The following is a 52,198-nucleotide window of genomic DNA, read 5'->3' on the forward strand; positions in this document are numbered from 1 at the left end:
ACTATATAACCACCAACAAACCAAAAGGGAGAGATTGAAAATGACAGCAGTTTTAAAAATTAATAAAGAATTGAATGGAATCGAATTATACTTTGATAGTGAGCCAGGAAATGACACATTGACACATTTAAAATCTAACGGTTTTCGATACTCTGGCTTTAAAAAATGTTGGTGGAGTAAACGTACTAATGAATCTTTAAGTGTCGCTAACGATATCACTAAAAATAAAATTACATATATTGAAACGAAGAATCATACCGAAAAAGAGAAAAAGAATGACTTTAACCTCTGGAATGCTATACAGTGGGAACCATTTGAAGTTAATAAAGAACAAGATGTGAAATTGATTTCTAAAGAAATTAAAAAACACCTTACAAAACGTTTCCCAGGCTTCAAGTTCTCTGTGAGAACAGGCGGAAATCATATGTACAACAGTATTAATATAGAAATCAAGAAAACACCATATGAGAAAAAGAGCGTTTATCTTTCTGCGATTCGTGATTACTGTGAAACTGTGTTAAATCATTACCGTAATTGCTATAGTGCTGCGGATCCTTATACTGATTATGCTGGAAGTTATAATTTTTACGGTAATGTGTCAATTGATTGGGAGTACAAACAAACTGAGCTTACCGAAGACATAAAAACTGATTGTGAAATGTATGACCTAAAATCTGAAGAAAAAGCAAATGAGGAAAAAATAAAGAAAGATGCTGAATTTAAACAATACCTCGAAGAAGAAGAAAGAAGAAAAAAAGAATACCAAAGAATGCAGCTTGATGAGTCTGAAAAGGCAGAAGAAATAAATTCATCTGTTGAAATTAAAGAGCTTAGTGAAGAAAATCAATATTACGTGATGAATTCAAAATTTGCGAAATTAAACAAGAATAATTCAATAACAGAATATAAAACTGAAGTTGAAAAAGGCGATTATTCTAAAGAAGATGTAAAAATCACTAAAGAAATTCACTTTAATAAAGCTAATGTTTATGAAAATTTCGAAAATATGTTAATGACTAACTTTGAATTCTTAAACGAAACGGGCGGCAGTTTCACCGAAGATAAAAGGATCAATTCTTATTTAGATTATGACATGATGGACGAATTTGAGAAAAGAACAGTTGAGTGGTTTAGAAAAGGCGTAGCGGTTTATTTTGATGGTGAATTGAAGTTTATTGTGGATGCTCAAGGTCATTCTTATGCGAGATATGTGGGATTAGTTGAGGGCTGTGAAATCAAAAAGACTGTTGAGCAACAACAAACTTTGAAAGAAGACGATTTAAAGGAACTTATCACTCAAGCTAATACAATAGAAGATATTTCAACATCTATCATTGAAGAGTTAGACTTGAATAAAACATGGAAAAATGAAGGATGGAAAGCTTACAAAAATGCGTTGAAAAAAGAAATGTTGTTGGCCAATATTGATCTTTCAAAGAACATTATTCAACAAATTGACATACCAGAACTTAAGCAAAATCTTTATAAGTTGTTGATGGAAGTAGAAGGAATCCAAGAACAATTTGAACAAGCCCTTTTGAAAAAAGGTGAAAAATACACACTTTGTTATATATCTGATTTAGGGTTGTTTATTACACAACAAATCACATTCGATTCTTTTGAGTCAACTAAATATGCTCAGTATGAAAATGCTGTGAAACTTGTCTTTAAGCCTCAGAACAAAAGAAAATTGTACTACACCCATTTTTATTCCGATCTATTAATTTTTAAAGGGTGGCGTGAACTTCCTGAAAATGTTTTGAATAATGTTAAAGAATCTAAAGGCTTCTTAACTATTTCCAGCAAGTATCATTCTTGTGATAAGCAACAGTTTGATGAGGTATTGAATTACTTCAAAAAACAAGATATAGAACCTATTATAAACACATATCGAACAAATTAAATTTAAAAGGGAACGTATATTTCAAAACTTGCGTTCCCTTATAAAGGAGAAATTATGTTTAAAGAGAATCCAGATTTTTATCCCACTCCAGCAAGTTTAATAAACAAAATGAATAAAAAAATAGTTTGGAAGAATATCAAATCAGTATTAGAGCCTTCAGCGGGTTCAGGTAATTTGGTGGAAGCAATTCATAAACAATTTGATTACACAAAGGCTTACAGACGTGATTCAAAATATGATATCGATGTAATTGAACATGATGAGAACTTGCGCCATGTATTAAAAGGTAAAGATTTCAGAGTTATATCTGACGATTTTATGTCTTTTAATACATATAAGAAATACGACCTTATATTTATGAATCCTCCTTTCAGTGCTGGAGACAAACATTTATTGAAAGCTATTGATTTAATTGAGTCACAGAAAAGATCAGGGCAGATTGTTTGTTTATTAAACGCTGAAACACTGAAAAATCCTTTTTCTAATGACAGAAAACATCTTGTAAGAAGGTTGACTGATCTTGATGCAGATGTTGAGTTTTTAGATGATGCCTTTGTTAGTTCTGAAAGAAAGACAAGTGTAGAGACAGCTTTAGTTTATATAAAAATTGATAACGGTGAATATAACAGTGTTCTTTTAGATGAATTGCAAAAGGATGAAAGTCACAAACTTTCAAATGACTATAAATCAACTCAATTAATTGATTCTGATTACATAAGGGGTATTGTTGAGCAATTTAACTACGAGATAAAAGCAGGGCTCAAACTAATAAAAGAATACAACAGCATGAAGCCATTAATTTTACATAGTTTTAAAGAAAATTCTGCCCCTATATTAAATCTGGAATTAGATTCTTCTAGAAATAATTATGAAGAAGATATTGAAAACGCCTTTGTGAAGCGGGTTAGGCAAAAGTATTGGAATACACTGTTTAATAATGCTGAATTCATGAGTCTTTTTACAAGCAATCTAAAGCAAAAATATTTGCAGCATGTCGAAGAGTTAAAGGATTATGATTTCTCTTTATTCAACATATACACGTTAAGGATACAAATGAGTAAAGAAATGATTCAGGGAGTCGAAGAAACCATTTTAAATTTGTTTGAAGAGTTCAGCCATAAACACTATTATGATAAAACATCAAAAAATGTTCACTTATATAACGGATGGAAAACAAACAAGTCATATAAAATAAATAAAAAAGTTGTAATCCCACTCAATGGCTATGGTACGTGGGACGGCAAATATGATCCAACTTACTATACAGTTATGGATAAACTCAAAGATATCGAAAAAGTGTTCAACTACCTAGACAATGGCCTTACTGATGATGTTAATATTGATGAAGTTCTAAAACTGTCTAAACACTATGGAGAAACGAAAAAAATTGATTTGAAGTATTTTTATTTAACGTTTTACAAAAAAGGCACATGTCATATTGAATTTAAAAATGATGAGATTTTAAAGAAATTCAATATTTTCGGAAGTCAGAAAAAAGGGTGGCTGCCACCATCATACGGTAATACAGAGTATACTGAAATGAACAAAGAGGAAAGAGCGGTTATCAATGAATTCGAAGGTGAGAGAGAATATAGCAAGACAATGAAAAACAAAGGTTATTATATGTTAGATACATCAAAGGTTTTAATGCTAGGAAATTAAAGTACAAATAACACATATTTTTTATTGACTAAAATACAAATAACATATACAATATAGTTATAAGATACAACGGAAACGGTTAATAAAAATTCTATCGTTTTAAAAAAGGGGATGTAAAAATTATGGAGCAAGTAATTAAAAGAATTTTAGATGCAGATGTTGATGGTTTAAAAGGAACGGTAAAATACTCAATAAATGAAATGTATGATGTAATTGACGAGGAAGGAGTCGGCGAAATCAATTTTAGACTTATTGATGAGTTCACAATGACATTTAAAGAGATTGGTGAAGAAGAAGAGCGGCAAGGGCATAGTATGAAAGAAGAAATATACAAAGCATATGGAATAGTCGAATAAAATTCTAATTTTATACAGGAGGTTAAGGTGATGTTGAAGTTTGTATATAGAAATTTTAAAAATCCAATTAATCCATTTGAAGAATCAATAAGAGAACACTTCAAAAAATCGTGCGGAATAACACTGTATGGCTTAGCTTCAAAAGATAAGGCTCATTCTCTAGTAAGTAAATTCCCAAAATACACAAAGGTAAAGCCAACTTCATGTACAAGTAATAAATCATTTGATGAGGAATACGGCATATACTCTGAAAAACTAAATAGAAACGGTTATGATACTCATATAACATATGGAATCGACTTTTCAATGTCGCCTATTAATAATGTTACAGGTGATTTTAATGAAGCAGGTCAAAAGAGGTTAAATAAATTTATTGATGTTTTAAAAAGAGAAGGTTATATATCTTGATAAAATGTTGATTTTACAGAAAGGAGTGAGTGATATCTTAAATAGAGTGTGGCAGTTGCCACCGACTAAAAGTAAAAAGGCAGATCACAATTGGATTCATCCAAAATCAAAGTACCATGCATACACAGGTAGTCATGATAAATCTATGTGTGGTGAACATGATCGAAGTGAAAATTTTCTTGAAACAGGTTTGGATGAAAAGAATATTATTAAGTCTCCGCACATTGCATGTAAAAAGTGTTTTGAATTGGCTAGTGAACAAACGAGGTGTAAAAGACGGTAAAATCTTGGATGCTGACCCGACTAATGTTGATAATTATTTTGAACCTGTTTATTGCTATAAATGTGCTGAAATGGTGGCAGAACCTATGAATACTAGGAGTGATTAAATAAAATGTTTCTTTTAATTAGACATAGATTTAAAAAGGGGAGGGCTTTATGATTACGATTGAAACTTTACTTAGGTCTCCATATTTCAGAGTGTTTTTCAAATCATATCGAAAGGAAATGGGAGTCAACGCTAGAGATCTATCCAGAGAATTAGGCAAGGGGGATGCCTATATAAGCCAAATAGAAAGTGGTCGAATTAAGAACGTTGATGAAGTAACTGCACGTCAGCTTTTAAATAAAATTGGGACATCTCAAGAAGACATTGATGAGATTGTGTATTTTTATTTCCATACGGAGTCTAACCGTTGTCAAGAATCATTAAAAAGGAAAACAGGCTTTTCAATTTCAGAAAGAAAATATCAAAATACAAAGGAACGTTTAGAAAGAGAAAAAGACATTTTTAAAAAATTAGAGTTGATTAATTTTGTTGTAAAAAAACTTATAAGTGATGACATTGAAGCTTCTGAAAAGTTAATAGATGAATTATACACATGTTCAGTTGATATTGGCTTACCTGTAATACGAAGAGAGCATGAAGAGCTTAATAAAGTAATGGAATTATTAAAAACTGATAATATAAGAGAATTAAATTCGATAAAACATGAGTTTTAAACAAATAAATAACACATATTTGAAAGGTGATAAATAATGTGGGTTGTTAGGTTAAATGGCGGTTACTTTAAAAAAGGTTATATCAATATTGCTGGATTAAACTTAGATCCATCCACACCATTGAAAAAAGATGCTAGGAAGTTTAAGAGCATGAAACAAGCCTATTTTTTCTCTTATAAAATGAATGGTAAAGTCGAGAAAGCATAATAAAAATCCATAGAGGAGTGTGCTATGTATGAAAGTGATCCAGGAGCGGTTATTAAAACGGCGGGATGATTTAATCAGTGTTGCTGTATTTAGCCTATTGGCCATTATGCTGCTTTGTGCATTTGTTTATTCAAGTTAATTTATAAATTACATATACATAAGAGGTGGATTGTGTGAGGGATTTAATTAGGAAAGAACTGAAAAAACCGTATATGCACAAAATGTTTAAAAGCTGGGCGGATCAAGAGCAAATTTTAGATGAACTTGAAGAAGGGTATGTAGGTTTTAAAGGCAGCGTAGAGGAATATTTAAACAACAAATTAAATTACTGAGCTCTACATAAAAAGGGGTATGGACTGTGCCAATTGGAAAACAATTAAAACAAAAATTAGCTAACACAAATGCTTTTGAGAAGAAACATAATGAATTCTTAAAAGGAATTAAAGAATTTAATAATAATAAAGAACTCCAAAATGAATATAAACGTGTGCAGGGTGCTACAAAAGAATTGATTAAAGATGGGGAACAGAAAGTTAAATAAAATGATGTTTTTAATAAGAAAGAGGAGCATATATAAAGCTCCCCTTTTCACACAATTTACTTACGAAGGCCATTAATTGAATTTCTTTTTTAATCCATCCATCATATCTGCAGCATAAAAAGATTGTAAGAGTTCATCTACATTGATTTTTTTATCCTTCTTGCTTAGAAATTGATTGATGATCTTTTCATATTCATTTCTAGTATTTCCTTCAATATTTGAAAGGTTTAATTCTTCACCAAAGTGTCTAATAAACGCTGTCCTTGTTATGTCATAGGCCTTTTTGTTTTCTTCTTCACAGGTGCAAAATGCCCCTGAGAGAGTGATAAGGAATTGAACATCTTCATCGTCTAAACCATTGGCTTTTTGGAACTGAATAAATTGATTTTGTGACATATATAGTCACCATCCTTTTATCTAAAGTATGAGTAAATCAGCAGTGAGAACAATGTATTCAACAACAAGTCCGATTGTATCAGCTACACCCGAATCTATATGTTTTTTAAGTTCTGCAGAAACAACTTTTCGAGCCCTACCAGCTGCATTTTTTGGAGTATCAATAATTTTTTCTAATTCTTTAATGATCTTGTTAGCATTTTTGACAGTACCATTTACAGCTTCTTTTCCAAAACGTTGCTGTAAAACCCATTTTGCCCAGTCGTTATTTACTAAGCCTTTAATTACTTTGATTGCTGCCTTAATAGCTGCACCCTTAGGGCCATTTGTAGTAGCAAGTGGATCATTGTTAGCATTTTCAATAGCTTTAAATGCTTGAAGCAATGCTTCTTGTTTTTCTAAAGGTACATCTCTTAAAGCAAGTTGTTTCTGAAGCTCAGTAGGATTGATAGTTACTACCAAATCTTCTTTCTGTTCAATCTTGTCTGCTGCATGTGTAGCTGTAGTTGGAATAAATACTGCTGCTGATATGAGAACTAGCAACATCTTAACAAAAAACTTTTTCATTGGAATACTTCCTTTCTAATCATTTTTCAATAGTGAGGATATCACAAAATGAAATAATTTTTACATAAATTAGAAGAAACAGTATTTAATTCACACGCTCTTTGTCATTGTTTCATTCAATGTATTACTAATTTCCCACATCTAAAAAGGGGGATATTTACACACAAAAGCAACTTTAAACCTAACTCTAGGAGTTGCTTCTTCTAATTTTTTAAAAGTATTATCTTAAAATAAAGCTTAGAAACTTAGGCTGTTTTATGAGGTGTAAAATTGAATTTTAGGAATCCGAAGAGGAAAATAACAGAAAATATTGGTGAGTATCGACCAGCTATATGCTAAAATAGCACTTATATAGAGCGGTGTAGCAATGCGTATAAATACAATTATTTTGGGTGGAGTATTTATAGAAGATTAAAGGAGAGACAAAAGTTATTAAAATAAAATCATTCTTTTATACGAAAGGTTTGATGATATGAGGTACACTCTATACCGTAATGCAGTTGATTCACTAGCAGCTACTTATGTTTCATTAGAAAAAGGAAATGAATTGGCTGGTGGTGAAGGTGCTGAGCATCATATTAAGGATGCCATTCTTTCTATTAATCACGCAACAGAATTACTATTTAAATATTTACTAAAAGAACAAAATGAGTATCTTATTTTTAAAGACTTGGACGCATATATGAAAGCAAAGAAAAAGATGACCGATGAAAACAAAGACAATATCTTTGAAGCTTCTCCAAATATACAGACCGTCGGATATAGCGAATCGATTGATAGGTTGGAGTTGCTTTGTGAAATGAAAATTCCTGATGAATTAAAAAAAGAGACTAAATATTTAAATAACAAAAGAAATCAAATTATGCACTATGAAATACACATGTCTCTGCAAGAAACTGAAAAATTAATTAAAAGAATAGCTAAATGCTGCGAGTTATTAGAAAATTTCTTCTCAAATCACAAAGAGTTTTTCAAAGAATCGGTTGGCATAGCAAGAGCCGAATTCACTAAAGATGATCTATTTGGAGATTTAAATGTAGAAGTAGAAGATAGCAATAATAATTCTCCTGAAGATGTTCACCCTGGCAAAACAGAGTAGATGAAATTAAATAAAAGAAGTATTTCATTTAGAAGGTGATTGCAAATGATTGTTGAAGCAATTAAAGTAGGAGGCTAATAGGGGGGGGGTGAATTAATGGCTGATATTCGTCCAGGAGGATAAGAGTGGAGGAGGGATTAAACCCTCTTTTTCATTCCACATTTGGCGCATTTACGAATAAATTCCCCTTTGGATATTGTAGACTTGAATTGTGCAGTATCGCAATTGTCACAGCGGCCACTATTTTTATCAGGATATTCTCGTATGTCGTAAATCTTATCAAGATCAATTTCTTTCAACATGATTTAATTTCTCCTCAGATCCAGTATTTAAGTGTTTATTATAGTATATGATCAAGCAAAATTAAACTCCTTATAATAAACAACAAATAACAAATATTTAGTTGACAATGAATTGAAATTATAGTAAATTTATTGTAGGGAGTGGGGTTATATGAATCTTAAAACATACATAAAAAATAAATGTGAAGATGATTCTTCTTTGGCTATGAAACTAGCTAAGATAGCGGGCTATTCGGATAGAACTGGCCTTTACAAATTTTTAAATAGCTCTAACAAAGAGATGGATGACTTGAGCAATCTTATAAATTTAGTTAGAGAAGTTGATCAAGAAAGAGAAATTGAAATAATTAGCACCTATATCACAACACTCGACCCTAACAAGTCAGCTGCTAGACAAGCTGTAGAATATTTAGATGCTAATCAACTTGGCGAAGAAACAGATGAACTTGTTGCTAAATTATGCAGCGCCAGCAACGCATTAAGCAAAGAGTGGGGGAATGTATATCGGATACATAGAATGCTCACAAAAGGTGAAATTGATTTAACTTCTGCTATCAAAGAAACTGGTACTATAAAAATCAAGAGTGAAGAAATGTTTGTATTTGCAAGGATGATGACATTATATGAATATCTAAACTCAGGTGAGTTTGGTCTGATGAAAAGTACATCAGCATATATTGATCTTTCTAATTTAAAGAAGGGGTATGTTAAAGACTCTTTTAGTTCAAGGTATTTGCTGCTTATGGCCAACGTATTTTTAAACGACAACAATTTAAAGCCTCTCAGAGACTACTGTGAACAGATTATAACCGAAGATGTTAAGGTGAATCGATTTCAAGTGTTTGCTCATCTTACCTGCGGTAATTCTTATGTATTTGATGATTATAAGAAAGCAAAAACATATTATATCAACGGGTTGAAATTCGCAAAAAATAGCTTCCATAAATATAAACTTACATCGGCTTTGGCATTCTTAGAAAACATTTGGGGAGTAAAAGAAAATAAATACCTCGAACAGGAACCGAAAAATGATTCTGATTTTATAGAACTTGCACATCACTTTATGCTTAATGATCAGACAGATAAAATGATGGATGTGTTTAATAAATTAGACTCAACTACTATGCATGACAATGATTTAGGGTTCCTCTATTATGTTAAAGGCATATTCTATAAAGACAAAGGGTGTTTCTTGAAATCAGTTAAACATTTCAAGAAATCAGATGATAAATATTTTGTTAAACTGCCTTTAATTAAATTAAAAAATATGGGCGTAGAAAATGAAATTTTAGAACTTTTAGCTATTTGAGTTTTAAGCTTGAAAGGAGGTGAGGTATATGAAGAAATTAGTTATGGCTTTAGTTTTAGTTGCAGCAGTAGCAGGCGTATTCTCTGGTACACAGCAATCAATTGCTATGGATGCTGAAAAAGTGTCAACATCATCTGCTTCTAGAGGAGCTTAGTAATCGTTTGTAGTCAAGGGATAGAAATATCCCCTTTTTCTTGAAATTTTAAGAATGACAATATATAATCTAATGAATAATAGTTGTACATAATATGACGTATAACCCTTTAGGGGTTTGCGTCATTTTGTATTTTTAAGACAATATGCCAATTTTTCCGAAATTGAATAATGATCTTACAAAAGCACATTGAAAATGTGCTATTTGTCGTGAAAAAAGCTTTACATATAAGTTTTTATCCATTAAACTATAAATAAGACATACGGAAATATGTAATTTAGGAGGAGAATTATGTTAGCTGCTAGAAAAGACAATGTTATAAATTTCAATAAAACTGTTTATGCTCGTAAGATAGATAAATTCGGGGGAGAATGGTTTAATCACCAAGAAAACAAAAATAACATAGATAAAGAAATCAAAAAAGAACAAATTAGAAGATCGATGATTTCAGGATATTTGAAATTATTGAATAGTTAGGAGGTAAGGCCAGTGATTGCATCACCAGAAAAAAGCTGTGCGGACATTGAGTATCAATACGAAATAATCAACAGCTTAAAAGAAGAACTTGTATATTTACGCAGCCTAAGTTTATCAATTAATTCACCAGTTGATCTATATAAGGTTAAACAAGCTGTATTTGAGTATTTAAAACAAATAGATGAGTTTTCTTTTAATCAAACCGTATTGACAAACACTTACACTGGAGATCTTCTCGCAGCCTATATGAAAAGAATGGAATTCATTAAGGAGCTTCGCAAATCTGTTGAGTATGAATTTGAATATTTTATCACTACATAAGATTAACATCAATGGCCAGGTCATCTAAGATACATAAGCATTCGAAGGAGATGTGCCAGTGCCTAATAACTTATTAAATATTATAGAACAATCGAACAAAACTATAGATAGTGTAGCTGCTGAATCAGGTATTTCAGTGAAAAGACTAGAACAAATTATATCTAATCCTGAAGGGGCTAGGTTAATTGAAATGGCAAAAATAGCGATTGTTCTTAATTCAACGATTGAAGAATTAATGTGAAGGAGGGAGAAAAATGAATTCTAAAGCAATTCCACTAAAGGAATACACGGTGTATAACGATATTATGACATATCTAAAAAAGATTGATGATGAAGGATCGGTAGGAAATATTGATGTTTTTTCTAAAACAAAGCGGAGACATAAATTGTTTGAGACAAATACAGCAGTTAATTATTATGGTGATATTAAACAATTCTTTGGCTTTCTTAAACCCACTATTGGAATAGAGTTTTTAACTTCCGAAGATATTGAAATCACCTCAATTGACTTAATCAATTTTAGGAAACATCTGAAAGAAGAAGGTTTAGCTAATACAACAATCAACCGTAAAATGATATCAGTTAAAGGCTTATACAAGTTTCTTAAGACTGTTAGTACTTATTCTTCTTTAATTGATTTAAGTCAATTTGGATCAACAAAAAAGCTAAAAGAAATATCTAAGAGTTACGGTAAAACAACCCAAACTGAAGCAGAGAGAATTGCTGAAAACATGCTATTAGAGCGGGAGAATGGCTTAAAAAAGAAGCTGCTAACCAAATTTCTAATTCGTACTTCTTTTAGGATTGAGTATGCACTTACTGTTAGATGGATGGATATCAAGAAAGTTGATGGTGAATTGTATAAAGTTGAAGCGTTGAACAAGGGTTCGTATGTAGTTTCAACTGGCCTTCATGAAAATTTTTTGAATGATCTGCAACAATTAAAAAACCAAAATTGCATGGAGAATGATTTAGTGTTTGGTGGATTGACATCAAGATCTTACAGAGAATCGTTCAATAGAGCTTTGGATAGATTAGGTATACCTGCATCAAGAAACCTTAAACCTCACTCTTTAAAGGGAGTTGGGATTGATATAGCTTATGAAGAGTCTGGCAAAGATATACGAGTTGCTATGAATCAAGGGAATCATAAAGATCCTAAGACTCCATTGAGATATTTAACTAAAAATGACAACATCGAAAACTCTGCGGGTATATTGATGGATAAAGAAGTGGATTTTACATTGATTGAAAGTGCCACAAAAGAGGATTTTGTCAATTTTTTTCGTAAAGCAGATAGGGGAACTATGCAAAAGTTCCTAGAATTTGTGAGGTAAGTTTACATTTAGATTAATTTTATGACTATAAATTGATTTAATATAATTTGTTTGTTATTTTTGTTTTAGAAGAGGTGTATTAAATGAACAAGCTAGTGATTTTTGATGACGAAAAAGATGCGCTTCTAAACGAAACTATAGAAGTGTTATTGCAAAAAAATAAACATGACAAACATTTTAGAGAAAGACTGCAAAATGTTCTTTCTCATAAAGGCGTTTCACCTGGAGAAACAATGAATCTTATAATTAGATTTGGGAGACAGGAAGCACTTCGGAAAGAAGAAAAATATCTTTTAGCTTCAGGAATATATGAAGTGACTAAAGATGAAAAGATTAATCCAGTAAATTATTTTCCCGAAAGAATAATACAAGAAATTGAAACAACATGGGAAGGCTTTTCGCAAAATAACAATGAGATTAGTTTTCCTATAACCTTTGAAGATGTTACGAAAGTTGATGACAATAATTTTACTTTCTTACTTAAAAGAAGTGAAATAGCAAAAATGTATGAGAATCATTTGCTTCAATATAACCCTAGAACTCAGAGAACTAGTGAGACCAAGAATTTTGAATTCTTAGGTGGTGAAATACCTATTCCTGAGCTTAACCAAGAAGCGGTAGAGCAGATTGCTCAAAAAGCAATTGATGGTACATTAATAAGTTCAACATTAATATTTAATGCAAGATTTGGCTCATCGTCTGAGGGTATCGAGATCTCTTACGATCCACATGAAAGAAGTTTGACGGTGATGACAGATACTCTGGTTGATGTAATTGATGGTTATCATCGTATTGTTGGTATTTCTAAAGCAGCAAGGTCTGGCAACTTTGATGACAAATACATGAAAGTGGACTTTTACAACGTAACTCAAAAAGTTGCTAGGCAGTTATTTGGGCAACATAATACAATGACTCCAGTTAGACTATCGAAACTAAAAGAAATGAACGAAGAAAATCCTGTGAACAAAGTTGTTACTCATATTAGAGACAACAGTGTAATTGGACAAAGAATAAGTTTAGATCATGATGTGATTGCAACTCAATCAGATTATTTATATTCCTTAAATGATGTAGTAAGTGCAATAGAGGCAACAAAATTCCCTAAGTTGCTGAAAGATCAAATAGCTGTAAGGAAAATTGGTGTCTTTTTGGTTGAATTCTTTGATGAATTAACTGAGCTGTATTACGAAGAATTTCTAGGAGACAAATTTGAGCAAGCCAAAAAAACTATTGTAATAAATAAAAACATTTTGGTTGGGTTCATGGAAATAGCATATTTCATGTACACTTCTGGTATTAGTGCATCAATGACGCAACAAATAATTAAAAAAATGAGACTTAGCTTTATTAGAAGTAATCCAGAGTTAAAAGAACACAAAATTCTAAATAAAAAGAATGAAGTAACTCACAGTAAAAAACATGTTATTAAATATTTTCAATACAAATTGAACGAAGTAGAAGGTGTATAGCTTTGTATAACGAGGAGTTTAAGAAAACTTATTTAGATACATTAAGTAGTGATAGTCAACTAAAGCAAGCCTCCCTTTTATTTAGTCATTCACAAAAAGAAGAAAAAATAAGGGATAAAGACTTATTTGATTTCACAACTGATGAAATTTTGAATGTGCTAAGAGCGATGTATTCAACTTCTCTTGCATCTTTGGAAACATTCTTATACACCATGATAACTTATATAGATTGGTCGATTGCAAACGGTGTTACAAAAGGGAGTAATAATTTAGCTAGGTTGATAAAAACCAATGATCTATTGTCATGTATAGATTCATCATTAAAACTATATATAACTAAAAACGAATTGGAAAAAATGTGCGAAGAATTAATTAATGCCCAAGATAGAGCCTTGTTTAGATTGCTTTTTGAGGGCATATTAGGTTACGAGGCAAGTGAAATGACCAGTCTTACAAGAAGTGATATAGAAAAAGCGTTAAATAATAATAATATGCTAACTGTACATGATTCAAAAAATGGTGAGAGAACAATAAAAGTAGAGAAAGCAACCTTGCAAGACTGTCTTGAAGCAAACCTTGAAACAGAATATAGACCATTGAATGGGAAACCAAGGCTTAGAAAGCCATCATTAAGTTTAGTTGATAATGAATATGTAATAAAAACAAAACTGACTAATGCGATTGGGCAAGGACAAGCTTCAAGAACTGTAGTAAGTTCTACTTTTAGAAACCTTAAAGAAATTTTTGGTTTTTCATTTTTAAGACCTATCGGTATAGTTAAGTCAGGCCTTCTATATGAGGGCTATAAGCTAATATTAAAAGGGGAAGAGTTGGACAGAAAAGCTCTTAATGAAATATATGAGGATAGGAAAGTCCAAACAACTGATTTAAATCAAAAAATCATCTCAGATCGAAGAGAATTCATGAATGAGGAAACCATAAGAAAATATTACGCAGATGAACTTAAAAAAGAAGGCAAATCTTTATGATTTGTCTCTTTTTTATGAAAAATTCTAAATAATTTCCCTATTCGACAAAAAAAGACAAAATATTGCGTATACAACCTGTTATGCTTATAGTAGTATAGTCTTATCAGCGAATTCGCTGATAATGGAGGTGTACTGAGACCATTGTCTCAGTTAATCAATGTCGTATCCTAAACTCAAATAAATCGTCAATCTTGCATCCTAAAGCCATAGCGATCTTCGCTGCTGTTTTAATGCGGATGTCTACAGGTTGATTAATTATTTGAAAGATGCTTTGTGGTGTCAGGCCAGTGGCACGTGCCAAGTCAGCCTGTGTCCAGTTTTTTTCCTTTAGAAGCTTAGGAATATGACATTGCCCGATCTCTACATTTAACATCGGACAACCTCCAGTTTTGTTGTTAAAATGTACAAGCTCTATTACATATCATACCAATCAAAGTGAAATAAAAAAAGAAAAAAATACTGTAGCTAATATTAGAGCTTAGATGTATAATGAAAACAAGAAACAGAACACATGTTCCTTTTATGTTGCAGGAGACTAATCAGATAGGGAGAAATGAGTATGGCTAAGTTTAGAACCTGCTTCGTTATAAGCGCTGATACATTTTTAGATATTGAAGATGTTGAAAATACTGAGGCTGCGTATAAAAAAGCGGAATTGGTAATCTCACCGTTCGAGCTAACAACAGATATTATATTGAAAATAGGAGACAAAGAAATAAAATTAGAATCTGGATGTTTGGATATCACATTAATAGAAGATGTTGAAGAAATAGATTAAACCTAAAATAACATAAATCCTACATCTAAGATTGTAAGCAACTTGCTTTCGGATTGGAAAGAAGATAGCTAAATATGGCAAATGTCATTATTAAGAGAAAAGACTACCAGGATATTAATCTAAAAATCAATGTGGACAAACTAAGTGACATGGAAATCGCCTTTGAACTTGTATTCTCGGGGAAAGAAAATAGTATTGCGATAACAATGAATCCCTCAGACTTGATACAGCTGAGGGATAAAATTAATGAAACAATTTTTAAACTGTCATAAGAGCAAATAATGCTCTTATTTTTATGTAAATAAGTGAAACAAAAATAACAAATATCTATTGACAATGAAAGGAAGAGTGTCGTACTATTAAAATACAAATAACATACATTAATAAGAAAGGAGTTCTGTTTGGAAATATTAGAATCAAAGTTAAAAAAGATTGAGTGTTCGATTTCTAATTTCAAAAGAAACTTGGAAAAAGGTAAGACTGAAGCTATTGGAGATATTCACTCAATTATTGAGTACGGATATGAATTGCTCTACATATATGAAGCAGCAACTAAAGAAGATAAAATGTAAGTTTTAATTAGACTCTAGGAGGTGAATGCTATATCGTAAAGGAATATTTTTTCGAAATTAAAAATACAAATTACATTCATTCTGAAGAAATGATAACTGAGATGTTTAATATTGCAAATGGCGAAGCTGAAAGTAGGGATACATTGATTAAGTCAATTAGATTTATTGATGAAGATGTCTCATATTCCATTGGAGATAGTGTAGAGGGCTTCATGGGAGCTAAGATATATTCTATCTATGACTATCGTGAAGAGCCAGAGAAGGCGTTCTGGATTCATTTAGATAACGGTAATCAGTTCTTTATAAATAAGGGGAAAGTAATTGTTGAACATTATTAAGGAGGAGAGTATATCGACTAAGAAATTTGAGTTATCAGAGATGCAACAGGAAGCTGTAAGGATTATTGAAGACTGGTTTAAGAATTCAAAAAAGAAATCATTTTTCTTGGCTGGATATGCTGGGACAGGAAAAACAACATTGGTTGAGTACATAATTAAAAAATTACAAATGAAAGATAGCGAAGTGGCTTTTGCTTGTTATACAGGCAAAGCGTCCTTGGTGGTAACAAGAAAAGCAAATGGGAAGTATACAGCAAGTACAATACATAAACTTATTTACAACGTGAGAACAGATAGAAATGGTGACTTGCAATTAGAGAGAAAATCAAAAAACGAATTATCTCATTTAAAGCTGATTGTAATTGATGAAGCATCAATGGTGGATGGTAAGATCATGAAAGATCTGAAGTCATTCGGTATCAAAATTCTATTCATAGGAGATACAGGACAATTACCACCTGTATCACAAGATGGAATTGAAGATTTCATGACTATGTTTAACAATCCAGATTTCACCCTTACTGAGATTCATAGACAGGCAGCTGAAAACCCTATAATTAAATTGTCCATGATGGCTAGAACTAAACAAAAAATTTAACCTGGTGTATATGGCGAAAATAAAGAAGTTGTGGTTATTGATAAATCAACGTGGGAAGCTCATAAAAATAGACTGTATAAAACTGCTGATCAAATTATTTGTGGGTTCAATAAAACAAGGTCACATATTAACGGTGAGATTAGGGAACTTTTAGGTTTCGACTCAATTTATCCAATGATTGGCGATAAATTGATATGCCTGAAGAACGATTGGGAGAAATCAGTCAACGATTATTCACTAGTTAATGGAATGACTGGTTATGTACATAAAGTATACAGCAATGATGAAATTAAAAGGGATCCTAAATATGAGTCAACAGTTATTGATTTTAGGCCAGACTTTACAGATGAACTTTTCAAAGAACTTTATATTCCAAATGATTCAATAGGGAATCCAGGCTTTAAATTATTGCCCTATGATGAATCTGATTACAATCGTTTTGATTTTGGGTACGCAATCACTTGTCATAAATCTCAAGGATCACAATGGGACAATGTTGTTGTAATAAACGAAGTACTAAATCATAAAACACATCATAGATGGCTTTATACAGCTATCACTAGAGCTGCTGAAAAACTTATACTTGTTGTTTAATTAAGGAGGAGAGAGCTATGGAAAAAGTAATTGTATACACTGATGGCGGTTGTAGAGGGAACCAAAACGAAACAAATGTTGGAGGCTGGGGAGCAGTCTTATCATATAAAGGGAAAGAAGTTGAATTGAAAGGCGGCAAGCTAAACACAACAAACAACGTGATGGAGCTTACAGGCGTAATTGAAGCTTTAAAACACATAAAGACAAATAACATACATATTGAGGTTTATGCAGACTCTGCATACGTTGTAAATGGTATGAAAAGCTGGATGAAGAATTGGATTAAAAACAATTGGCGTAAATCAAACAAGAAACCAGTTGAAAATAAGGAACTCTGGATGGAATTAAACGAGCTTGTTAAGAATCAAGCGTCAGTCACATTCTTAAAAGTAAAAGGACATAGTGGAGATGCAGGGAATGAAAAGGCAGATGAGTTGGCCAACAAAGCAATGGATGAGCTTGAATAGTAAATAAAAGATGCATTTTAATTGAAAAGGAGGAAAGGGAAATGCAGTCGATTACGAAGATCACCTGGGATAATAAATTGCAGATAGACGAAGCTTTTGAAATCACTGATAAAGGTTTTTATTATCGTTCAAATTTCAGAAAAAGCAGATTTGAATTGATTCCCAAGAAAACGCTATCCGATCCTAAGCCATTTGTTGAATTTGGGACATGGAGGAACACACTTTATATATCTACAAATAAGTTTAAAAAGAATAAAGATTTTTGGATTGACATGGTAAAAAAATATCGCACAAGTAATGATGGACGTAAATGGCTTAAGTAACTGAGTTGACGTTTTAAATATTTGATGGAGGAAAGAAAAAGAGGAAAGGGAGATGCTATATGAGGTATGTGTTTTTGGGTTCATTTATTGTAACTTCTTCTACTGCGTTTTTATGTTATCTAATTTCTAAAGGATTTGTTGAGGCTATTTTCACTTTACCGTTCCTTGGAATTGGTTTGTTACTTATTCCTTATGGTTGTTTAAAAGCAGGTATTGAATAAAAAGACTGTTTTAAGGGAAGGGGTTAGACTTGTATGAGTATGTATCACCGTTTGAAGAAATGGGATGATGTTATTGGGTTCCTTAAAGACGTAGATTATCATCCACAATGTTTTACAGTTAACTACTTACCAGAAACAGAAGAATACTCAATTTGGATTGGCAACCAGCCGTATCATTCATATGAAAAGTTGATTGAACTCGAAGAGAAAGAGCATCATGAAACAAAAAAGAAGCTTGAAATAGAAATCAAAAATTTAAAAAGTGAAATTGATTCATTGCAGAAATTACTAAGCTAATATTCCATAGCTTATTGAAAGGAGTTGATGAATTGCCAATCAATTTCAAGAAATTATCTAAACAAATGTCTGATCCTAAGTGGATAAAGCAGCAAGAGGAAGCGAAAGAAGAAGAAAGGCGTATCTTCGAAGAAAGTGAAAAAATAAGACATAAAACAGTGTGCTTCACAGGTCATCGTCCACAAAAATTAGGAGGATATGACATGAAGAATCCAACAATGTTGAAGTTAAAAGAAAAGCTACTAGAAGTGATTGAAGAAAATGAAAGCAATAGATTTATCACAGGTGGTGCTTTAGGAGCTGATACTGCTGCGTTCTGGTGTGTACATATTATGAAAGAAAAGTATCCTCACATCAAAAATATTGTTGTGGTGCCATTTGAAAATCAAGATAAGAAATGGTCTACAGAGCAACAGGCTTGGTACAGAAAGATGTTAGATAAAGCTGATGAAGTAATCAAAGTTGATGAAATTGAAAATTACAAAGACAATACAGTTCCAATTGGAGAATACTCAGTCGCAAAGCTAAGTAGAAGAAATGAGTACATGGTGGATCACAGTAAGAGTATTGTAGCGATTTATGATGGGAGCAAGAGCGGTACATCAAACTGCTTATACTATGCTCAGAATAGATATTTAGGCCATGAAATATGGAGACTGTATCCGCAATATGATTTTCAATTAGACATTTACTATACGCCTAGCTAGGAGGTGAGTTTTACAATGAATAAGAATGGAGAAGATATTTGGATAGAAAACGGAAAAATTGTTACACCAGTAAAGACTGTTCATTTTGAAGACGATGAGTTAAACGTTGAAATTGAAGATTTTACTGTAGTTGAAGTATCTGCGATTGATTAAAATAAAAGGATTATTTCAAAGGAATTGGGAGGGACGGTATGAAAGCAGTTGTTACAAATTTAATGGCTAGAGATATTGTTTTAGATATTATCGAGGAAGAAACATCGGTTAGAACTATAGAGGAATTAGCGGATTACCTTTTGAAACATAGAGACAATGAAACAATCTTCGTTGAAGGATGGGAAAATAAAGCTGATCTAGAGCCATTTGATGATTCTGAGTGGGTAGATTAAAAATAAAAGGGGTTATATAAATTGAACAATAATTATATTGAAGAATTAGGCGTTGAAGGACTTGAAGACATTCTTTTAGATTTACTCTTGAAACGAAAAGACTCAGAAACAAATTACAATTTAAGAAATATTAAAGCGATGCGTTATTTAGAGAAAGCTGCAGAACAATTTCGTTATACAGATGAAGATGCCTACAAATTTGATGTAATTGATGTAGTATGCAAGATTGAAGATATCAAGAAAATCATTAAAGGGGATGAAAGTGTTAATAATTAAAATAACAAATTACATATATTATGTATATCGAACAGCGAAGTTCAATCTTATCTGGTTTAAGATGCATCTCAAAGCAGACATAAACATCTTTGAGAACTGCAGCTGGAACTCATATATCGCCCATAAGCAAAATAAGAAGGATGGTGAAAGGCATGGACTCAGTAATCTTTAAGAAAGACATTGCTTTTGCAGACGATTCGAACAACCCAGTGTTTAAAAAGAACAAGGAATACGAAATCCTAAACGAAGATAAAGAATTCATTTATGTTGGTTATAAACCAAATTCAAATGAGTGCTCACAGATACCAAAGACTGATGAAGGGATATTGTTTGAATATAAATAACACACATCTTGAGGGAGATAATACATATGAGCAATATGAAGAAATTGATTAAAGAAAACGTTAAGTTGAAAATGAAGCTGGCAGCTAATGAGGAGGCCATTCTTAAAGAGAAAGAAGAAATGAGAAATAACAAATTGATTAAAATCATGATGAATGATCGACACTCTGGTTTATCAGTTTAGATGAAATCGTGATTTTAAACAGAAAGAGGGGAGAAAGTGGAATGACAAATAAAATCGTATGTCCTCATTGCAAGAGCGATGGCGGATTCTTTACGAAGCAAAGAATAACTGGAACGGCTCACATATACTACAACTCTATTGGTGACCTAGAAGAAGAACAAGGCTCTATGCATGATGGCCTGTCGTATCACGGAGGAACAAAAGCCTATTGCAAACAGTGCTATAAACCGATGGGGAAAACGGAAGATTTAGCATCTGGAAATCAAGAGGAAGAAACATGGAGGAGGTAGCGGAATGACAAAAATGACTGCAAAGAAAATGGCGGATATGTTAGAAGGCTATGAGCAGGATGCATATGCAGAAGAATTTGGATTAGATTGGCTTGCTGATGTTGGTGAAAATCTTAAAAACTATATGATTAATTGTTATCTTGAAAAACGTGATCCAACCTTTGAGGGTTTAATGCAATGGATAACTGATCTTCACATTAAGGCAATGACAATATGAAATCGAGGAGTAACTATATGAAATATAGAAAGAAACCAGTTGTAGTAGAAGCATATCAAATTGATAAAGAAATGGACATTGAGACATTAGAAGGCACTATGAAAGCATCGCCTGGTGATTGGATTATTAAAGGTGTACATGGTGAAATCTATCCTTGTAAGCCAGATATATTTGAAAAGACATACGAGAAAGTCTAAATGAAAGATAGTTTTTAAATAAATTATGAATGGGGGATAGCTGATATGACTTTAAATGACTTATTGAAACGAGTTTCGGAAGAAGATAAGGATAAGATGCTTTTATATACTGATGGAAAGGGTTGGGCTAATGTAAATATTCGTATCGATGACAGTAATATTTGGATTTTTGATGACGAATGCAACAGCCCATTTTCATCTGATAAATAAACAATGAGTTTTTAATGAAGGGGGTTAGTAATTTGAAAATTGAAAGTGTTGATGACTTAGATATTTTTATCAAACCTAATTCGTTAACTAATCTAATTAAAGGAAAGAAGATACGAAAAAAGTTGCTTGATAATGGGGTGAAAGTTGAGATTAAAAAAATAAAAATTCCCGTAGTAATGCAATTCACAACAACAAAAATTTCCTTTGTTTTTCATCGTCCACCGACAATTGAAAAGACAGTTATGAGTGAAATAGTTCATAGCCTTAGTGATGTCGTATGGAAAAAACATGATTGCGGTCAATGTTATGAATATGTTAATTGCTAAGTAAGAGCAGAGAATAATGAGCTAATTAAAATATAAATTTAAGCAGTATCCATATAAAGGTTTTATTAACAAGTGGCTAAGGGGTTATGTAACGGAGAGATCAAGCTCTCCATGATTCGAAGGATGGTATACGGAGTTTGCCGTGCTTAGTCTTAAATCTGTGCTTAACCTTACATACAATAGGATCTATAAATACATATTTGTCAGATTCAGATTTTACTTGTTTCATAGAGTGGAATTTACTTCGTTCTTCACGTGGCATAAATTCCATAAATCCAGCTGATGATCCATCTGGATAGGAAAGAAGGAATTTTATATCTTCCTTTGTATAGCCCGTAATGAGAACTTCGGTGTATTCATAATTAATGACTTTAAGCCAATTGTGAGACCGTTTATTTATTTCATAAGGAGAGTCAGCTCTTTTGAGTACGATTCCCTCTAAGCCCTTTTCTTTGATCAGATTAAAGTAAGATAGCCCGTTACCTTGAATTCCTGAGATTACAAAGACATTAGGGTGATTCAGATTAAGTGAATACAGAAGGTTCTTACGCTTCCTGAGCGGTTTAGCTGCTATAGAATCGCCATCTTTAAAAATAACATCAAAGACACAGTAAACAATGCTATGATCTGATTTTTTGGACATAAAACGTTCCATTATAGCCTCAAAGTCAGGAGCACCATTTGAAGCAGCTACAATAACTTCACCATCGAGAACTGTACCATTTGGGATATCTAAATCCAAGAGTTCTGGGAATTTGCTTGTTACTTCGTTGTTATGTCGGGTGAATAGCTTTATCTGATCATTAAATTTGGAAAGAATGAGTCTTATTCCATCAAATTTAAGCTCTGTAATATAACTATCGTCATCGAATGGTTCTTTGATCGAATGCAATAACATTGGCGATACGAACAAAATATCACCTCCTACATATATCATATTAACTAAGAGAAGGCGTTATTTAAAGCGAAAGGGCAGTGGTACTTACTGGGATTGTACATGCATTAGCAAGTATGAATAATACGAAAAATTAAAAAGGAAGTGATGCAATGTCTATAGTTGGAACTGAACAGGTGCATGTGTATGTTGAGGGAACATGGATTGAACAGTCATTTGAAAATTTGAAGTGTGGGCAAATCTTTAAAATGCTACATGAAGAAGGTATCGGTGTTTATACTGCGGTTAGCAATGCCTGGTACGATGAGCTATATGAACAGTGGATGGTACATATTGAAGAAGATCACGGCGGAATAATTAAAAAATAACATATATATGAGGTGTTTGTTTGAGGGTTTTGGTCAGAGACATAAAATACCTTATGAAGGCAGGAGTATTAAAGCAGCCTTTGGCAGGACTAATCTTTGTAAATTTGTTTATTTATCTCTTATCCAGAAGTAATGGCAATGGTGAATTCGTGAATATGGAATTCTTATGGGGATTGATAAATTTCTCATTCATTACAGCTGGTGTTATAGGATACATAATGTATTGGAAACCGATGATTCAAGAAGAAATAGATATGATCGAACTAGAAATTACAAATAATAAGAAATTGATGAGATACGACAGATTAAGAAAGAAGTTCGATAAGTTAGGATAAAACAGAGATTTTAAATACATTCAAAAAGGAGAAATAGATGAATTTATATGAAATTATGTTAATGCACTTTGCTCCTAGAGGAAGTGAACAGGGTATCTTTACATACTTGCTGGCTAGATCTGATGAGGAAGTATATGAATGGTTGAAAACTAACCCGTCCCTTTCTGACGGGAGATCATTATATACACCTTTCTATGACTCTGAAAGCGACAACAAAACGTTTGAAATTTATAATGCCAACTATGAAGTTGTTGGACATGAAACGTACAGAGAAAGAATAATTCGATTAAAAGGTGATTTGAATGATGGTGATTTAGAACTCTCTGATTTGTATTACGGTCAAACATTAGTCGGGTGGGACGTAGTGAAATCAGATATATCAGTGGAACAAGTAGAACTGTTAAAGGATTCAGGAATCAGCATTGAGTCTAAATAAAAGTAATTTTTTAAACAAATGCAATAAAGTAGGGTTAAAGTGACCCTACTTATCTGAAGAAAACTGAATAAATTAAAGCCATAGGAAGTCCTATGTAAAAGAAAATCTTGAATAGCAGAGTTTTAGAGTACTCTGCAATAGAATCTATGAAATCCTCAATGTAATATCTCACAATATCACCACCATCCAAAGTAATTTTATCAGAAAATGTTAGGTTGTTTTATTAAATGAAAATTACGGAATGATTACAAATATATAGAAAGCAGCTAAGGAGGAGAAGAGAAATGCCAAAACCTGAACAGCTTAAACGAATGAGTGAAATAAACGAGCTGATCCAGCTATAGCAAGAATTGATCGCAGAACATTCTACTGTAAATCAAAAGATCGAGTTGCTTCTTTCAAATTTAAAACCAAGCTATTTTTTATTGACGATTACACAGGAGAATATGTTTATCCATATGAATTAGGGCACGGTCGAGCTAACGGATTTTCTCACGGAGGGAACATGTGGGAGCTGATCAACCGTTTTAGGGAATTTATCATCACTGGTCGATATGGCGATCTCAGAGATTACAAAGAAATATGGGCTTACAGTCGTGAGGGCTGTGAAAAGATTCGTCAAAAGGCGAAGGAAATCGGATTTATTAAAACTGTGGACTACCCATACAGTTTCAGAGAATGGCAGACATACAGTTTCAGAGAACAGAAAGCAAACTAACAGCCTAGCGGCTTAGGAGGAATATCTGTGGAAATTCGAATTGAAAAAAGAAAAGAAGCTGGTTCTTGTAATTATTGCGACAGAGCCACAATCTACGGAAGAAGTCGGGTGCAATATCCTTACGATGAAGTTATTCATGTTAAAGGAAATCAAACCAGCACACGCTTCTGTAAGGACTGTTTCAAAAGATTATCTGAGTTTAATCAATACGTTAAGCAGGAGGGATACTGAATGACGAGCGTAAAAACTGAATTAAATAGGCTCATAGAAATTACTGAGAAAGTATCACCTAAAGTATTTATTAATCACAATAATGAGTTGATCTTAGTCCCAACCAAAAATATTTATTTTAGATTAGAGGATGTCAAAACAGACCTTGATTTAAAATGTAAGGTTTTAGCTTGGCTATCTCGACCAAGTTGCAAAGGAGTAGGTCACTACTGGCAAAAGAGAGTGCTTCAAATATTCAACGGATTTTTAGGGACTAACTTCTCTAAAGAAGAAATGGACAATGTTTATACTCACTTAGGAAATGATGTTAATAGAGAATTGAGCATTAGTTTTGTTGAATCAGGTTATGACCTGTCGGTATTACCAAATGAACAACTAGCAAAGGAGGAAGCACAGTGAATCTCAGTGATAAACAGCGAAAATGTCTCGATGAATTGAGCGAAAGTAAATGGGTTGTTCCAGAATCCATAGAGGAATCCGTAAAAGAGATGCTAAAAGTTCTTCATGAGCTGGAAGATAAAGAACAGGTTTTTCAAGCACGTTATGATCATCATATCTCACAAAAATATGAAGCAATGGCAGGGAATTTTGATGGATGGAGCAGTAGTGCAGATGCTAGAAATCACCACGCATTGAGTGCAAGCCTTGTTTACCAGGATGCATTAACGGCAGGAATTAGATTGAAAGCGGAGGGTGACTAATGGCAAAGGTATTGTTGAATCAAACTCTCTATCAATGTGAACAGTGCGGAAAACGTCTTCTTACGCCGCATGGTGCTAAATTACATGAAATTAAGTATTGTTCAGTTGTTAGACAGAGAGAAGCAATGATTGAACATAAGAAACGTCAGGAGTTCTGTGAACACAAACATATGGAAATGAGCTATATTACGCCATTGGGAGAAGATTCATTTGCAGATACCCGACTTTGAATGCTGTGCAGACTGCGGCATGACAGAAATGGATATTGAGAAGAAAAACAAGGGGGAAGTAGAGTGAACGAAACATTTCCATGTATTCAATGTGGAAAAGTAACAACTAAAGATATTGAGTTTTGTTGTGATGGTTATGAGTGTGGATGTAAAGGTCTTCCTATCCACCCACCAACGTGTAGTAAGGAATGTGATGAAAATTTCTTTGGCAGAGGTGAAATGAAATAAAGAAAATTGAAAAATCATTATTCGAATCAGTAGACACAGTAAAGAAAATGAATATGACAATGAAAAACTGGAAAAAGAAACATTTCATACTTAGATTACTTAATGTAAGCGTACTTGCTATTATATTCACCCTAATTATCATACATAACTTCAAATAAAAACAACCTTTTAACGAAAGTGAGGGAATTAAATGATAAGTGAGCTAAAGCAGGCCACATTAAATCAATGCCTACTCAACCATTTTTGATGAAAATGATAAGGTTTTGAGTAACCTAAATACATACTTAGCAAGTCTGACCATTGCCCAAAAGAATTTATTTAATGCTTTAGACAAGGAAGCAAAGAGTAAGTTTTCAATAGATATTAGACAGCGAGTTTTGCAGCTTCTTAATGACTATGTGGGAAACATATACGATGGATGTAGTGTCAAAATATCTACTGCAAACTTAAACCCCTTTGCAATTATCAGCGATAAAGGTAGTGTTCTTAGAGTAAATTGGGAATCAAAAATATATGGACGGACTGTTGACTGGTCTTCAGAAAATCACTACAAGAGAATGAATCAAGACCTTGAAAATAGAATTCGGGAGTCTGAAGCTGCTATTAAACGATACTCAGAAGTTTTAAAACGACCGTTAATTGGACTTTTAAAAGATAACAATCGTTTCATTAAGAATCCATTTAAGTACATACCAGTCCAATGTTCTACTGTACTGGTTCATCCGTTTAAAAAGAAAGAATACATAGACATGCTTATAAAATTAATCCAAAACAATAAAGATGAAATTGAATCATGTGCCAAAGAAATAAATAGGAATCTAGAGACATGGAAAAAACAGCAGGAGGTAAAACCTGAAATAGACAAGATATTTGAAGTTTGGAAAGAGCATTTGAAAGGGTTGGGTTATAGAGAGATTAAATCTAACTCACCAGAACTTTATTAGGAGGATATTATTGAACTCAGAAACATTAATTAACAAATTACAAGCAGATAACAGATTATTGAGAATCGAGAATGAGAAATTAAAACACCTTTTAAGCAATATTGAGCATCGTGGCATGGAAAAGGATATCAAATTAAAAAGAAAGCAAATCTATTGAGGGGGAATTGAATTGACTGGAACTAAGTATAAGACGGAGAAACGTAAGGCACGCGTAGGAGAGCGTATTTTGATTACGAATAAACACGTGAGGGAAGGCCGTTATAAAAACGGAGATGTACTGAAGGTAGATAGTTCTTACGTTATCGGAGTTTTTAGCGAGGAGGATTATGGTATTTGGCACTCTGAATACGAAGTCATCGTCGGTGAATACACGCCAGCCCCGAACCTAGACGAAATGGACTATGACGAATTAGTAACGCTAGTCGAGGACGCAATGAAGGCGCTGAGAACCCGATCATATAAGAACGGATACGATCAAGGGCGTTTTGATGCGGAAATTGAGGCGGCACATGGCACGTATGAGAAGTCCGATCAGCAAAAACGGGATGAGGTCGTTGCTAAAGCGAAGTCAGATGTAGCATTCTTCATCATAAAATTCTTAAAATCTAAAAATGAATTTATCATAAATTCTAAAAAAAGAACCGTCGTAGCTCTACGTAAATCATCTGAGAACGGCCATGTAACCTCTAAAGGAATCGCCAAATGCGCACCTAACGACTGCTACAACGTACACATCGGCAAGGCTATTGCACTTAGACGTGCATTAGGTCTCGAAGTGCCGGCGGAATATCTAAACGCTCCGCAGCCGACAGAAGTACGTGTGGGAGATGTTGTAAGAGGGCGAACGGCATTCAGTATGGATACGTATGAAGAGACGGTAGGAGAAATCGAGGACGGTAAATACAAATACATCGGAGGAGATTTCGATTATACAGAAGATGCTGACCTCGTAATTATTGACGATTCGAGAGCGGGTGAGAGCGAATGACCGATAAAATAATTGAAGTGATTAGATTGAGTAAAGAAGAAGGAAGAAGATTAGAAGAAACTGAAAAAAGAATGTTATTAGAACGAGTTGAAAAAGACCATCTAAGGCGGAATGCTTTGTCTTTAATTTTTGGAGAACTTAGAGATGGAGGAATAACAGCTAGAGAAAGAAGGATTTATAAAATCGCAAAGGAGGCTTTAAAATGACGCTTCATCGATGGCTTAAAACAGGTGGAAGAAAAAGCTATGGCGGTGTCGATTATTACTATACTGGCGGCTGATGGAAAGCTAACTTTGAGGAACAGCGTGTTAAAGGCGAAGATAAAAAGATGCGCTCAAGGAAAGAATGAACTTTACGTAAACGAATTGGCAAAAAAGAGGCAGCTATGAATGACGAATGAATTTTTGGAGGGGGTGAATGCGTAGTGAGGATTAAACACAAATTGCAATTAAATGGATTAAAAAGAAAAACTAAGAATTGTATAACTAAAGTCTTAGACCCTTTGGCAAGGTTAGAGATGAACTTATACAACAGAAGATATAATCGAACTGTAGATAAAATCACTGAAGATAAAGCGATTAAGATTTTTACAAAAGCAATTACTAATCAAATTGTAAAATATCCAAGCGAACATTACTTTATTATCGCCAGTTTTATAGATGAAAATTATATTACAGGGGACTGTATGGGAAGTTTTAGCTTTAGAATTTATTTTAGAAATAGAAGAGGGCAAATAGCTCACAGTAAATTTGGTAAAAGTATTGATTTTCAGTTAAAAGTTATTGAATCTTTAAAAATTAATAGAGATTTGGAAGTCATAGAAACCATAGAAGATTTCAAATGGAGCAAACCAAAAAACTATCAAAAATCAGTGATGATCAAGATAAGGGGAATGAGATGAAATACGATAAAACATTCGTTTTAAGCGATATACATGGTGAATTGTCTAAGTTTAAAGAGCTGCTTCAATACTGGAAACCTAATGAAGAAAACCTGGTTATCCTTGGTGATCTAATTGATAGAGGAGAACATTCACTAGAGGTCGTACAAACTGCAATGGATCTCCAAGATACTTACAATGAGCAGGTTGTTGTGTTAAAAGGGAATCATGAAGAAATGCTCTCAATTTTCTTATCTGAAAAGGATTATGAAACAGGCGATTGGTATTTTAACAATGGTGGGAACAGAACATGCGAAAGCTTCACACATTATAGCTTCCCATTGTATTTCCACAGTTATGAAGAGAGAGCCAATAAGATGCTGCAAGTGACTAATAAGGAAATTCAATTTCTTATGCAGCTGCCTCTGTTTTATGAATTTGGAGATACGCTTTTTGTACATGCAGGGATTAATCCTCATTTAAACGATTGGAGAAAATCAGTTGAGAAAGATTTCCTGTGGACTAGAGGTCATTGGAACCATCCAAATGAAACAGGGAAGACAATCATTTTTGGCCATACTCCAGTTAGACATATTCATGATAGTGATGAAGTCTGGGTAAGTAAATGTAAGTCTTATATAGGCATTGATGGTGGAGCAGTTTTTAAGGGACAACTAAACGGCATTGTGATTGATAAAAAAGGACAGATTTTAGAAAAATATAAAGTATAGAGGTGGAAAAATGACAGTTGTTTTAAGTCCAGAGATTCATGACGCAGTAGAATTCTTTAAGAAAAATCTTGGATATTCAGATAAGCATCTTTACTTGGGGTTAGTCCAATTTGATGTAATGAAAGACAAAAACGCTGAGTTTGCAGAAGTTATTTACAATTTCTATAAAGAAAAGCCTGAAAGCTTTATTGCTGCTTTTAAGCATGGATATGTGGTTGAACGGCCAATTGAATTCAACCAAGCGATTGTCAGATTCTTCAACAGGGAAGAATTAAGCGTTGTACATAAGAATTCGGGTAAACGTTTTAAAGTTTGGCTAGAGATGAAGAAATACCCTGCTGACTTCGATATGAGAACTTTAGACATGTGGAATTGGAGTGAGGTTACAGCACGAAATGAATAAACTCATTGTGTTATCAGGTCATAGTGGCAGCGGTAAAACGAGTTTGATGCGTCACATCATGAAGAATGAAGTCGTATCATTTACTACCAGGAAACCAAGACAAGGAGAAGTTGATGGCCTAGACTATAAATTTATTAGTCTAAAAAAATTCGAGGAGTTAAAGGAACAAGGTAAGTTAATCGAACAAGTTGAATATAGTGGCAACTACTATGGAATTGATCAAGAAGAATTTGAAAATAAGATAGGTATAGGGGATGCATTTGTTATTGTTGATTACCCTGGAATGCAGCAGATCAAAAAAATGTATCCTAATTGTGTCACGATGTTTTTGTATACTCCTTACGATCAAGCATACAAGCAGATGATTAAAAGGGGAGATACATTAGAGAAGGTAGAAGAAAGATTGAGTACATACTCTGAAGAGATGAAAAATAAAACCTATTATGATTATGTTATAAGAAACAATCATAATAGGTTTAGAGTCACTAAAGAGATCATTGAAAAGGTTATAGATTCAGAAACAGGTAAACCATCAAATTAATATTTCTTGCCTAAACGAGTTTGGTGCGTTACTTTAGTCAATTTCTTCTTACGTTTTTTATCTTTGTAAACAGTAAGAATAAATTTATTGTTCCAGTATCCATTTTTAGGGCTGTAGTATGTATTTACAGTGTAGTAAAACTTTTTCTGCCCAGTAGAGCCTGATGAAGAAATTACCGCAGATACAATAACAGCAATTGCTTTAGCTGTAAAAATCGCACCAGCAACTGCACCAGTTCCAGTTGGTAGCATGAGAATAGCTCCAGTGACAAGGAAAATAACTGTGGTAGTGATATTTATTTCGTTTTTGTAAGACTTCACGTGTTTCCAATTGTAGCTTTTATTGGAGAGGGTATCAAATTGTGAATCACTATCGATACTTAAATCTTCTCCAATACCGCTTTTTATTTGTTCAATTGTTTCTTTATCCACTAATTTATTGTTAATTCGAAGTTCGTCTTCATTGCTGTTGTAAGATACAACGCCTACATTTTCACCATCATCAATTGAGACAGTTTGTACACCGTCCTTAATAACAGAAGTGAAAGTATGCAACTTACCTTCAATCTCAATTTGGTGTGAATCCTTGATTTCGTTTGTTGTCTGATTAGCTGCAGCTACTGTTTGAAGCGGTACTGTTAAAAACAACATTAACCCTAAGAAAACAAGCACTAACTTTTTCAATTTACTATTCCCCCTTGTTTGATTTGACGTTATAATGATAACATATGTTGGTTTTGTTGGTAATATATAGGTGTCAATTTAAACTGAATTTAAGCGGGGGATGATTGTTTGTTTTTTTACTATCTAATTGGTCTAATTGGGGTGCTGATCGGATCAGTTCTATTGAGCACAGAAGTTGAAGGTTCTACATTTATTATGAGATTCATTTTAAATCTGCTTGGTATGGCTTTTTTTGTAGGGTCAATTTGGTTTGTTAGGGCTAGGCATAAGAAAATGAAACAGCGGTAAAGGTCATCTAAAAGCTCCTGTTCATAGGGAGCTTTTAATTTCAAATAAAACTGTCATTTTAAATCAAAATAATATATGAAAGGTGTTGACTAAAATACAAATTACATATATTATAGAGTTACAGTTAAAGAGGAGGTGAGCATATGAAGCTATTGAAAGTGAAAAAGAAAGCAGTGGATACATATAGGCATACTGTAAAAGGCAATTACAAATTATCGGATGAGAAAATTCAAATGAAACTTAATCGACACATCATTTGTTTAAAGGAAAGAGAGCCAGAAAGAATAATCAAGCAAGGATTATTAGGTAGGGTTTATCTTTATGGAAATCTAATGATTAAAGTTCGATTGGGGAAGATTGTAGACATTATTAATCTACCTCATAAACTTAGAATTGAAAAACGTTTAGAAGATAGTGTGTTTCAAGCAATTGAAAAGCAATTAAACAACAAATAACAAATATAAAGGGGATTAATTATACATATGGCAAAAAAGAAAAGCGATATTAAAATCAATAAAAATCATGAAGGAAAAGAATTTAACAACTTTTTCAGATTTGTAGGAAAAGTAAAACCTGTTATGAAAAAGGATGATGCGACAGATAGCTGGGTGGAAGCAGCGATTTCTGAATTAACGCAAACAAAAACAGGCAAAGATCGTAAGGTAGTTCAGTTTATTGTAGAAACAGCCAATAGAAATGAGCTTAAGGTCGAGCTTGCTGGAATGGAACAAGCTTTTGTTTATCCTTACAGTTCTAAACATAAAAAGTCTTTTAAACTAGAATGGGAACACAGATTCGATAAAACAAAATTTCCAGACGAATCTTATAAAGTAATTGCAACTGATTGGGACTTGTGTGATGAACTAGCTGGACTTATTAAACCTGGTATGTGGGTTGATGTAAGAGGGGTGTATGAATTTAGTTCGTTTAAGAACGATGAAGGTGAAACAGTAAATGTTGTTAAGAGAACAATTAAACAAGTTTATCCATTAAAGAATGGCCAAGTTGAAATCAATAATGTCAAATCAGGCGATGAATACAGGGTTTATGATTCAGAAGAAAATGGGACATTGCTTGGTTATGGGAAAGCTAAAGAAGAAGTCATTAAAATCAATGTAGGTTGGCTTTCGCCAGAAGGTGGAGATATCTTTATTACTAAATTAAGTAATGGGGAAGAAGGTAAAAGAGCAAAAGCTACATATAACGAAAACGTAAGTGAATCTGATCGAATTAAAGTCATTAATAATGTTGAAAGTACAATTAGAATTAACAAAGAAGATGGTTCATATGAGTACATTCCATATATCAGAGACTTCAAATCAGAGAATTTTAATGAAATCAATGAATTTGAAATGCAAATCGGTATTAAGAGTGTTTATCAACCTGAAGATTCTAAAGATACGAAAGTGAATGCTGCATTTCTTGGTTACGGTAAAGAAAGAAGTGAAGTGTATGATGTTGAATTAACTGTATTTCATAAAGAACCAGAGGAAGGAAAAAGATCAATTGCTGAGGCCTTTGCTAACTTAAACAGATTGGATTTTCTTGTAGTGCATGGCATCGATAACAACAGAGCAGAATTTGCTACAGTCGAGGTGGAAGAACCAGAAGAAGATAATCCATTTGCTGATGTTGCTGAAAAAGTGAAATCCTATGAACAAGTTTCGACTGGGACAAAAAAAGGTTTAGAAATTCTAAATGTTTTTGCAGGGACATATGTAAAAGAATTGCTTACTGAAGAAGAGATCACAGGAGAGTCAGATCAACAAGATCCTTTCTCTAATGTTTCAGTTTCGGACGACGATCTCCCATTTTAATTTAAATACATAAAAAATAAAATAAAAATTACATATATAGAGAGGTCAGAAATTATATGAGTTTCAGAAAAACAGTTAAGAACATTGTACCTAAAGTCGATTTGCAATCCTATATGCTTGGGATTGCTGGGGGCTATAAATCAGGAAAAACGAGATTGTATAAAGAGTTAATTGAAAATTTTTATCCAGGAGATCCAGATGCAGGACTTCTATTAGCTTTTGAGCCAGGGTATAACACTTGGGAGTTAGATTCAGTTATTCCTATGCATGACTATGACTGGAGATTTTTTAAGGGTGAAGTAGTGAAAGGTCTACTTGAGGAAGCTAAAAACGGTCGTGTGACTAAAGTTCTTGGTATTGATACAGCTGACAGATTGATGGATATGGCTACGGATTACATCTTAGATGAATTGAATAAGAAGTATGGAAAGAGCATGAAAAATCTTCAAGAAGTAGCTGAGACTATTAAAGGTAAGAATGGTTACATGCTATTAAAGCAAGAAGTGTGGAAACAGGTAGATTTATTGAAAAATGCAGGGTACGGTATCATTTGGTTAGCGTGGACTAAAGAAAAAGAAACTACTACCAGAGATGATCTTAAATACAACTCAATTGAATTGAAGATGAGTAAAACAGGAGCTGATATCTTTGAATCTCAAGTTGATTTAATGTGCACTCTGCATAATGAAGTAAAAGTGATGGATAAGAACGGAAATGAACTTGAAGAGAACTTAAAAACTAAAAGCGGTAAAGAACAAGCAGCTAAGTTTCATTCTACAGAAGCATACATGTACTTTCTCCCTTCTAGTTATATTGGAATTGGAGGAGGGAGATTTACAGATCTTCCTGAGAAAGTTCCTTACGGTGTAGAAAACTACTTAGAAGTCTTTGAGAATGCAGTCAAAGGGCAACTTAAAAAGACTACTAAATCAATTACAGAACTCAAAAGTGAAGAAGATCAAGTTAGAGAAGAGAAGGCTAAAGAGTTTGTAGATAAAGTAAACGAACCTGATCCTAATGAAATTCTTGAAGAAATTAATTCTCTTGTTTCAGATATTGAGCGTGATAAGAAACTTGAGTTGTCAGAGAAGTTTAAAGATGCTTTTGGTGAAGGTAACTATAAGCAACTTAAAACTGTTGAAGATTTGAACAAAGCTCTTGAAATTGTTAAATCATTTTTAAACTAAGAGGGGTTAATCCCCTCTTCATTGTACAAGAGGTGACTGTATGAAAGGCTATAAATGTAGATTCTGTGGTTTGAAAAATGACCATTTGCAAATGAAGTGTTATTCAAAACCTACGGGTAAGTTTAACAAAAACGGTTCCGAGAAGATGGCGAGAAAATACGTCCATATAAAATGTGATGAAGAATATAAGAAGAATGAGGCTTTTAAAGAAAAAGAATTAAAAGAATTAGACGAATTGTTTACATATCTTAAGGAATTGCACAAGATCGATACGTTGGATGGCCGAATGATGGAGAAAATCCAAGACCTCAGAAACGGAACAGTGGTGTTCAATAAGAAAAAAATTAAAAGATATAAAGAAGGAGTGCCTTTTAGAGACATTTTATATACATACGAGGTAAATGAAACTTACATTAACGAAACTATGAGCAATATGGCGTTTGCTGCTAAGTGGAATGAATTTTCCTATATTTTTGCTATTGTTATAAATAACCTTAACGATTCGATTGGAGCAGCTTCTAAAAAAGAAACTGTGGTGAATCGCAGAGAGGCTATTATTGAAAATAATTTAACTGATCACACCTCATTTTCTGTTCAAGAACCAAAAAATTACAACCATAGTAAAAAAGATGTTTTGGATATCTCGGAATTTTTATAGGAGGGTTTAATGGGAAAACACTTATCGGAATTTGTAGATCCTTCACAAATACATGAAGCTTTATTTGTAGGCTACCTTTGGAATAACCCTGCATTGTATCAAAGATATAAGACACATAAGATCACAAACAAAAGTTTCACAGAGCAAACTTGGTATTTTTATTTCACTGTTGGTCTTCAAATGTTTGATAACGGTATTCGAGATTTTGATGATAAAACGGTGTACTCCTTTGTTGTCTCCCGACCGAAAGAAAAAAACAAGAAGAGTTATATTGAAGCATACAACGATTTCGGAGCATTCCAAACCATTGAAGAAATAATGAAAGAATGCCAAAAAGACACACAAAACGAAGAATATCATTTATCTGAAATTCAAAAATACGAAGTTCTGAGAAATATGCAATCAGTAGGCTTAATTGATATCGGAAACAAGGAACAGTTGGTTAAGTTAACTCGTATGAATTTAAAACAGTTGCAGATGTTTATACAATTTAAACATAAAGAAATGTTTGCCCATGTAAACGCTGGAGAAGTTATCGAACACGATTTAGTTGATGATCTTGATGTGACAATTGAAGACTTAGATTCTGGTGAGTCTATGGGGATTCCATTACATGACTCACCAAGACTTAGTAGGAAAATAAAAGGATGGAAAGACGGTTCTCTATATTATCTTGTACTAGCTTCTGGAGTTGGAAAAAGTTCCATTGCGATGGAGAAATTTATGCTTTCTTTATTTGAAAATCAAGAAAAAGCAATATTGGCCATTAATGAAGAAAGTGTAAAAAAATGGAGATCGCTTTTATTGGCTACTATTTGTTCTAAAATATTAAAAAAGCCATTGAACCGGGAAAAGATGTACGAGGGTAAATTTGATAAAGATACACTTGAGAAACTGAACGAAGCAAAAGACTGGGCAGTTGAAAAAGGGCAAGGCTTAATTAAAACACTTGAATTAAAGAAATATAGAATTGAAGATGTTTTGAGTAGAGTTGAGTTATACAGACCTAAAGGGTACAAAAAATTAATCATTGATACTTTTAAACCAGATAGGTCTTCAAAAGATAAAGCTCGATGGGAGGCGTTTTCTGATTCAGCACAAGAATTGCATGATTTAATTAAAGAAGATAATCAAAATGTTGGGACATTAGCTACTGTACAGTTGAAGTTAGGTAAGGAATCAAGGTTCTTGGATTTAGACGCAACGGGGAAGAGTATGGAGATAAATGAAGTGGCTGCAGTTGTAATGATGGGAAGATTGCTTTATGACGATGAATACCCAGGAGCTAAAACAGCAAATGGTAAAAACAGTCCTTACGTATTACACCCTTACAATTATAAAAAAGATGAAGTCACAGGAACCTATTACAGAGAAGATTATGATCTTGATCCTAACAAGACATACTTAGTTTTATTTTTAGCTAAAAATCGATTTGGAAGTGAAGAAGAGCAGATATTATTTGAAGTTAGCTATGGAATAAATACATTTAAAGAGGTTGCATTAGTCCAAGTCCCACGAATTGGAACGCATTAAAAGGAAGATGACATATGTCTGAACTTAAGGCAATTAAAGAGCGTATTTTTTATGAGGGTCTAATCAAACAAATATTATCTGATATTGGGTGCTGGAACATCCAAAACGAACAAAAGGGAAAGTTGATTGTTGCTGGTTTGCCTGATGGTGATAATGAGAGGAGCGTGCAGATTAAAAACACACCTGCTCTTGCAGCTAACATTAGATCTAAGGGTATAACTGGAGATATTTATGATGTTATTTCATACATAGTATTTGAGGCTCAGTCAGATGAAGAGAGAGTAAAATCATTAAATAAAAGTAAGTTTTGGATATGTAAGAAGTATGGTTATTTAGAATACATAGATGAGTTTTACAAAACTACATTAAAAGAACAAAGACCAAAACTAAATAAATGGTTAACTAGTTTGAAAAACAAAAGGAGCGAAACACCTCTTACTTTAGAAAATAAGACAATTGAAGTTTCATATGAAAACCAATACGGAATACTGCCATATTTAGACTGGTTTAGAAGTGGGTTGTGTATAAGTACTCAAAAGTACTTCCAAATTGGATTGGATATTAGATCAGAAAGAGTGACCTTTCCAATACATAATGCTGCAGGTCAATTAATCGGTGTTAAAGGACGCTATTGTGGACAAGATTCAAAAATTGAAGAAAAGTATAAATATCTTTATATTGTTCCATGCAATAAATCAATTGAGTTGTTTAATTATCATCGAGCTCTGCCGTACATAAAAGAAAAACAAGAAGTGATTATTGTTGAAGGTGCTAAAACGACAATGTTTTTGACGCAGTGGGGATATAAAAACTGTGTTTCTGTAGAGGGAGACTCTCTGTCAGATGACCAAATAAATCTGTTAAAAGCTTTAGGTTTAAATATAACTTATGTATTTGCTTTTGATAAAGATAAGCCACCAGATTTTGTACTTGCTGAAGCGAATAAGCTTAGAGGAAGAGTTAAATATGGCGCATATGATACTGAAGGTTTACTAAAGGACAAAGAGTCCCCCACAGATCAAGGAGAAGAAGTTTGGAATATACTTTACTCAAGTAAATATAAGATTACATAGAGGTGAAGAGTTGGAGTATAAGGTAATTGGAAATAATGATTTTGAGCAAGGTATCATCAAAACTATTTTAAGTAATAGGGGAATTTATAGTTCTGAGATGGGTTCTGTTTTAAACCCATCATCAGCCTACGAGCAACCTTATTCTTCATTATGTAACATAAATAAGGCTTCTGAATTGCTATTAGATCATTTGAAAAATGGCAGTAATATTTTTATCCAAATTGATAGTGATACTGATGGGATAACTTCTTCTGTAATTTTAATGAAGTACATAAAGAAAATGTTTCCGAAATCAAAAATAACATACAGGATGCATGAAGGGAAAGAGCACGGAGTTATTCTTGATACAGTGCCAGACAATACGGATTTAGTAATAATTCCAGATGCAGGTTCCAATCAATACGAAATCCATAAGGAGCTTAAAGAAAGAGGTTGTGACATATTGGTTATCGATCATCATGAATGTGAGGTTGAGTCCCCACATGCAATTGTTGTTAATAATCAGCTTTCACCAAATTATTTAAACAAGTCTTTAACGGGGGCTGGAATGGCTTACAAAGTGTGTCAAGCTCTTGATGATAAACTCGGAAAAAACTATGCTGAAGAGATGCTTGACTTAGTTGCGATTGGCAATATTGCTGACTCTGCAGATTCAAGATGTTTAGAAACAAGATATTACATATCAAAAGGGTTAGAGGGTATTAAAAATCCATTTTTGAAAAAGCTGTTTAAAAAGCAAGAGTTTTCGACAAATGGTGTTAAAACAATTCAGAATACACAATTCTATATTAATCCGCTTATTAATGCTGCGATTAGAGTAGGTTCAAAAAAAGAGAAAGACCAGTTAATCAAATCATTCCTAGGTTCAAGAGAAAAGGTTCTTTATAAGAAGCGTGGATCTGTAGTTGAAGAGTCAATTTCAATTCAAGATGATACTGTAAGAATTTTAACCAATTTAAAGAATAAACAAAAGAGATTAGTTGATAAAGCAACTGATGAAATTGTCCAAAAGATACGCCAAGAAAATTTGTTAGAAAACAAGATACTCTCTGTATATATAGAAGGTATTCTTGAAAAAAACTTAACAGGTTTAGTGGCAAATAAACTTGCTGATACGTTTAAACGACCAGTTTTACTTGCTAGGGAAGCAGAAAAAGCTGAGTTTTTAACAGGGTCGATAAGAGGATATGATAAAGGGGAAGTTAAAAACTTTAAAGAGCTGTTGGTGGGGACTGGTCTATTTGAATTCGTTGAAGGACATGCTAATGCAGCAGGATTTTGTATCAAAAAGAATAGTTTTAAAAAAATTAATTCGGCGCTTAACGATTTGTTAAAAGATATTGAACACAAGACAGTTCTTGATGTCGATTTTGAAATCCCATTTAAACTTCTCAAAGAAGATTTTATCTTAGAGATTGGCAATCAAAGAGAGTTATGGGGATACAAATTAGAAGAGCCTTTAGTTGCTATCACTGATATCCATGTGAATAAAAGTGAAATAGAGATACTTAAAAAAAGAACAACTACTCTGAAAATAAGATCAAATCAAGTGGAGTTTAAAAAACAATTTTATAAAAACGAGTTCCCCCAGTTAACAGATGAAAGTGAAAGTTATGTCTTGACCTGTATAGGAAAATGCAAGTTATCTAGTGAAAATAAACCGTACATTGAAATCGTTGATTTGGAAGTGGTACATAGTTTTCTTTTTTAGAAAGGAGGAATGCTCTTGATCATAAATCCAAAAATCGAAACAGAAGTGACTAAAAAATATGAAAAACACTGGATAGAGGATTTTGAAGAAATCAAAAATCTTTTTGATGAAGACCAACCTAGATTATGCGTGATTGATTCTGAAACTACAGGGTTGCATATTATCAACGATAAGCCTTTTATGTGGGTATTTGCTTACAAGCTACCAAAGGAGAAAAGGAAAGAAGGATTAGAGGGTAGAAGTTTTGCCTTTAACTCTAATAAAGAAATACTTTATCAAGTATTACAATTGACTAAGAAATGCACTATGACTGTTGGGCACAACGTGAAATATGATTTGCATATGTTGATTAATGGTGGAGTTGAAGAAGAAGAGGTATTTAATTTAGCCAATGTTACAGACACTATGGGATTATGCAGACTTACATTTGATGCTGTTTCAGCTAGAGATGGTGGAGATATGTTGGGGTTAAAGAAAGTCTCCGAAAAATATATTGATCCTCGAGCAGCAGAATTTGAAAAAGAAGTCAAAAAAGAATTAAGAAGAATAAATGATCAAAAAAGAAATCTTTTAAAAGAATTGTTAAAGCCTTACAAAGACATTGGCTGGGGTATTGGAAAAATTAAAGATGCATACAAAGTAAAAAAGAGAAATGATATGGATCAATTTACAACCGAAAGGAAGCAGCGATGGATTAATATTCCTGGCGAAATAGAAAAGCTGTATCGTAATTGGTTAAAAGAAAATCCTTTTGCGAATTATTCAGAAGTTGACAGGGATATAATGATGGAATATGTCCATAGTGATGGAATCTACACTCTTGAAATAGTGGAAATGACTTATCCTACAGTTTTAAAACGAAAACAGAAATCGATACTTGAGCACGAAAATAAGTTGATTATGGAATTACTGAGAATGGAACGAGTGGGCATGAAGGTTGATATGCCTTACTTAAACGAATGTTTCAAAAAATGCGAAGATGAGATACAAAGTCATTACGAAGAACTTTGGAGTATCGTCGGAGAAAATTTTACAGCTTCACAGGCATCTGTTATACAGGATTATTTTGAAAAAAAGTTAGGAGAAAGACCTCCTACTACAGATAAAGCGTTTTTAAAAAAGCACAAAGATGATAGGCTATCCCAACTAATTACTCGGCTAAGAAGGTTAGAGAAATGGCAGTCTACATATATATCTAGAATCATTGAAGTAGCTCAATATGATGAGCATTTTTATACTCAATATGGACAATTCAACACCGTATCTGGTCGATTAGGTTCCGATGCACAGCAGTTTCCTAAAGAGAGAATCCTGACAGAAGAAGGAGAAAAATATGAAAAAGAACATGGTGAAGGTAAAGCCCCCTCAAGTTTTGAAATTTTCTCCCCAAGAAGAGCTTTTATTGTAGAGGGAGGGGATTATGATCAAATTGCATACTTTGACTTATCGCAAATAGAATTACGAGCCCAAGCAAACTATACAGTTCTACTAAATAGACCTGATTTAAACCTTTGTAGAGCTTATATGCCTTTTAAATGCAGTCACTATTTAACAGGCGAAGAGTACAGTTTTACAAGAAAAGAGGACAGGATAAGATGGTCTGAAAAGAAAGAAGACGGTAGCTCTGTATGGCTTTTAGAGGACGGGGAAAGTTGGACTCCTACTGATGTTCATAGCGAGACATCTCACAATACGCTCATCGCATTAGCGTTTGAGTGCGTAGAGAAATATAAACAATACATACATAAGTCAGATTCTCCAGTTGATGAAAAATCATTTAAAAAGTTTTGGAGATACATAGGGAAAATGTTTAATTTTATGAGGAACTATGGTGGAGGAGCAGCCAAGGCCTCTGAAGCTCTGGAAGTTTCTATGGAAATTGCAAATGCGTTAGTATCAGGGTGGTCAAACACATTCCCTGAGGTATCTCATTACCAAAAGCAAGTTGCTAAAAAGGTACAGAAGGATAAGCATGCCACCAACATGTATGGACGTGTTTACTATCTGAGTAATACAGAAAAGGCATATAAGGTTGGAAACTATCTTGTGCAAGGTTCATGCGCTGATATGTTAAAAGCATATGTAATAAAGATAGGGGAATTTTTAAGAAAAAATAATTGCAAATCATTGCCACTAGCTAATATTCATGACGAATTACAATTCCTAATTTATAAAGGAGAGGAATGGATTTTCCCTCACATTAAGAGAATTATGGAAGATGTAGATTGGATGCAGGTACCTGTAGTTGTGGATCTAGAGATCACTAATACAACTTGGGCAGATAAGAAAGAAGTAGAATGTATTGCATAAAGGAGTGATGAGAATTATCAAAAAACTTGTAGACAAAAACACAAATAACATATATTATAAAGTTAATTCGAAGGTCTTAATAGTTTTAACAGGATGGCTGCTAACATTCTCGTTTATTAAGATGGAGATGAGTTTAATTAGAGACAAACCGAATGAAAAGGCAAGTAGGACAAAGTTGGTTGAGGGTTTTCCAATGAGGCATATCGAGCTACATGCTCCATTGCCAAAACAAGAAAGTAAAAAAGAAATAATTAAGAAATTACAAATGAAATACCTGAAGGTAAAAGTACAGCCAATTCAAAAGAAAGCAAAAAAGGTTGAAAAGAAGAAAGGAGATAAAAATGTCAAACAAGCTAAGAAAACTGTGGAACAAAAGAGTCAAACACGCAAAATGGTTGTTACAGCTTACACAAATGGGATCGAAAGCACAGGTAAGCATCCAGGTCATTCTGAGTATGGGACAACGGCAAGTGGTTTGACTACAAAACAAGGCGTTACAATTGCTTGCCCACCATATATGAAATTTGGAACAAAACTATACATAGAAGATGTTGGACTAAGAGTATGTCAGGATAGAGGTGGGGATATAAAAGGAAACAGGTTGGATGTTTTCATTGAAAATCTTCAAAAGGCTAAAGAGTTTGGGAGACAAACACTAACAGTCCAGGAAATTAAAAATAATACATAAAGAAGAGAGTGACTTGATTGAGCAAGCTTACTTTAGGACAAAGAGTATTAACCTTATATGGGGAAGGAACGATAGTTGAGGTACATGCAAATAATGAATATGGAGTTGCTGATGATGAATACAACATGGTCGAACTTTATGACAGAAGTGAATTAGCTGAATTAAGGAGGTGATGTCATGTTTGAGGTAAACGACACCGTAATAGTAAACCATAATAAAGAAAGGGCAATAGTGGCTACAGTGTCAACTCGATACTCACAACTTGAAGTGCAATATGAGGATGGTTCGCATGAGGTTATGGGATTTCACAAAGTTACAAAGGAGGATGATAAATGATCATCATTTTAGAAGGATGTGACTGCTGCTATAAATCCACAGTGGCAAAGCAGCTGTCAAAGAAGTTAGATTACAAGATACTACGGGGATCATCATTTGAATTAGCTAAAAAAAATCTAGATAACCTATATGATTATTGCTTTGGACTAACAGAACACGACAACTTGATCATCGATAGATACATATATTCCAACCTTGTTTATGCTACCAAATTCCCTGGTAATACAAAGCTCACACATGGGCAAGTAAGCAATATCGAGAACAAATTACTGAGTAAGGCCAAGTTAATCTATCTGTATGCAAGACCTGAAGTAATTGAAGAAAGGATTCTTAGCAGAGGAGATGATCAGGTTGATAGGTCTGAGGTGGAGCCAATTGTAAAACTATACAATGATGTGATACCAAAATCAAAATTACATACATACTCATTCGACACTGAGAAGTACGACAGCGATGAAATTGTTGAGGACATTATCTACTTGGTCAGTGAGGAAGGCTCATGAAAAGAAAAGTAATTGCAATTGATATGGATGATGTACTAGCAGATTTCTTACCAGCTTGGGTAAAAGCAATAAACGAACATGATGATCCTACTTTAAAATGTGAAAACATAAAGTCTTGGAACATCCTAGATTATGTGAAAACAAACAATGATGTGTTTAGACATTTAACGTATGACTTTTTTAAAGGTTTGTCAGTTAAGAAAGACAGTCAGAAAGTTGTTAAGGATTTATGTGATTTCTACGAGGTATATGTTGTTACTACTGCAACAGCTCATCCAGAATCATTAAAAGCTAAATTAGAATGGTTGCAGGAACACTTTCCATTTATCTCACATGATCATGTTGTACTTTGCGGTAAGAAAAAGATCATTAAAGCTGATTATATGATTGATGATGGAATACATAATTTAGAGTCATTCGAGGGTGTAGGCATAGTGATTGATGCACCTCATAATGAAAATGACAACAGATTCTTACGTGTTAAGAACTGGACAGAAATCGGACAAAGATTGAGGGGAGATTAAAATAAAAATGAAATTAGATTTTTGGATTAACCAAAAGATTTCTCAGCTAAAAGAGAATTATAAAGAGGTTGAATTTCAATCAGCGAAAGACGTGGAATTAGTGTTAAATGGTGTTAGCCAAAATTTCTTAGCAAATGATACACCGATGGATACGGAAGTTATCGAAATTGATTTACATACGATTCTTAAAAATGAGAAATATCAGGGTTCTGAAATTCTATTTAACGTAAAAAGACCAAGAAAAAGAAAATTTGATAGTCATTCAGTCTACGTTAGGATTGTTGATTAAAGCTTACAATAAAATATCTCTTTTATTGGAAATAAAGAAAACGGGAGAGTGAATTAATGGAGAAAGAATTGCTAGAAAGTATTGAATTGAATCGAATATATCAAATGGATTGTTTGGAAGGAATGCATTTAATTCCAAATGAAAGTATAGATTTAGTCTTAACCGATCCGCCTTATAATGTATCGCAGAAATCGAATTTTCAAACTATGGGTAGAAAAGGTATAGATTTTGGTGAATGGGATAAAGAATTCAACCAAACAGAATGGCTAGAAATTGCCTGTGAAAAAGTTAAAAAGGGTGGAAGTATCATCATTTTTAATGACTATAAGAATATTGGTGAAATGAAAAGAGTCTTAGAAAACAAGGGGTTAGTAATTAAAGAAATGCTTCAATGGAAGAAATCTAATCCTATGCCAAGAAACAGAGACAGATTATACGTTACTTCAATAGAGATTGCTTTATGGGCTGTGAAAGGTAAAGGGTGGACATTTAATAGACAAAGAGAAACCTATGAAAATGGGATATTTGAAGCACCTGTTGTTAACCATAAAAAAAGAATACACCCTACTCAAAAACCAGTAGAAATTATATCTGAGTTAGTAAAGATTCACAGTAATGAGAATGACATTGTTTTAGATTGCTTTATGGGGAGTGCTTCAACAGCAGTAGCTTGTGAATTACATAAACGAAAATGGATAGGTTTTGAATTAAAAAATGAATACATAGAGTTGGCAAATAAAAGATTGGAATTTATTCAACTTGATAATGATATAAAAAATTACAAATAAAAGATCAATTTTAACTAGAATGATAGGAGAGGACTTATTGGAGAAATTGAAAGTAATGAGTTTATTTAGTGGAATCGGAGCATTTGAAGCAGCTCTTAGAAACATAGGAATGAATTATGAACTAGTTGGTTTTAGTGAAATTGATCAATTTGCAATTAAATCATATTGTGCAATACATAGCGTAGATAAAAGTTTGAATTTTGGTGATGTAACGGAGATCGAAAAAGAGAAGCTGCCCGATTTTGATATTTTAGTAGGGGGATCCCCGTGTCAAAGTTTCAGTGTGGCAGGGCATAGAAAAGGGTTTGAGGATACACATGGTACACTATTTTTTGAATATGTTCAAACTTTATTAGCAAAAAAACCAAAATATTTCATATTTGAGAATGTAAAAGGCCTTCTGAATCACGATAAAGGAAAAACGATTGAAATCATCGCAAAAGCTTTTAGGGACGCTGGTTATTGTATTGATCTTGAGATTATGAATTCGAAATATTTTAATGTGCCTCAACAGAGAGAACGCCTATTTATTATAGGAATTAGAGTAGATAAGGTAAGAGAAGAAAAATGGATTAAAAAAGTTCCTAAAAATACTTTGCAAAAAGGGAAAGAACGGTTGGATAATATGAATATCAAAACTTTTAATTTTAACTGGCCACTACAGTTAAATGTCCATTCTACTTTAAATGATGTTCTTGAACGGTCAGTGGATGAAAAATTTTACATATCAGAAGAAAAATCACAAAATTTACTTACAAATAACCAAGCAATTGAATACTCCGAATCCAAGTTTAAAGTTAATAAAATAGGTAATGTACATCCTTCAGGAAAGGGTATGAATGGCACTGTTTATAGCTCATGTGGGTTAAGTCCAACCATTACGACAAATAAAGGCGAAGGTATTAAAATACTTATTGAAAAAGAAAGAAGAGTGAGAAAAGAAACCCCGCTAGAATGTTTTAGGCTTCAAGCATTCAGTGACCATGATTTTTATAAGGCTAGATCTGTAGGAAATAGTAACACTCAACTTTATAAATTAGCAGCAAATTCAATCACAGTTACAGTACTGGAAGAAATATTTAAAGAACTTTTACATACATATAAATAATAAATTACAAACATTTAAAAGGGATGGTGAAATATGACTGAGAGTGAAATGATTATCTCAAAATTCAAAGAGAAAATTGAAAGATACCGAAAAGAAATGCACCAAGGAAAAGAAATGCATCCAGAAGAAACGGTTCGGTCTCTGTTATCAGAAGTTGAAGCTATGGACAGTGTGAAAAATGCGTTCAAAGAGGGTGCAGAATTAATAATTGCGGACATGAAAAAGCTTGGTAAGCGATAATGAAAAACATCCTAGAGCAAATCAATTCATTGGAAGTCATACACATTGATTTAGACAACTACGCCATTTACGTTGAACAAAATGAACAAGTGATTAAAATATTACATACATTGATTAAAGATATGACAGTAGAGGAATACATACATAGCTTTAGAAAAGATGATTTAATCGATCTGATACCAGCTGTAATCGGAACAGGGTTAGCTGATGGATATAATCAAGGAAAGGGATTTGTATCTGAGTCTAAACAGTTCTACATGAAGCGGTGTTTAGAGTTGAACAGCAGAATTGAATACCTTGAAAATATGATTGTGTCACTTGGTGGGCATCCAAATATGCAAATTGTCAATGAAAATAAATTAATCCACTAGAGAGGAAGAAAGGAATGAAATTTAAAATTGGGCAGAACGTTCTGATTTCATCTAGGGGTGTTGTAGGTAATGTTGTTAAAGCAACACACCATGTATCAATTGAAAAAGGAAAAGAATTAAGTGTTATTAAATATAAAGTTGAAGTGGGTGGGCTGATGTACGCCCAAGAGTTTGATGAATCATTACTTGCACATACAGATAAAGAATTTAGGATGATTCAGATTGCTGAATTGAATTCACTAATTGATCTAGCATTAGACACAACAGATCGAAAATGGTTTGACGAATTAGTTCAACAAATAAAAACTTTAGAAGAAGGGTTAGTGGAGTAGATAGAGAATTATTTTCAAGTATTATGGAACGGAACAAGAGTTCCAAAGAAATTTATCACAAAAATAAAAGCAGAAGTGTTTGTTAGACGCAGAAAAGGATTCACTTGTGAGATACAAGAACGTACATACGATAACAAATTTGTAGACAGCTGGACTTACCACATTCCACTGCATTAAGGATGTGAAATAATTCTGAGAGAACGGGAAAAAGTGAGAATAGTAGATGAATTGGAGGCTGTGCATAGTAATCTAGATTATATACATAAAACTCTGGAAGAAGCAGGTTCAATTGATGATGAAGCGTGGAAATTGTTAGAACCTAAGATTGTTAAGTCATGGGTATTATTAGAGGAAATAAAGAAAAGCATAGGATCACAATAAATTAAAAATAACATATAAAAAGTATTGATTAAAATACAAATTACATATATAATCGATATAACAGCTAAGGAGAATCAATGGACTACATATGTGAGATTTGCAATGAAGGGGTTGAGAAATACCCCTTATGCTTAAGGTTAACAGAAGAGAACGCAAAAACCACGGAAGACAGAATTGAATTCAATTGCTGCTGTAAATGTGCTGATGAATTGAGCAAGAAAATCCGAGAGAAATGCGAGGGGATGAATGTAAAGAAGACGCTGAAAGTACTTGGGATTGATCATATTAAGCCTTATAAAGACTAAGATAGATTGGAGAGAAGGAGAAATGAATATGTTCGTTATCGCTTCAAAGAGCAATGCTGGAAATTATTTAAATCACTATCACCCTCGAATTTATGCAAATCAAAAGCAAGCTGAGAACGCATTGAAAGTCATGAAAAGCAACGGAAAACTAACAGAGAGCTCCAAGGTTTATGGATTAAATGGTTTGCATTTGGTTGATCTATGATAAAAATCAAGTATACAAGAATTAGAAATTTCGATTCTTCAAATTGGTTTGGTGTAATTGGCAGTATGGGAATGTTTGTACTTGCTGTCCTCGGCGAAGTATTTTATAGAGAATGGAGGATACAAAAATGAAAGATAGTTTAATTGCAGCTGTGAGTTTTATCCAAGCTAATCGAAAAGAAATGGGTGACAAAACTTCACTAAATATGCTTTTAAGAGCATTAGACAAACTAATCAAAGAAGCTAAATGAACAGGAGAAAATAAATATTGCTGAAAAAGAATAATAAATTAGATAAGAAATTCTGGATAACATTAATCAAATGGGCAGTACCAACATTTTTAGTTGGATACTTGATTGGCTTTCTGCTGCCGAACATAGTTTTATCAAAATAAAATACAAATTACATATATCTGAAGGAGAATAAAATGAATAATCAAGAAAAACGAGTTTGGAACGGATTTTTTATTGGATCAGGTGCAATTTTATTATCTGCGTTAATGTTGGCAGCTGGTGCTGTAGTCAATGCAGGGGTAATTTTTTATGGCTTAAACTTTGTACTAAGTCCACTTGTGAATGTATATGGTTTTAGCTTCCCTGAAATTTCACTAGCGCATTCATTTGTAATCGGGGTTCTGTTAATGGTGTTTGTGAAAGGGAGTAAAAACTCTGAAAAGAAAGATGATGATACGATTTTCAAAATTTTTGGTAAAGGTGTAGCAAGATCAGCTTTTGTCTTACTTTTGCTATACATTGCTTCATTGTTTATCTGAAAATAAGGACAAAGGAGAATTTAAAATGGAGTATGCAAAAGTAAAGGGTAATAACGTAGTTATAAGCTTGCCAATTGATTTGTTAGAGGTTGCATTTAATGACAATCCAAACAATTGGGATGAATCAATCAAAGTGAAATTCAAAAGACAGTTTGCTAAAGGATTTGCTGATAAAATCAATGAAACTTCAACGAATGCCGAAAGTGGATTAACTGTTTTCCAAGAAGCGATAGATGCGATTTTTGAAGAGATGCTTGAAGAAGCACCTAATTATATCAAAATTCCAAACGAAGATTTCTAAATAAAAGTTTTATTTTAACGAAAAGGAGGTGGGGCTGTGAGAACCTTTGAAAAAATTGTTTCGATTGATGAGCATCGACTTCGGATCACAATTACAGCAAATGAATCAAGCAGGACAGGGCGATGGTCAGTTAAATGGGTTGATGTGAAGGACGTGGAGAACAACAAAATTGTTTACCGAGGAAGTGATCTAAGTTATAGCAATCATCCACTTAAATACACATTTAAATTAGCTGCAAAAGCTGCCCAAAAAGCTTTAGAGAAAAACAAAGAAACTAATATGGAAATTGAGGAATTTGAAAAGTGGGATGGAGTTATAAAATCTTAAATACGAAAGGCAGGACAGCTATTGAATTATAAAAATATGAGATATGAAACAATCGAAAAAACTATTGTACTAAATGGACTTAAACATTCATTGAAGATTCTTGCTGATCGTCTTTCAAACGGATGGAGAGTATGGGGATTTGCAATTATTGGGGAACAATATAACGGATTGTTCTGGTATGGCGAGTGTACAGATTATGAGGATATGAAAATTAAAGAAGTAGTATTAAAGCTGGTTGAAAAGATGAAAGCTGAAGTGGAAAACGATAAAAAAGAAAAAGAAGAAATGGAAGAGTTCAATAACTGGGACGGCTTTATCAATTTCTAAATAAAAGGATGATTTCAAAGAGAAATCAGATGAGGAGGATAGGATGCAATACACTAAGCATGGAAATTCAGTAGAAGGTTACATAACATTTAATCTTTATTTTCATTCATTTGATTATAAAGAGGACAGCATATTGGAACAAGTAAAATTCACCACAGTTAACGAGCTATTCAACATGATGCAGCCTGATTATATTGAACAACTAAAACAAGAAAACGATGCAGAGCAGGTTGAGCTTCACGATATCACTTTCAGTGCTAAAGATGACGACACTGAGGCTTTCATCATAATGTATGACAACTCAGGAAGTTATAGAATCTCAACAAATCTTGATGTAAGTGGATTAGATAGTGAGTATAAAGAAACTTTAAAAAGTATTAAAGATATTCTTGATAAGAAGATGTAAAAAAAGGAGGGAATTCTAAATGGCATATGATGAGTTTAAAGGAAAGCTAAGTAAGCCCAAAGTAAGTGATGTAATCAAAGCATTGCAAGATCAACTTGATTTTAACGGAGACACACGAGTTGAATTTTGGATTGATGGCGAAGAAACCAGTGATGAAATTCAACTAGATCCATATAAAAATGTTCTTGTGTTGAATTTAGAGGAAGATTAAGGAGGTATCTCATGTACTTTATAACAGAACCAGCTGATTTAATTGACAAAGAGGTTGGGTTCATTCATGCTAATCAATTTTACGATGCAACTACAATCGTGACTAAAGATGGTGGAATATTAATTGTTAAACAAGTTTTTGATTTTGAAGAAGAGCCAAGCACTATTGTTTATAACGAGCACCAAGCCAAAAAAAAGATTTATGAGGACAGCTACGTAAAGAATGAGCTTGATAAGTTGGGAATAATTACTGAGAATGACTGGGCTGAATATGAGCTGCAACTTAAGGAAGCAGAAGAAGCTCGTAGGATTGAGTTCCAGAAGGAAAAAGAAGAGCGAGAAAGACTTGACTACGAACGATTGAAATTGAAGTTTGAGGAGGAAAACTAAATAGACATATTTGAGCATATCATGTGCGACTTCAAACATTATAAGGGTGGAACTTATAAACTCGTTGGAGAAGTCATTCATACAGAAACAGAAGAAGAGCTTGTTGTTTACCATGATATGGACGGCACTGTATTATGGGCAAGACCTAAAGAGATGTTTTTCGGAAAAGTTATTGTTGATGGCAAAGAGATAGACAGATTTACAAAAATCAATTAGAAGATATGAAGGGGTGAAGATGACTTAAGCCATCCCCTAACCAACATATCTCAATACAGTTACTTTCTTTTAGCCTTTGCTTGAGAAAGAACTGACCCAGCTAAACTCTTTGCTGTCTTACTTGAAGATTTAGAATTAAGTACTTTAGAAGCTTTAGTTGCAAGTTTTGAAGATGAAACTCTTCTGCTGCTAGACTTTGCCAAGGAAATCACCACCTATCATGGGAAAATATGTTCCTTATAACTATATATAGTATACATAATTATTTAGAGAATACAAGATATTGATTTAGTTTTAAATAAATTATTAAAATGGAGGAATACTGATGAAATTTTTTGAAGTGAGCAACCCTTATTATTCATTAATTAAAGCAAATACAAAAGAAAAGGCAATGGAACTTTATAAAAAGGATTCTGCTGATGATGAAGGAGATTTATCTAAAGAACTGATTGAGGTTGGAGATATTTACGCTGCTATGAGATATGGGAGAGCGCCAGGAGAGGACAAAAATTTAGTTCCACTTAAAGAGGTATTAAAAGATATCACAAGCGATGAAGAAATGGTATTGCTTACTGATGGAGATTTACTATAAAATCACAGTTTCATATAAATAAAAATTGGGGGAAATATAATGGGAGCTGCAAGAAAATTAAAAAAACCGTATGTACATAGCAGACATCTAGTAGACCTTGAAGTAGTTGAAACAGCGACAACTGTTCATAATCCTGATGGAACATCGTATATCGTAGAACCTGGTGATGTGCTATCTGTTAATGAATTTGGAGAAAAAAATCTTGTACCTAAAAATCACTTATTACATTACTTTGAGGTTGGGAAACTTGAAGATACAAGTTTTTATGAAGAGATGGCCAAGGGATATGAAGAAATGGCAAAGATTAATTCTGGAATTTCTAAAGAGAGTGAATACGTAGAATCAGAATCTGAATTTAGTACAGCAAAGTTTGTAACAGGTAAAAACCATTTGTAATGTTAATCACTTATGAGAGCTTAACAGGAAACGTTCAACGATTCGTTGATAAAATTACAAATAACAAACATTTAAACGTAAAGAAAATAACTGAGGATACGATGATAACTGAACCATTCATACATATTACATACACAATCGGTTTTGGCGAAGTGCCAAAGTTGACTCAGGTATTCATACATAACAACAAAGGATTACTAAGAGGAATATGTTCAAGTGGTAATAAGAATTGGGGTAATAATTTTGGATTAGCTGCAGATAAGATAGCAAGCCAATACGATGTTCCGATCTTACTCAAATTCGAATTAGCTGGAACAGATTCTGATGTCGCAAAGTTTATTGAACTAACAAATTACATTAGTGGAGAAGAGGCGTGTTTGAGTGGGGAAAAGTTTATTAAGTAGTCTTGAATTAAATAGAATTTATCAGATGGACTGTTTAGAGGGAATGAAACTGATTCCAGATAAATCAATTGATATGA

Annotated in this window: 93 protein-coding genes and 1 pseudogene (1 of these 94 running past the window's edge); 87 read left to right on the forward strand and 7 right to left on the reverse strand. The window is 33.2% G+C overall.

Annotation, left to right across the window (positions count from 1 at the left end; translation table 11 throughout):
- The first annotated feature begins 40 nt into the window (after positions 1 to 40).
- The 9 genes from C6Y06_RS18330 (at position 41) to C6Y06_RS18360 (ending at position 6,079) form a co-directional block, all read left to right on the forward strand.
- Complete coding sequence (locus C6Y06_RS18330) at positions 41 to 1,903, forward strand: LPD29 domain-containing protein (RefSeq protein WP_106037410.1); 1,863 nt, start codon at positions 41 to 43, stop codon at positions 1,901 to 1,903.
- Positions 1,904 to 1,957: 54 nt separating this feature from the next.
- Positions 1,958 to 3,565: a DUF4942 domain-containing protein gene (locus C6Y06_RS18335; RefSeq protein WP_106037411.1), complete on the forward strand. Its 1,608-nt coding sequence runs from the start codon at positions 1,958 to 1,960 to the stop codon at positions 3,563 to 3,565.
- Positions 3,566 to 3,687: 122 nt separating this feature from the next.
- Positions 3,688 to 3,921 (forward strand): hypothetical protein, encoded by a 234-nt coding sequence (locus C6Y06_RS18340; RefSeq protein WP_056704517.1) that lies wholly within the window; start codon positions 3,688 to 3,690, stop codon positions 3,919 to 3,921.
- Positions 3,922 to 3,951: 30 nt separating this feature from the next.
- A complete protein-coding gene (locus C6Y06_RS18345) occupies positions 3,952 to 4,329 on the forward strand; it encodes a hypothetical protein (RefSeq protein ID WP_106037412.1) in 378 nt (125 codons plus the stop codon).
- 158 nt (positions 4,330 to 4,487) lie between these two features.
- Positions 4,488 to 4,718, forward strand: coding sequence for a hypothetical protein (locus tag C6Y06_RS18350; protein ID WP_106037413.1), 231 nt, complete (start codon positions 4,488 to 4,490; stop codon positions 4,716 to 4,718).
- Between the two features lie 49 nt (positions 4,719 to 4,767).
- Positions 4,768 to 5,331 (forward strand): helix-turn-helix domain-containing protein, encoded by a 564-nt coding sequence (locus C6Y06_RS18355; RefSeq protein ID WP_106037414.1) that lies wholly within the window; start codon positions 4,768 to 4,770, stop codon positions 5,329 to 5,331.
- 36 nt (positions 5,332 to 5,367) lie between these two features.
- The gene (locus C6Y06_RS20140; protein WP_189288400.1) at positions 5,368 to 5,538 is read left to right on the forward strand and encodes a hypothetical protein; all 171 of its coding nucleotides are present in this window, start codon (positions 5,368 to 5,370) and stop codon (positions 5,536 to 5,538) included.
- A gap of 173 nt (positions 5,539 to 5,711) precedes the next feature.
- A complete protein-coding gene (locus tag C6Y06_RS20145) occupies positions 5,712 to 5,870 on the forward strand; it encodes a hypothetical protein (RefSeq protein ID WP_189288402.1) in 159 nt (52 codons plus the stop codon).
- A gap of 26 nt (positions 5,871 to 5,896) precedes the next feature.
- On the forward strand, positions 5,897 to 6,079 hold the full coding sequence (locus C6Y06_RS18360; RefSeq protein WP_106037415.1) for a hypothetical protein: 183 nt from the start codon (positions 5,897 to 5,899) through the stop codon (positions 6,077 to 6,079).
- Positions 6,080 to 6,151: 72 nt separating this feature from the next.
- Here the strand turns inward: C6Y06_RS18360 and C6Y06_RS18365 are convergent, their stop codons facing one another.
- On the reverse strand, positions 6,152 to 6,475 hold the full coding sequence (locus C6Y06_RS18365) for a hypothetical protein (RefSeq protein WP_106037416.1): 324 nt from the start codon (positions 6,473 to 6,475) through the stop codon (positions 6,152 to 6,154).
- 21 nt (positions 6,476 to 6,496) lie between these two features.
- Positions 6,497 to 7,042: a hypothetical protein gene (locus C6Y06_RS18370; RefSeq protein WP_106037417.1), complete on the reverse strand. Its 546-nt coding sequence runs from the start codon at positions 7,040 to 7,042 to the stop codon at positions 6,497 to 6,499.
- Between the two features lie 472 nt (positions 7,043 to 7,514).
- On the opposite strand from C6Y06_RS18370, the gene C6Y06_RS18375 reads away from it, so the two are divergent.
- Positions 7,515 to 8,141 carry a hypothetical protein gene (locus tag C6Y06_RS18375; protein WP_106037418.1) on the forward strand — a complete coding sequence of 209 codons (627 nt, stop codon included), beginning with the start codon at positions 7,515 to 7,517 and terminating at the stop codon, positions 8,139 to 8,141.
- Between the two features lie 137 nt (positions 8,142 to 8,278).
- Here C6Y06_RS18375 and C6Y06_RS20150 read toward each other — a convergent pair whose 3' ends face one another.
- Complete coding sequence (locus C6Y06_RS20150) at positions 8,279 to 8,443, reverse strand: DUF8096 family protein (protein WP_189288404.1); 165 nt, start codon at positions 8,441 to 8,443, stop codon at positions 8,279 to 8,281.
- Positions 8,444 to 8,594: 151 nt separating this feature from the next.
- On the opposite strand from C6Y06_RS20150, the gene C6Y06_RS18380 reads away from it, so the two are divergent.
- The 8 genes from C6Y06_RS18380 to C6Y06_RS18410 all read left to right on the forward strand — a co-directional run bounded on the left by C6Y06_RS18380 (position 8,595) and on the right by C6Y06_RS18410 (position 14,499).
- Complete coding sequence (locus tag C6Y06_RS18380) at positions 8,595 to 9,752, forward strand: AimR family lysis-lysogeny pheromone receptor (RefSeq protein WP_106037419.1); 1,158 nt, start codon at positions 8,595 to 8,597, stop codon at positions 9,750 to 9,752.
- 28 nt (positions 9,753 to 9,780) lie between these two features.
- On the forward strand, positions 9,781 to 9,906 hold the full coding sequence (locus C6Y06_RS20475) for a hypothetical protein (RefSeq protein WP_254966001.1): 126 nt from the start codon (positions 9,781 to 9,783) through the stop codon (positions 9,904 to 9,906).
- A 291-nt stretch (positions 9,907 to 10,197) separates the two neighbouring features.
- Positions 10,198 to 10,383, forward strand: coding sequence for a hypothetical protein (locus C6Y06_RS18385; protein WP_024428225.1), 186 nt, complete (start codon positions 10,198 to 10,200; stop codon positions 10,381 to 10,383).
- A 12-nt stretch (positions 10,384 to 10,395) separates the two neighbouring features.
- Positions 10,396 to 10,704, forward strand: a complete 309-nt coding sequence (locus tag C6Y06_RS18390) for a hypothetical protein (protein WP_106037420.1) — start codon at positions 10,396 to 10,398, stop codon at positions 10,702 to 10,704.
- A 58-nt stretch (positions 10,705 to 10,762) separates the two neighbouring features.
- Positions 10,763 to 10,945, forward strand: coding sequence for a helix-turn-helix domain-containing protein (locus tag C6Y06_RS18395; RefSeq protein WP_106037421.1), 183 nt, complete (start codon positions 10,763 to 10,765; stop codon positions 10,943 to 10,945).
- Positions 10,946 to 10,958: 13 nt separating this feature from the next.
- Positions 10,959 to 12,041 (forward strand): tyrosine-type recombinase/integrase, encoded by a 1,083-nt coding sequence (locus C6Y06_RS18400; protein WP_106037422.1) that lies wholly within the window; start codon positions 10,959 to 10,961, stop codon positions 12,039 to 12,041.
- Positions 12,042 to 12,124: 83 nt separating this feature from the next.
- Complete coding sequence (locus C6Y06_RS18405) at positions 12,125 to 13,510, forward strand: ParB N-terminal domain-containing protein (RefSeq protein ID WP_106037423.1); 1,386 nt, start codon at positions 12,125 to 12,127, stop codon at positions 13,508 to 13,510.
- A gap of 2 nt (positions 13,511 to 13,512) precedes the next feature.
- A complete protein-coding gene (locus C6Y06_RS18410; protein ID WP_106037424.1) occupies positions 13,513 to 14,499 on the forward strand; it encodes a phage lytic cycle repressor MrpR family protein in 987 nt (328 codons plus the stop codon).
- A gap of 154 nt (positions 14,500 to 14,653) precedes the next feature.
- Here C6Y06_RS18410 and C6Y06_RS18415 read toward each other — a convergent pair whose 3' ends face one another.
- On the reverse strand, positions 14,654 to 14,872 hold the full coding sequence (locus tag C6Y06_RS18415) for a helix-turn-helix domain-containing protein (RefSeq protein WP_044141742.1): 219 nt from the start codon (positions 14,870 to 14,872) through the stop codon (positions 14,654 to 14,656).
- Positions 14,873 to 15,058: 186 nt separating this feature from the next.
- Between C6Y06_RS18415 and C6Y06_RS18420 the strand changes: the two genes are divergently transcribed.
- From C6Y06_RS18420 to C6Y06_RS18495, 19 genes are all read left to right on the forward strand, one after another.
- Entirely contained in the window at positions 15,059 to 15,277 is a 219-nt protein-coding gene (locus C6Y06_RS18420) for a hypothetical protein (protein WP_106037425.1), read from the forward strand.
- 401 nt (positions 15,278 to 15,678) lie between these two features.
- Positions 15,679 to 15,849 carry a hypothetical protein gene (locus tag C6Y06_RS20155; RefSeq protein WP_189288406.1) on the forward strand — a complete coding sequence of 57 codons (171 nt, stop codon included), beginning with the start codon at positions 15,679 to 15,681 and terminating at the stop codon, positions 15,847 to 15,849.
- 101 nt (positions 15,850 to 15,950) lie between these two features.
- On the forward strand, positions 15,951 to 16,187 hold the full coding sequence (locus C6Y06_RS18430; protein WP_106037427.1) for a hypothetical protein: 237 nt from the start codon (positions 15,951 to 15,953) through the stop codon (positions 16,185 to 16,187).
- Positions 16,174 to 16,785 (forward strand): ATP-dependent DNA helicase, encoded by a 612-nt coding sequence (locus tag C6Y06_RS20405; RefSeq protein WP_223251485.1) that lies wholly within the window; start codon positions 16,174 to 16,176, stop codon positions 16,783 to 16,785. Before C6Y06_RS18430 ends, C6Y06_RS20405 begins: the two co-directional genes overlap by 14 nt.
- A 30-nt stretch (positions 16,786 to 16,815) precedes the next feature.
- Complete coding sequence (locus tag C6Y06_RS20410; protein WP_223251486.1) at positions 16,816 to 17,379, forward strand: ATP-dependent DNA helicase; 564 nt, start codon at positions 16,816 to 16,818, stop codon at positions 17,377 to 17,379.
- A 17-nt stretch (positions 17,380 to 17,396) separates the two neighbouring features.
- A complete protein-coding gene (gene rnhA, locus C6Y06_RS18440) occupies positions 17,397 to 17,846 on the forward strand; it encodes a ribonuclease HI (protein ID WP_106037428.1) in 450 nt (149 codons plus the stop codon).
- Between the two features lie 41 nt (positions 17,847 to 17,887).
- Complete coding sequence (locus tag C6Y06_RS18445) at positions 17,888 to 18,169, forward strand: hypothetical protein (protein ID WP_106037429.1); 282 nt, start codon at positions 17,888 to 17,890, stop codon at positions 18,167 to 18,169.
- A gap of 254 nt (positions 18,170 to 18,423) precedes the next feature.
- Positions 18,424 to 18,687: a hypothetical protein gene (locus tag C6Y06_RS18450; RefSeq protein WP_106037430.1), complete on the forward strand. Its 264-nt coding sequence runs from the start codon at positions 18,424 to 18,426 to the stop codon at positions 18,685 to 18,687.
- 32 nt (positions 18,688 to 18,719) lie between these two features.
- Entirely contained in the window at positions 18,720 to 19,394 is a 675-nt protein-coding gene (locus C6Y06_RS18455) for an SLOG family protein (RefSeq protein ID WP_223251487.1), read from the forward strand.
- A gap of 15 nt (positions 19,395 to 19,409) precedes the next feature.
- Positions 19,410 to 19,547: a hypothetical protein gene (locus C6Y06_RS20160; protein WP_189288408.1), complete on the forward strand. Its 138-nt coding sequence runs from the start codon at positions 19,410 to 19,412 to the stop codon at positions 19,545 to 19,547.
- A 38-nt stretch (positions 19,548 to 19,585) separates the two neighbouring features.
- Positions 19,586 to 19,780, forward strand: coding sequence for a hypothetical protein (locus C6Y06_RS18460; RefSeq protein WP_106037431.1), 195 nt, complete (start codon positions 19,586 to 19,588; stop codon positions 19,778 to 19,780).
- Positions 19,781 to 19,801: 21 nt separating this feature from the next.
- Positions 19,802 to 20,056 carry a hypothetical protein gene (locus C6Y06_RS18465; protein ID WP_106037432.1) on the forward strand — a complete coding sequence of 85 codons (255 nt, stop codon included), beginning with the start codon at positions 19,802 to 19,804 and terminating at the stop codon, positions 20,054 to 20,056.
- 152 nt (positions 20,057 to 20,208) lie between these two features.
- Positions 20,209 to 20,400: a hypothetical protein gene (locus C6Y06_RS18475; RefSeq protein ID WP_106037434.1), complete on the forward strand. Its 192-nt coding sequence runs from the start codon at positions 20,209 to 20,211 to the stop codon at positions 20,398 to 20,400.
- Between the two features lie 26 nt (positions 20,401 to 20,426).
- A complete protein-coding gene (locus C6Y06_RS20165) occupies positions 20,427 to 20,582 on the forward strand; it encodes a hypothetical protein (protein WP_189288410.1) in 156 nt (51 codons plus the stop codon).
- A gap of 41 nt (positions 20,583 to 20,623) precedes the next feature.
- Positions 20,624 to 20,872 carry a hypothetical protein gene (locus C6Y06_RS18480; RefSeq protein WP_106037435.1) on the forward strand — a complete coding sequence of 83 codons (249 nt, stop codon included), beginning with the start codon at positions 20,624 to 20,626 and terminating at the stop codon, positions 20,870 to 20,872.
- 4 nt (positions 20,873 to 20,876) lie between these two features.
- Positions 20,877 to 21,089 carry a hypothetical protein gene (locus C6Y06_RS18485; RefSeq protein WP_106037436.1) on the forward strand — a complete coding sequence of 71 codons (213 nt, stop codon included), beginning with the start codon at positions 20,877 to 20,879 and terminating at the stop codon, positions 21,087 to 21,089.
- 17 nt (positions 21,090 to 21,106) lie between these two features.
- Positions 21,107 to 21,286, forward strand: a complete 180-nt coding sequence (locus C6Y06_RS18490) for a hypothetical protein (RefSeq protein ID WP_106037437.1) — start codon at positions 21,107 to 21,109, stop codon at positions 21,284 to 21,286.
- 45 nt (positions 21,287 to 21,331) lie between these two features.
- Positions 21,332 to 21,496 carry a hypothetical protein gene (locus C6Y06_RS20170; protein ID WP_167364616.1) on the forward strand — a complete coding sequence of 55 codons (165 nt, stop codon included), beginning with the start codon at positions 21,332 to 21,334 and terminating at the stop codon, positions 21,494 to 21,496.
- A gap of 32 nt (positions 21,497 to 21,528) precedes the next feature.
- On the forward strand, positions 21,529 to 21,822 hold the full coding sequence (locus tag C6Y06_RS18495) for a hypothetical protein (protein WP_144626290.1): 294 nt from the start codon (positions 21,529 to 21,531) through the stop codon (positions 21,820 to 21,822).
- A gap of 100 nt (positions 21,823 to 21,922) precedes the next feature.
- Here the strand turns inward: C6Y06_RS18495 and C6Y06_RS18500 are convergent, their stop codons facing one another.
- Positions 21,923 to 22,735 (reverse strand): ATP-dependent DNA ligase, encoded by an 813-nt coding sequence (locus C6Y06_RS18500; RefSeq protein ID WP_106037439.1) that lies wholly within the window; start codon positions 22,733 to 22,735, stop codon positions 21,923 to 21,925.
- Between the two features lie 134 nt (positions 22,736 to 22,869).
- On the opposite strand from C6Y06_RS18500, the gene C6Y06_RS18505 reads away from it, so the two are divergent.
- The 17 genes and pseudogenes from C6Y06_RS18505 to C6Y06_RS18575 all read left to right on the forward strand — a co-directional run bounded on the left by C6Y06_RS18505 (position 22,870) and on the right by C6Y06_RS18575 (position 30,451).
- Positions 22,870 to 23,085, forward strand: a complete 216-nt coding sequence (locus tag C6Y06_RS18505; RefSeq protein WP_106037440.1) for a hypothetical protein — start codon at positions 22,870 to 22,872, stop codon at positions 23,083 to 23,085.
- 20 nt (positions 23,086 to 23,105) lie between these two features.
- On the forward strand, positions 23,106 to 23,420 hold the full coding sequence (locus C6Y06_RS18510) for a hypothetical protein (protein WP_106037441.1): 315 nt from the start codon (positions 23,106 to 23,108) through the stop codon (positions 23,418 to 23,420).
- Positions 23,421 to 23,457: 37 nt separating this feature from the next.
- Entirely contained in the window at positions 23,458 to 23,856 is a 399-nt protein-coding gene (locus C6Y06_RS18515; protein ID WP_106037442.1) for a hypothetical protein, read from the forward strand.
- A 284-nt stretch (positions 23,857 to 24,140) separates the two neighbouring features.
- Positions 24,141 to 24,574, forward strand: a pseudogene (locus tag C6Y06_RS18520) (hypothetical protein).
- Between the two features lie 27 nt (positions 24,575 to 24,601).
- Positions 24,602 to 24,805 carry a hypothetical protein gene (locus tag C6Y06_RS18525; RefSeq protein ID WP_142395346.1) on the forward strand — a complete coding sequence of 68 codons (204 nt, stop codon included), beginning with the start codon at positions 24,602 to 24,604 and terminating at the stop codon, positions 24,803 to 24,805.
- Positions 24,806 to 25,204 (forward strand): hypothetical protein, encoded by a 399-nt coding sequence (locus C6Y06_RS18530; protein ID WP_106037444.1) that lies wholly within the window; start codon positions 24,806 to 24,808, stop codon positions 25,202 to 25,204.
- On the forward strand, positions 25,201 to 25,506 hold the full coding sequence (locus tag C6Y06_RS18535) for a hypothetical protein (protein ID WP_106037445.1): 306 nt from the start codon (positions 25,201 to 25,203) through the stop codon (positions 25,504 to 25,506). The genes C6Y06_RS18530 and C6Y06_RS18535 overlap by 4 nt, the downstream gene beginning before the upstream one ends.
- The gene (locus tag C6Y06_RS18540) at positions 25,506 to 25,736 is read left to right on the forward strand and encodes a hypothetical protein (protein ID WP_223251488.1); all 231 of its coding nucleotides are present in this window, start codon (positions 25,506 to 25,508) and stop codon (positions 25,734 to 25,736) included. The genes C6Y06_RS18535 and C6Y06_RS18540 overlap by 1 nt, the downstream gene beginning before the upstream one ends.
- A gap of 63 nt (positions 25,737 to 25,799) precedes the next feature.
- The gene (locus C6Y06_RS20175; RefSeq protein ID WP_189288412.1) at positions 25,800 to 25,964 is read left to right on the forward strand and encodes a hypothetical protein; all 165 of its coding nucleotides are present in this window, start codon (positions 25,800 to 25,802) and stop codon (positions 25,962 to 25,964) included.
- Positions 25,965 to 26,227: 263 nt separating this feature from the next.
- A complete protein-coding gene (locus tag C6Y06_RS18545; RefSeq protein WP_106037446.1) occupies positions 26,228 to 26,908 on the forward strand; it encodes a hypothetical protein in 681 nt (226 codons plus the stop codon).
- Between the two features lie 10 nt (positions 26,909 to 26,918).
- Positions 26,919 to 27,065, forward strand: coding sequence for a hypothetical protein (locus C6Y06_RS20180; RefSeq protein WP_189288414.1), 147 nt, complete (start codon positions 26,919 to 26,921; stop codon positions 27,063 to 27,065).
- A gap of 12 nt (positions 27,066 to 27,077) precedes the next feature.
- Positions 27,078 to 27,896 carry a hypothetical protein gene (locus C6Y06_RS18550; protein ID WP_106037447.1) on the forward strand — a complete coding sequence of 273 codons (819 nt, stop codon included), beginning with the start codon at positions 27,078 to 27,080 and terminating at the stop codon, positions 27,894 to 27,896.
- Positions 27,893 to 28,102 carry a hypothetical protein gene (locus tag C6Y06_RS18555; protein ID WP_106037448.1) on the forward strand — a complete coding sequence of 70 codons (210 nt, stop codon included), beginning with the start codon at positions 27,893 to 27,895 and terminating at the stop codon, positions 28,100 to 28,102. The genes C6Y06_RS18550 and C6Y06_RS18555 overlap by 4 nt, the downstream gene beginning before the upstream one ends.
- A gap of 218 nt (positions 28,103 to 28,320) precedes the next feature.
- Complete coding sequence (locus C6Y06_RS18560) at positions 28,321 to 28,797, forward strand: hypothetical protein (RefSeq protein WP_106037449.1); 477 nt, start codon at positions 28,321 to 28,323, stop codon at positions 28,795 to 28,797.
- Entirely contained in the window at positions 28,737 to 29,507 is a 771-nt protein-coding gene (locus tag C6Y06_RS18565) for a metallophosphoesterase family protein (protein WP_223251489.1), read from the forward strand. The genes C6Y06_RS18560 and C6Y06_RS18565 overlap by 61 nt, the downstream gene beginning before the upstream one ends.
- A 10-nt stretch (positions 29,508 to 29,517) precedes the next feature.
- A complete protein-coding gene (locus C6Y06_RS18570) occupies positions 29,518 to 29,910 on the forward strand; it encodes a hypothetical protein (RefSeq protein ID WP_106037451.1) in 393 nt (130 codons plus the stop codon).
- Complete coding sequence (locus tag C6Y06_RS18575) at positions 29,903 to 30,451, forward strand: guanylate kinase (RefSeq protein ID WP_106037452.1); 549 nt, start codon at positions 29,903 to 29,905, stop codon at positions 30,449 to 30,451. Before C6Y06_RS18570 ends, C6Y06_RS18575 begins: the two co-directional genes overlap by 8 nt.
- On the opposite strand, the gene C6Y06_RS18580 is transcribed toward C6Y06_RS18575, so the two are convergent.
- The gene (locus tag C6Y06_RS18580) at positions 30,448 to 31,134 is read right to left on the reverse strand and encodes a hypothetical protein (protein WP_106037453.1); all 687 of its coding nucleotides are present in this window, start codon (positions 31,132 to 31,134) and stop codon (positions 30,448 to 30,450) included. The two genes, C6Y06_RS18575 and C6Y06_RS18580, sit on opposite strands and share 4 nt — an antisense overlap.
- A gap of 431 nt (positions 31,135 to 31,565) precedes the next feature.
- Here C6Y06_RS18580 and C6Y06_RS18590 point away from each other — a divergent pair, with 431 nt between their 5' ends.
- From C6Y06_RS18590 to C6Y06_RS18720, 29 genes are all read left to right on the forward strand, one after another.
- A complete protein-coding gene (locus tag C6Y06_RS18590; RefSeq protein ID WP_106037455.1) occupies positions 31,566 to 31,877 on the forward strand; it encodes a hypothetical protein in 312 nt (103 codons plus the stop codon).
- Between the two features lie 27 nt (positions 31,878 to 31,904).
- Positions 31,905 to 33,239 (forward strand): single stranded DNA-binding domain-containing protein, encoded by a 1,335-nt coding sequence (locus tag C6Y06_RS18595; protein ID WP_106037456.1) that lies wholly within the window; start codon positions 31,905 to 31,907, stop codon positions 33,237 to 33,239.
- Between the two features lie 56 nt (positions 33,240 to 33,295).
- Entirely contained in the window at positions 33,296 to 34,426 is a 1,131-nt protein-coding gene (locus tag C6Y06_RS18600; protein ID WP_106037457.1) for an AAA family ATPase, read from the forward strand.
- 40 nt (positions 34,427 to 34,466) lie between these two features.
- Complete coding sequence (locus C6Y06_RS18605) at positions 34,467 to 35,084, forward strand: hypothetical protein (protein WP_106037458.1); 618 nt, start codon at positions 34,467 to 34,469, stop codon at positions 35,082 to 35,084.
- Between the two features lie 9 nt (positions 35,085 to 35,093).
- A complete protein-coding gene (locus C6Y06_RS18610) occupies positions 35,094 to 36,617 on the forward strand; it encodes a DnaB-like helicase C-terminal domain-containing protein (protein WP_106037459.1) in 1,524 nt (507 codons plus the stop codon).
- Between the two features lie 14 nt (positions 36,618 to 36,631).
- Positions 36,632 to 37,690 (forward strand): toprim domain-containing protein, encoded by a 1,059-nt coding sequence (locus tag C6Y06_RS18615; RefSeq protein ID WP_106037460.1) that lies wholly within the window; start codon positions 36,632 to 36,634, stop codon positions 37,688 to 37,690.
- Between the two features lie 10 nt (positions 37,691 to 37,700).
- Positions 37,701 to 39,401, forward strand: a complete 1,701-nt coding sequence (locus C6Y06_RS18620; protein WP_106037461.1) for a DHH family phosphoesterase — start codon at positions 37,701 to 37,703, stop codon at positions 39,399 to 39,401.
- 15 nt (positions 39,402 to 39,416) lie between these two features.
- Positions 39,417 to 41,711: a DNA polymerase gene (locus tag C6Y06_RS18625; protein WP_106037462.1), complete on the forward strand. Its 2,295-nt coding sequence runs from the start codon at positions 39,417 to 39,419 to the stop codon at positions 41,709 to 41,711.
- A 7-nt stretch (positions 41,712 to 41,718) separates the two neighbouring features.
- Positions 41,719 to 42,399: a 3D domain-containing protein gene (locus C6Y06_RS18630; protein WP_142395347.1), complete on the forward strand. Its 681-nt coding sequence runs from the start codon at positions 41,719 to 41,721 to the stop codon at positions 42,397 to 42,399.
- A 17-nt stretch (positions 42,400 to 42,416) separates the two neighbouring features.
- Positions 42,417 to 42,572, forward strand: coding sequence for a hypothetical protein (locus tag C6Y06_RS20185; protein WP_189288415.1), 156 nt, complete (start codon positions 42,417 to 42,419; stop codon positions 42,570 to 42,572).
- Positions 42,573 to 42,731: 159 nt separating this feature from the next.
- On the forward strand, positions 42,732 to 43,238 hold the full coding sequence (locus tag C6Y06_RS18635; RefSeq protein ID WP_106037464.1) for a P-loop NTPase family protein: 507 nt from the start codon (positions 42,732 to 42,734) through the stop codon (positions 43,236 to 43,238).
- Positions 43,235 to 43,762, forward strand: coding sequence for a 5' nucleotidase, NT5C type (locus tag C6Y06_RS18640; protein ID WP_106037465.1), 528 nt, complete (start codon positions 43,235 to 43,237; stop codon positions 43,760 to 43,762). The genes C6Y06_RS18635 and C6Y06_RS18640 overlap by 4 nt, the downstream gene beginning before the upstream one ends.
- Before the next feature lie 7 nt (positions 43,763 to 43,769).
- A complete protein-coding gene (locus C6Y06_RS18645; protein ID WP_106037466.1) occupies positions 43,770 to 44,051 on the forward strand; it encodes a hypothetical protein in 282 nt (93 codons plus the stop codon).
- 56 nt (positions 44,052 to 44,107) lie between these two features.
- Positions 44,108 to 44,839 (forward strand): DNA-methyltransferase, encoded by a 732-nt coding sequence (locus C6Y06_RS18650; RefSeq protein ID WP_223251490.1) that lies wholly within the window; start codon positions 44,108 to 44,110, stop codon positions 44,837 to 44,839.
- A 37-nt stretch (positions 44,840 to 44,876) separates the two neighbouring features.
- A complete protein-coding gene (dcm, locus tag C6Y06_RS18655) occupies positions 44,877 to 45,947 on the forward strand; it encodes a DNA (cytosine-5-)-methyltransferase (protein WP_106037467.1) in 1,071 nt (356 codons plus the stop codon).
- Positions 45,948 to 45,980: 33 nt separating this feature from the next.
- A complete protein-coding gene (locus tag C6Y06_RS18660) occupies positions 45,981 to 46,187 on the forward strand; it encodes a hypothetical protein (RefSeq protein WP_106037468.1) in 207 nt (68 codons plus the stop codon).
- A complete protein-coding gene (locus tag C6Y06_RS18665; protein ID WP_106037469.1) occupies positions 46,187 to 46,558 on the forward strand; it encodes a hypothetical protein in 372 nt (123 codons plus the stop codon). Before C6Y06_RS18660 ends, C6Y06_RS18665 begins: the two co-directional genes overlap by 1 nt.
- A gap of 14 nt (positions 46,559 to 46,572) precedes the next feature.
- Positions 46,573 to 46,890 carry an IDEAL domain-containing protein gene (locus tag C6Y06_RS18670; RefSeq protein ID WP_106037470.1) on the forward strand — a complete coding sequence of 106 codons (318 nt, stop codon included), beginning with the start codon at positions 46,573 to 46,575 and terminating at the stop codon, positions 46,888 to 46,890.
- A 210-nt stretch (positions 46,891 to 47,100) separates the two neighbouring features.
- Positions 47,101 to 47,271, forward strand: a complete 171-nt coding sequence (locus C6Y06_RS20190) for a hypothetical protein (protein WP_189288417.1) — start codon at positions 47,101 to 47,103, stop codon at positions 47,269 to 47,271.
- A 327-nt stretch (positions 47,272 to 47,598) separates the two neighbouring features.
- Positions 47,599 to 47,781 carry a hypothetical protein gene (locus tag C6Y06_RS18680; RefSeq protein ID WP_106037472.1) on the forward strand — a complete coding sequence of 61 codons (183 nt, stop codon included), beginning with the start codon at positions 47,599 to 47,601 and terminating at the stop codon, positions 47,779 to 47,781.
- Between the two features lie 127 nt (positions 47,782 to 47,908).
- Positions 47,909 to 48,031 carry a hypothetical protein gene (locus C6Y06_RS20480; RefSeq protein WP_262982705.1) on the forward strand — a complete coding sequence of 41 codons (123 nt, stop codon included), beginning with the start codon at positions 47,909 to 47,911 and terminating at the stop codon, positions 48,029 to 48,031.
- A 176-nt stretch (positions 48,032 to 48,207) separates the two neighbouring features.
- Positions 48,208 to 48,552, forward strand: coding sequence for a hypothetical protein (locus C6Y06_RS18685; protein ID WP_106037473.1), 345 nt, complete (start codon positions 48,208 to 48,210; stop codon positions 48,550 to 48,552).
- Between the two features lie 25 nt (positions 48,553 to 48,577).
- Positions 48,578 to 48,853: a hypothetical protein gene (locus tag C6Y06_RS18690; RefSeq protein WP_106037474.1), complete on the forward strand. Its 276-nt coding sequence runs from the start codon at positions 48,578 to 48,580 to the stop codon at positions 48,851 to 48,853.
- Positions 48,854 to 48,889: 36 nt separating this feature from the next.
- On the forward strand, positions 48,890 to 49,180 hold the full coding sequence (locus tag C6Y06_RS18695) for a hypothetical protein (RefSeq protein WP_106037475.1): 291 nt from the start codon (positions 48,890 to 48,892) through the stop codon (positions 49,178 to 49,180).
- Between the two features lie 21 nt (positions 49,181 to 49,201).
- A complete protein-coding gene (locus tag C6Y06_RS18700; RefSeq protein ID WP_106037476.1) occupies positions 49,202 to 49,507 on the forward strand; it encodes a hypothetical protein in 306 nt (101 codons plus the stop codon).
- Positions 49,508 to 49,550: 43 nt separating this feature from the next.
- The gene (locus C6Y06_RS18705) at positions 49,551 to 49,913 is read left to right on the forward strand and encodes a hypothetical protein (RefSeq protein ID WP_106037477.1); all 363 of its coding nucleotides are present in this window, start codon (positions 49,551 to 49,553) and stop codon (positions 49,911 to 49,913) included.
- A gap of 19 nt (positions 49,914 to 49,932) precedes the next feature.
- The gene (locus C6Y06_RS18710) at positions 49,933 to 50,124 is read left to right on the forward strand and encodes a hypothetical protein (protein ID WP_106037478.1); all 192 of its coding nucleotides are present in this window, start codon (positions 49,933 to 49,935) and stop codon (positions 50,122 to 50,124) included.
- Between the two features lie 11 nt (positions 50,125 to 50,135).
- Positions 50,136 to 50,513, forward strand: a complete 378-nt coding sequence (locus C6Y06_RS18715) for a hypothetical protein (protein WP_106037479.1) — start codon at positions 50,136 to 50,138, stop codon at positions 50,511 to 50,513.
- A gap of 21 nt (positions 50,514 to 50,534) precedes the next feature.
- Positions 50,535 to 50,729: a DUF1653 domain-containing protein gene (locus C6Y06_RS18720; protein WP_223251491.1), complete on the forward strand. Its 195-nt coding sequence runs from the start codon at positions 50,535 to 50,537 to the stop codon at positions 50,727 to 50,729.
- A gap of 59 nt (positions 50,730 to 50,788) precedes the next feature.
- Here C6Y06_RS18720 and C6Y06_RS20195 read toward each other — a convergent pair whose 3' ends face one another.
- Complete coding sequence (locus tag C6Y06_RS20195) at positions 50,789 to 50,932, reverse strand: hypothetical protein (protein ID WP_162860237.1); 144 nt, start codon at positions 50,930 to 50,932, stop codon at positions 50,789 to 50,791.
- Between the two features lie 122 nt (positions 50,933 to 51,054).
- Between C6Y06_RS20195 and C6Y06_RS18725 the strand changes: the two genes are divergently transcribed.
- The 4 genes in view from C6Y06_RS18725 to C6Y06_RS18740 are tightly spaced (at most 39 nt apart) and all read left to right on the forward strand, a layout consistent with a single transcriptional unit that may run on beyond the window.
- Complete coding sequence (locus tag C6Y06_RS18725; protein ID WP_106037481.1) at positions 51,055 to 51,321, forward strand: hypothetical protein; 267 nt, start codon at positions 51,055 to 51,057, stop codon at positions 51,319 to 51,321.
- 39 nt (positions 51,322 to 51,360) lie between these two features.
- A complete protein-coding gene (locus tag C6Y06_RS18730) occupies positions 51,361 to 51,717 on the forward strand; it encodes an antitoxin endoai (RefSeq protein WP_106037482.1) in 357 nt (118 codons plus the stop codon).
- Complete coding sequence (nrdI, locus tag C6Y06_RS18735; protein ID WP_106037483.1) at positions 51,717 to 52,121, forward strand: class Ib ribonucleoside-diphosphate reductase assembly flavoprotein NrdI; 405 nt, start codon at positions 51,717 to 51,719, stop codon at positions 52,119 to 52,121. The genes C6Y06_RS18730 and nrdI overlap by 1 nt, the downstream gene beginning before the upstream one ends.
- A protein-coding gene (locus C6Y06_RS18740; protein WP_223251492.1) for a DNA-methyltransferase crosses the window boundary here: on the forward strand, positions 52,099 to 52,198 show its start. Its footprint extends 674 nt past the window's final position; the window shows 100 of its 774 coding nt (coding positions 1-100); it begins with the start codon at positions 52,099 to 52,101; its stop codon lies off the right edge, out of view. The genes nrdI and C6Y06_RS18740 overlap by 23 nt, the downstream gene beginning before the upstream one ends.

It is taken from the genome of Bacillus sp. MZGC1, assembly GCF_002998605.1.
GTDB lineage: Bacteria > Bacillota > Bacilli > Bacillales > Bacillaceae > Bacillus.

Bases quoted from the DNA above. Each gene is read 5' to 3' on its own strand.
- C6Y06_RS18330 (WP_106037410.1), top strand. From the start codon at position 41: ATGACAGCAGTTTTAAAAATTAATAAAGAATTGAATGGAATCGAATTA.
- C6Y06_RS18335 (WP_106037411.1), top strand. From the start codon at position 1,958: ATGTTTAAAGAGAATCCAGATTTTTATCCCACTCCAGCAAGTTTAATA.
- C6Y06_RS18340 (WP_056704517.1), top strand. From the start codon at position 3,688: ATGGAGCAAGTAATTAAAAGAATTTTAGATGCAGATGTTGATGGTTTA.
- C6Y06_RS18345 (WP_106037412.1), top strand. From the start codon at position 3,952: ATGTTGAAGTTTGTATATAGAAATTTTAAAAATCCAATTAATCCATTT.
- C6Y06_RS18350 (WP_106037413.1), top strand. From the start codon at position 4,488: ATGATCGAAGTGAAAATTTTCTTGAAACAGGTTTGGATGAAAAGAATA.
- C6Y06_RS18355 (WP_106037414.1), top strand. From the start codon at position 4,768: ATGATTACGATTGAAACTTTACTTAGGTCTCCATATTTCAGAGTGTTT.
- C6Y06_RS20140 (WP_189288400.1), top strand. From the start codon at position 5,368: ATGTGGGTTGTTAGGTTAAATGGCGGTTACTTTAAAAAAGGTTATATC.
- C6Y06_RS18365 (WP_106037416.1), bottom strand. From the start codon at position 6,475: ATGTCACAAAATCAATTTATTCAGTTCCAAAAAGCCAATGGTTTAGAC.
- C6Y06_RS18370 (WP_106037417.1), bottom strand. From the start codon at position 7,042: ATGAAAAAGTTTTTTGTTAAGATGTTGCTAGTTCTCATATCAGCAGCA.
- C6Y06_RS18375 (WP_106037418.1), top strand. From the start codon at position 7,515: ATGAGGTACACTCTATACCGTAATGCAGTTGATTCACTAGCAGCTACT.
- C6Y06_RS20150 (WP_189288404.1), bottom strand. From the start codon at position 8,443: ATGTTGAAAGAAATTGATCTTGATAAGATTTACGACATACGAGAATAT.
- C6Y06_RS18380 (WP_106037419.1), top strand. From the start codon at position 8,595: ATGAATCTTAAAACATACATAAAAAATAAATGTGAAGATGATTCTTCT.
- C6Y06_RS20475 (WP_254966001.1), top strand. From the start codon at position 9,781: ATGAAGAAATTAGTTATGGCTTTAGTTTTAGTTGCAGCAGTAGCAGGC.
- C6Y06_RS18385 (WP_024428225.1), top strand. From the start codon at position 10,198: ATGTTAGCTGCTAGAAAAGACAATGTTATAAATTTCAATAAAACTGTT.
- C6Y06_RS18400 (WP_106037422.1), top strand. From the start codon at position 10,959: ATGAATTCTAAAGCAATTCCACTAAAGGAATACACGGTGTATAACGAT.
- C6Y06_RS18405 (WP_106037423.1), top strand. From the start codon at position 12,125: ATGAACAAGCTAGTGATTTTTGATGACGAAAAAGATGCGCTTCTAAAC.
- C6Y06_RS18415 (WP_044141742.1), bottom strand. From the start codon at position 14,872: ATGTTAAATGTAGAGATCGGGCAATGTCATATTCCTAAGCTTCTAAAG.
- C6Y06_RS18420 (WP_106037425.1), top strand. From the start codon at position 15,059: ATGGCTAAGTTTAGAACCTGCTTCGTTATAAGCGCTGATACATTTTTA.
- C6Y06_RS18430 (WP_106037427.1), top strand. From the start codon at position 15,951: ATGTTTAATATTGCAAATGGCGAAGCTGAAAGTAGGGATACATTGATT.
- rnhA (WP_106037428.1), top strand. From the start codon at position 17,397: ATGGAAAAAGTAATTGTATACACTGATGGCGGTTGTAGAGGGAACCAA.
- C6Y06_RS18445 (WP_106037429.1), top strand. From the start codon at position 17,888: ATGCAGTCGATTACGAAGATCACCTGGGATAATAAATTGCAGATAGAC.
- C6Y06_RS18450 (WP_106037430.1), top strand. From the start codon at position 18,424: ATGAGTATGTATCACCGTTTGAAGAAATGGGATGATGTTATTGGGTTC.
- C6Y06_RS20160 (WP_189288408.1), top strand. From the start codon at position 19,410: ATGAATAAGAATGGAGAAGATATTTGGATAGAAAACGGAAAAATTGTT.
- C6Y06_RS18460 (WP_106037431.1), top strand. From the start codon at position 19,586: ATGAAAGCAGTTGTTACAAATTTAATGGCTAGAGATATTGTTTTAGAT.
- C6Y06_RS18475 (WP_106037434.1), top strand. From the start codon at position 20,209: ATGGACTCAGTAATCTTTAAGAAAGACATTGCTTTTGCAGACGATTCG.
- C6Y06_RS20165 (WP_189288410.1), top strand. From the start codon at position 20,427: ATGAGCAATATGAAGAAATTGATTAAAGAAAACGTTAAGTTGAAAATG.
- C6Y06_RS18480 (WP_106037435.1), top strand. From the start codon at position 20,624: ATGACAAATAAAATCGTATGTCCTCATTGCAAGAGCGATGGCGGATTC.
- C6Y06_RS18485 (WP_106037436.1), top strand. From the start codon at position 20,877: ATGACAAAAATGACTGCAAAGAAAATGGCGGATATGTTAGAAGGCTAT.
- C6Y06_RS18490 (WP_106037437.1), top strand. From the start codon at position 21,107: ATGAAATATAGAAAGAAACCAGTTGTAGTAGAAGCATATCAAATTGAT.
- C6Y06_RS20170 (WP_167364616.1), top strand. From the start codon at position 21,332: ATGACTTTAAATGACTTATTGAAACGAGTTTCGGAAGAAGATAAGGAT.
- C6Y06_RS18505 (WP_106037440.1), top strand. From the start codon at position 22,870: ATGTCTATAGTTGGAACTGAACAGGTGCATGTGTATGTTGAGGGAACA.
- C6Y06_RS18515 (WP_106037442.1), top strand. From the start codon at position 23,458: ATGAATTTATATGAAATTATGTTAATGCACTTTGCTCCTAGAGGAAGT.
- C6Y06_RS18530 (WP_106037444.1), top strand. From the start codon at position 24,806: ATGACGAGCGTAAAAACTGAATTAAATAGGCTCATAGAAATTACTGAG.
- C6Y06_RS18540 (WP_223251488.1), top strand. From the start codon at position 25,506: ATGGCAAAGGTATTGTTGAATCAAACTCTCTATCAATGTGAACAGTGC.
- C6Y06_RS18555 (WP_106037448.1), top strand. From the start codon at position 27,893: ATGACCGATAAAATAATTGAAGTGATTAGATTGAGTAAAGAAGAAGGA.
- C6Y06_RS18565 (WP_223251489.1), top strand. From the start codon at position 28,737: ATGGAGCAAACCAAAAAACTATCAAAAATCAGTGATGATCAAGATAAG.
- C6Y06_RS18570 (WP_106037451.1), top strand. From the start codon at position 29,518: ATGACAGTTGTTTTAAGTCCAGAGATTCATGACGCAGTAGAATTCTTT.
- C6Y06_RS18575 (WP_106037452.1), top strand. From the start codon at position 29,903: ATGAATAAACTCATTGTGTTATCAGGTCATAGTGGCAGCGGTAAAACG.
- C6Y06_RS18590 (WP_106037455.1), top strand. From the start codon at position 31,566: ATGAAGCTATTGAAAGTGAAAAAGAAAGCAGTGGATACATATAGGCAT.
- C6Y06_RS18595 (WP_106037456.1), top strand. From the start codon at position 31,905: ATGGCAAAAAAGAAAAGCGATATTAAAATCAATAAAAATCATGAAGGA.
- C6Y06_RS18600 (WP_106037457.1), top strand. From the start codon at position 33,296: ATGAGTTTCAGAAAAACAGTTAAGAACATTGTACCTAAAGTCGATTTG.
- C6Y06_RS18605 (WP_106037458.1), top strand. From the start codon at position 34,467: ATGAAAGGCTATAAATGTAGATTCTGTGGTTTGAAAAATGACCATTTG.
- C6Y06_RS18610 (WP_106037459.1), top strand. From the start codon at position 35,094: ATGGGAAAACACTTATCGGAATTTGTAGATCCTTCACAAATACATGAA.
- C6Y06_RS18615 (WP_106037460.1), top strand. From the start codon at position 36,632: ATGTCTGAACTTAAGGCAATTAAAGAGCGTATTTTTTATGAGGGTCTA.
- C6Y06_RS18630 (WP_142395347.1), top strand. From the start codon at position 41,719: ATGAGAATTATCAAAAAACTTGTAGACAAAAACACAAATAACATATAT.
- C6Y06_RS18635 (WP_106037464.1), top strand. From the start codon at position 42,732: ATGATCATCATTTTAGAAGGATGTGACTGCTGCTATAAATCCACAGTG.
- C6Y06_RS18640 (WP_106037465.1), top strand. From the start codon at position 43,235: ATGAAAAGAAAAGTAATTGCAATTGATATGGATGATGTACTAGCAGAT.
- C6Y06_RS18645 (WP_106037466.1), top strand. From the start codon at position 43,770: ATGAAATTAGATTTTTGGATTAACCAAAAGATTTCTCAGCTAAAAGAG.
- C6Y06_RS18650 (WP_223251490.1), top strand. From the start codon at position 44,108: ATGGAGAAAGAATTGCTAGAAAGTATTGAATTGAATCGAATATATCAA.
- C6Y06_RS18660 (WP_106037468.1), top strand. From the start codon at position 45,981: ATGACTGAGAGTGAAATGATTATCTCAAAATTCAAAGAGAAAATTGAA.
- C6Y06_RS18665 (WP_106037469.1), top strand. From the start codon at position 46,187: ATGAAAAACATCCTAGAGCAAATCAATTCATTGGAAGTCATACACATT.
- C6Y06_RS18670 (WP_106037470.1), top strand. From the start codon at position 46,573: ATGAAATTTAAAATTGGGCAGAACGTTCTGATTTCATCTAGGGGTGTT.
- C6Y06_RS18680 (WP_106037472.1), top strand. From the start codon at position 47,599: ATGAATATGTTCGTTATCGCTTCAAAGAGCAATGCTGGAAATTATTTA.
- C6Y06_RS20480 (WP_262982705.1), top strand. From the start codon at position 47,909: ATGAAAGATAGTTTAATTGCAGCTGTGAGTTTTATCCAAGCTAATCGA.
- C6Y06_RS18685 (WP_106037473.1), top strand. From the start codon at position 48,208: ATGAATAATCAAGAAAAACGAGTTTGGAACGGATTTTTTATTGGATCA.
- C6Y06_RS18690 (WP_106037474.1), top strand. From the start codon at position 48,578: ATGGAGTATGCAAAAGTAAAGGGTAATAACGTAGTTATAAGCTTGCCA.
- C6Y06_RS18705 (WP_106037477.1), top strand. From the start codon at position 49,551: ATGCAATACACTAAGCATGGAAATTCAGTAGAAGGTTACATAACATTT.
- C6Y06_RS18710 (WP_106037478.1), top strand. From the start codon at position 49,933: ATGGCATATGATGAGTTTAAAGGAAAGCTAAGTAAGCCCAAAGTAAGT.
- C6Y06_RS18715 (WP_106037479.1), top strand. From the start codon at position 50,136: ATGTACTTTATAACAGAACCAGCTGATTTAATTGACAAAGAGGTTGGG.
- C6Y06_RS18720 (WP_223251491.1), top strand. From the start codon at position 50,535: ATGTGCGACTTCAAACATTATAAGGGTGGAACTTATAAACTCGTTGGA.
- C6Y06_RS18725 (WP_106037481.1), top strand. From the start codon at position 51,055: ATGAAATTTTTTGAAGTGAGCAACCCTTATTATTCATTAATTAAAGCA.
- C6Y06_RS18730 (WP_106037482.1), top strand. From the start codon at position 51,361: ATGGGAGCTGCAAGAAAATTAAAAAAACCGTATGTACATAGCAGACAT.
- nrdI (WP_106037483.1), top strand. From the start codon at position 51,717: ATGTTAATCACTTATGAGAGCTTAACAGGAAACGTTCAACGATTCGTT.